The following is a 47,590-nucleotide window of genomic DNA, read 5'->3' as shown; positions in this document are numbered from 1 at the left end:
GCGTTTGGCTTTAGGAACTTTACGAACTTTAAAACCAAGATATATATTGCTTTAAACATCAAAAATGAGAGAACGAAGTTCGTCCTCTCTAGGTGTTAGCTTTTCATCTACCCACTACAGTTGACAAAGAGCCCCAATAACAAGATATATTGAAAAAGTTCCAGAGTCCTGTCGACTCTGGAACTTTTTTCTATTTGCTCTTCTATGTGAATATTTTTAACCCATGATTCTAAGCTTCCAAATCCACTTTTACAAGAGATTCCTCGCTTGGTAGACAATCGTGAAAAACAGAGGGTTAGGGATGGGCAGTTAACTCACTTTGAAGTTTAAGAACTCGCTCAAGAGGGAGGTTTAGATTTTCAGCTATTACATCCGCCGGAAAACCAGATTTCAAGAAATTACGTGCAGAATCTATAAGTCCTTCTTCACGTCCTTCTTCACGTGCAGTCATCAGGGTAGCGTAGCTGACTTCAAGGCTATCCAATTGCTTATCCCACATATCTTGCTCCTCCTTGGTCCATGTTGTAAAATCTAGGGCGTGTTCAGCCTGGGAAATAATCTGATCGGGCTGAATGGTAAAGTTGCGATTGCCGAAAAACTCAAACCATTTTTTGATATCGTAATCGGAAATGATTTCGGGTTGGTATTTTTCCAACTCCAGAAAAGCTATTTTCAAGAGGCTGTGCTGTTTGGAGCTAGTCTTTGGTTTGACTGTCAGTTCTTCATTTGTTTCTTCCTCGCGCAGGCTAAACACGTGGAAGGGCTTATCGTCATTGAAATAATTCTTTTCTAACAGAGCGATACCGTAAACAGGGTAAATCCTCTCGTGAGTGAAATGGGTGTGACCGTATTCTTGCCGTGCTTTTTCAACATTGTCATGTACCTGTGTGCATATGTATGCCCACAAGCGATTGACGAAAGTCTTCTGTTTGGCAATCTGGATTTCAATGATGACCTGAGTACCATCATCCAATTTGACTAAAATATCCGTCACAGTGTAGAAACCTTTGGGAAGACTGGCATTGGGCAAACGAATCTGATGGCCATCCAAAAGTTCAACTTCTAAAACAGGCAAGTTCAAAATATCTGAAATGAAAGCTTTGGTCACTTCCGTGTTTTGAAAAATTTTCTTGGCAACCATGTCTTGTGTCGGTTTTAATAGGGTATGTCTCAATCTACCACATCCTTTTCATTTGATTTCTTTATAGTAGAACCAGGTGTTTTTGGGTCCTACTTATTTAATTCGAAATAAAATGAAAAACCTTCTATATATAGTATACCACAAATGGAAAAAAACTAACATATTATAAGAATCTGTATTCACAGTTGAGTGCTTCACTTTGAATACAGGTTCTTAAGCGGGGTAAGATATCACTCAATTATTTCATAAATTCTACCATTTATATAAAATCTATCAGAATATCTTGAATAAGGTACACGAGAATGATCTGGTAAAATGATTTCCTTCCTGATAACATCCATATTTGAGAAACATGCTTCTTTTGTTCGCGTTGCAATTAATCGGTCTAATTGCACAAAATAAATATGCTCACTCCTAAGAAATGGAGGGCTAGCAACTAGTACAGGTTTCAATAAAAAGCTTGATTGCTTCTTTAAATTTCTCGAATCCAAATTTTTTCTAAGCGCTTTGTATTCAGAACTATCCTTATGAAGAAAAACATAATCATTATAGTTTAACTTACCATCATTCAATTGTAATCTATACTTCGTATCTCCAATTTCAAACTCTATCCCTTCCCCGCTATATGATATTGGTGTTGCAATTTTACGATCTTTAATAATCAAGGTCTCACCTTTAATCACAAAGGAAGGTAAACTGTAGACAAAATTCTTCTGATACCAATCATAGGTTTCCGCCTGATACCACTCTCCTTGGAAGTCTTTTAATTCCGGGGCTAACCCAAGCAAAAATTGGATTTTCTTACTATAGAAATGTGGAATAAGTGTCGTAATGAAATAAACAAGCAGACAAAGCAATTCAATGATTAGTACACGAATCATAGATAGTGCCATTTTATATTCGAAAGAATCTGTACTCGGAGAAAAAGTATAAATTCTATCTTTACCTGTATCAATAACTGAACGTAATTGATAGGACCACTTATAATTATCTATTTCAAAATTCGTACTCTTCGAAAGAATCTCTGGTTTTTTATCGTTGTTATGTAGAATAAGAATATCGTTTGCCTCTATTTCAATCCTATCATCCGCTTCAAGTTCTAGTTTTTCTTCATTCTTAGGAATAATTGTTAGTTTTCTTTGTTCGGACTGTGTAATATGGACAATTTTATTGGCATCAATTTCAAAGAATAACTTCACACCAAAAGTAGAAACTTCAGGCATTGTCAAAAAAATTGACAGGTAAAGAATTGCTGGAAATAGCTTTAACAAAGTAACTATTTTTGATAAAGTCATTTTTATATAGAGAGATTTATCAAGATCAATACCAAAGAATGCTTGAAATATCTCTTTTGAAAATAATGTAACTGTCACTGTGGATACGATTGTTATCAAGGTCCAGTGAAACAACGAAACATTGGCTAGAATAAACAAATTAAACAAAAGGAAAAACGAGATAAGCAAAAATTTAAATATTGATTTCAGTACTTGTTTCCAACCTTTTTTATAAACTAACCAAGCAAAGATTGGTATCAAAATGAATAGTAAAAAACTTACCCCAAGAATCATCATATGAATATACCTCCGTAAATATAGTCAGCTTCTATCTTGAATTGTTGCTATCATAGGTACATCGTCTACCTACACCCACATGATAACGAACACAAAGATTATTGGGAATATTGAGAAAAGTAGTATAAAATCTCTCAATATAATTATGACATTTTTGCATCAAAATCCTCGATTTTCTATAAAAGATTTTAAAAATAATTTAAAACTTTTTTTAAAATTAGGCTAATAATGAGAGACCTAAAATAGCTAAAATCAACTAAGCATCACGCTACTATGATTATTCTTTTTATTCGAAGAATGAAAACTTACCAATCTCAATCTCTTCTAAAAATATCCCTTGTGTAAACCTTATCCTGCACATCGTCTAAAGAACTATCATAACGATTTGCTACAATAGCTTGACATTGAGACTTGAATTTCTTCAAATCATTTACAATTTTAGAACCAAAGAAGGTTGAGTCGTCCTCTAGAGTTGGTTCAAAAATAATAACTTTTGCACCTTTGGCTTTCAATCGTTTCATGACACCTTGAATAGAACTCTGTCTAAAGTTATCTGAATTACTCTTCATCGTTAAACGGTAAACGCCAACAGTTATTTCTTTTTCTTGCTGACGAGAGTAGCTATCATGTTCAGAGTAATCATAATAACCAGCCATTTTCAGCACCTGATCGGCAATGAAATCTTTCCTTGTTTTATTGGCTTCAACAATGGCCGTCATCATATTCTGCGGAACATCATTGTAATTAGCCAATAACTGCTTGGTGTCTTTTGGTAGACAGTAGCCACCATAGCCAAAAGAAGGGTTATTGTAGTGGTCACCAATACGTGGATCTAAACCAACACCCTTGATAATCGATTCGGTATCCAGCCCTTTCAACTCCGCATAGGTATCCAATTCATTGAAGTAAGAAACACGTAAGGCCAAATAGGTATTGGCAAAAAGCTTAACTGCTTCAGCTTCTGTAGACCCTATATGCAACACTTCCACATCTTTCTTCAAAGCCCCCTCTTGTAGAAGAGAAGCAAATAACTTTGAACCTTCTACTACCGAATCTGGCGCACCATCTTCACAAGATACAATAATCCGTGATGGATAAAGATTATCATAAAGGGCTTTTGACTCTCTAAGAAATTCAGGACTGAAAATAATATTTTCTGTACCAAACTTATCACGCATAGATTGGGTAAAGCCAACAGGAATCGTTGATTTGATAACCATTAAAGCTTGAGGGTTGACCGATAATACTGTTTGAATAACTTCTTCCACATGACTTGTGTCAAAGTAATTCTTAGCACTATCATAGTTCGTTGGAGCAGCAATCACAACAATTTCTGCCTCTCTGTAGGCTTTTTCTGCATCAAGTGTTGCTACTAAATTTAAGTCATTCTCTGCTAGATATTTTTCAATATAATCATCTTGAATAGGAGACTTCTTTGCATTGATTAAATCAACTTTTTCTTGGATAATATCCACAGCTGTGACTTGATGGTGCTGAGCTAGTAAAACAGCGATAGATAGCCCAACATAGCCTGTTCCTGCGACAGCGATTTTTTTTGCCGGAAGAGTGCCGATTGACTTCGGAAAATCAGAAACAAATAAACTGTTAATTTCAAAATCAAGCACATTGCTCAAAGTAAGCAACTGAGGAATTGACGGTAGATAGTCCCCTTGCTCCAACTTGCTAATCATAGCCCTATTTATTCCTGTCAAATCAGAAAGTTCCTGCTGAGAATATCCTAACTCTTTTCTTTTAGAAAAAATAATTGTTTTAAGAAATTCTTGAGAAAATTCTTTGTTACTCATAATTTCACCTCATCAAAAAAATGATATACAAAGTATACCATTTGTTACTAAAAAAATCAAAATAATTGTTATTAAAAAGAAAGTAAGATCACCTATGAAAATTATCCATCTTCCTACAGTTCTGGCACTATATCCAAATTAAGATTTTGTTTGAACAATGAAATCGAATAAATGTCTTTTATCATGATTAACTCCTTTTAATCTAAGAGGAAAATCCAGATGCAAGTCTCACGAAGTTAGTGAATGTTATTTACTAGTCCTTTCTTACTAATCCTGCCATAAATGACAGATTTTGTCCAAAAGGCTATCGCCCCAATAGCAAAATAAAACTATTTGTAATACTCTTTATACCATTGAGCAAATTGGCGTAAGCCTTCTCTGAGTGTGGTAGAGGGGCTAAAAGCAAAATCCCTCTCCAAATCAGAAGTATCAGCATAGGTCACAGGCACATCTCCAGCTTGCATAGGTACCAGCTTCTTATGTGCTTCAATATCAAAATCTGCTGGTAATACTCCTGCCAAAACTAGTTCCTCACTCAATATGTGAACAAAGTCCAATAAGTTTTCAGGATTGCTATTGCCAATATTATAAATTGCATATGGAGGAATAGGGAGACCATCACTTCCACTTTTCTTCTGCGGTGCGCCAAACATGACACGTTTAACACCCTCTACTATGTCATCTACATAGGTAAAATCACGTTTACAATTTCCATAGTTGAAAATTTCTATCGTTTCACCTTTTAACAGCTTGTTAGTAAAACCGAAGTAAGCCATATCTGGACGGCCTGCCGGACCGTAGACCGTAAAGAAACGTAGCCCCGTTGTTGGGATATCATATAGCTTACTATAAGCATGAGCAAACAACTCATTTGATTTTTTTGTTGCCGCATACAAAGATACTGGGTTATCCACCTTATCATCTGTAGTAAATGGAACCTTCTCATTTCCACCATAAACTGAAGATGAAGACGCATATACCAAGTGTTCTACTGGGTAGTGACGACAGGCTTCCAAGATATTCTGAAAACCAATAATATTGCTTTCTATATAAACATCTGGATTGGTAATGGAATAGCGAACTCCAGCCTGAGCGGCTAAATTAACAACAATATTCGGACGGTAATCTTCAAAAATCGAAGTGACCAAATCCTTGTCTGCCAAGTCTCCCTCTATGAAAGTCCACTTGCTTTTACTATGAATCAACTGTTGCTCAATCTGTTCAAGACGATATTGCTTTAGCGACACATCGTAGTAATCGTTCATATTATCAAGACCGATAATATGATATACTTCGTCACTCCTTAATAGTTCTAATACTAGGTTGCTGCCGATGAAACCAGCACCCCCTGTTATTAGGATTGTTTTGTGCATAATATATACCTCGAGTTTATTTTAAAAATTTTATTTTTAAAAAAAGATAAAAGCAAAAAAGTAGAAAATATAAGATAAAGGAATAAATGGAAGAAAAGAATAAGTTAAAAATTATAAAATGACTTATTAAAACGATCTCTAATACATTATCAAATAAGATATTTACAGAAAACAATTTACAAATAATAAACTCCGACCACATCGACTTGATTACTGTTACGACTACAGTCCAAGTCAAAATTAATAAAACATTCTTGAAAAAACAATGAATCAAAAATAACCCAATTAATTCTAAAACAATTGAAGTAAGATTGATTTTTAAAAGTTCTTTTTCTAACCTAAACGCTTTAAAATAATTATTTATTAATAAGCTAATTCTTACTGAATATATTATTATTGGTAAGAGTACACCAGCATATACTAAACTTTGTTGATAATTTGGTAACCAATATGACAAAAACTTTGAACCAGGGAAATAAAAAAGTAGGGCAAAAAATAATAATGGACTTATCAGGTTTCTAACTTTAAAATAGAAACCTGTTAATTCACTTTTATCCATTCTTTTTATAGATGGAAATAAAACTATACTAATTGCTGTAACAAAAGATAAAAATAAATTTGTTATACTAAAACCAAAAGAAACTTGTCCGAAAATTATAGCCCCCCAAAAAGTTTGAATATAAATTTTTGAAGATCCAACAATAAAATTGCTTGAGAAATTTGCAATCATTAATGATATACCAGATTTTAAATTTTCGAATAATTCTTCTTTATTATTTGTAATATTATTGAAGTACTTATAAATCTCATTATTTTCTGAAAAAGTTGATATAAATCCCAAAATATCAGATATGAGGTCAGCAATACAATACAAAATAAACATTTTTTGGTTTAAAATGATTAATAAAATTGTTAATAAACCATAGATAAAACGTTGCTTAATAACTAATTTGGTATACAAATTTATCCTATTTGTAATTTGAAAGGAATTAGATGAAAACATAAATAAATTTTTAGTAATAATACTCAGTGATACCATTGAAAAAATTATTTGATTGTTTCCATTTAATAAAAAAATGCTAATTAAGATACCTAAAGTACTGAAAGAAGTGAGAATAAATACAAGAAACCAAAAATTTGAAGAAAACTTCTCTTTATTTAGTTCATTGTAATCATACTTTGAATATCTAAGTGTAATACCGTCTAAAATACCCAAATGCAAAATACCAGTATAACTGGCATATAAAATATAAGTTTGCCATAATGCATATTGAAAGCCATCAATATATTTTGGTACTAATAAATTAATAACTAAGCTTGTTCCCAATGAGATTATTTGAGCAGTAAGAGATAACAATACATTTTTAGCAATGTTATTGCTGATAATTTTTTGCATAATATTCCTTATTTAAAATATATATTATCTGAAAAAAATGGGTAAAAAATAATTTCAGGTTTAGATTGTACAAAATAATTTATTACAACCCATGAGATACTAAAGAAAATGATAAAAAATATATAATTGATCTTTCTTTTATCCTTAATATCATCAATTAAATATTCACCCTGTGTAGAATAGACATCTAATAGTAGATTCCTCACCAACCTTATAAAAGTACCATCAATCATAAATAATGGATAATATATAACAGATATCAATTGAAAATTAAAAGATATCTCATTTCCTTTTGTCAAAAAATGCCTCTTCTTAATTAAGAAAATAGAAAATAATGAAAGCAAATGTAATAAAATAAATAAGATAAAACCGAATGTAGTTCTATTCTGCAAATACACATCTAATCTACTAATACCAATTTTACTTGCAATAAAATTTAACCCTGGAATTTGAGAACCAAAGAAAAATAATAATAAGCATAAAAAAAATACGGAATAAAAAATAATATGCTTATTAGATTTAAAAATTTTTGTATCAATTAATAACAATGGTAAATATAGTAGAAACGAGGCATGTATCAAACCAGAAAAAATAAACAATGTAATGAAAAATACTTTTCTATATCTACTTTCAGAATATTTGTATATACATTGTCCCATAAAAAACAAGGATAATGCTAAAAAATTACGAAATAAGTGTGAGGACTGAATTAATAAATTAGTACCAAACATTGCAAAAATAAAATGAGGATTTGGAGTCCATTTTAATGATGAAACAAATAATATTAAGAGAGCTATAAAAATCATAAGAGCTCTCCAGCTATAAAAATCTAAACTTAGTAATCCACCGACTCTCATCAAGAAAACAAAAATCGGTTCATAATTAGATATATTAAAACTATTAACTAAATTATACTCTGCTTGGTTGTTTAGCAAATCATTTGTAAGTCCACTATTATTTCTATACCCCGCCATTAATAAATAAAATAGAATAAATGTAATTAATACAATAAGAAGATTACTCTTATGTACTGATCTATTTAACGGGTTAACAAATACTTTAAAAGCAAAAATAAAATTTGTTATTATCACGATACTGTATAAAAAAATTAACAAAATTATACCTCTTTTAAATCAAATAAAGATGACTTCACCACTTCTAAAAATTTTCGTGGAGAATTCTCTCCATTATAAAAATAGTCTATGTGCTTTCCATTCAATAATTTTGAAAGGTCGATATCATTACTTTTTTCATAAATAATTATGTTATCACTATCATAAAACTGTGATTGCATTACTTGCTTATTATTTGTAATGAGACCTTTATTATACATAATTGCATCCCAAAATCTTAAAGTTGTACCAACTGTTCCAGGGTCAAGTAATTCAATTATCCATTTTGAACTTTTTACATATCCCATATAATCGAAAAAATTAAGTGTTTTATTAGTTAAAATAAAATTTGGATCATTAAATGAATCACTTTCATTATTACTTTTAACAACATAAAAGAAATATTTTAAATTTGTATTTTTTATTTGTTTATATAAATCTACAATTTCCTCATATCTATCCCTTGAAGCACCAATAAAAATCACATCATGCTTATTTTTAGTAGGTATAATTGAAAAATCATTTATTTTAGAGTAACTGACAGGCAAATATTTCAATCCATACTCCCTCACATCATCCCAATTATATGAGAAAATTTGATTTACCTCTGACTTTAGTTTGCTAATTGCTAAATTTTTCACAACTTTTTTTTTGGATTTTATAGTATCTCCAAAATACATGACAAGTTTATCATCACTGTTCTTTCTTTTAATGTAATTAAAGTAGTCAGGATAATACCAAGAAGAAAAAAATATGTGAATTGTTGGATAATTATTATCAAATTTTCTATATAAAAATTTATACCAAACACTCTGAAAAGGTATTTTAATATAATTATTAATTTTAAATGAAGTATGTATTTTAAATATTTTTTGAAGAAAACTATTATTAAAGATACTATTTTTCTTTATAACAATAATATTATCACATTCCTCAACTTCTTTGAAAAAATATTCATCAAGTTCATTAAAACCATCAGAATAAATTAAAAAATTTACTTTATTCATTTTAACGCCCTATATTCTTATGATAATTTCATCATTATAACTTGTTAAACTTTCTACATCTAATTCCTCAAGTGACATACCTCCAGCTTCATTAACATATTTTCCCTTTACTGGAGATGCTTTTTTTGAATTATTTAAAAACCATTCATATTCAATATCTAAGTGACCAATATCGATTGCTTGAAAATTATAATTTTCGGTCAATTCATAAGCTAAAATAGTTGCTGTGGGTCCCAATGCAATCAAAACCAAAGCATCGTTTTTCAATTCCAATACGCACTCAAGAATAGTATTATATTTTGAAAACGCATTCTCTGAAGGAGCAATTATTCTCTTTATTGTAGAAGCGCCTGCTAACAAATCATTCCCTACTCCAAACTTAGTTCCTTCACCCTCAACAATTACAATATCACGGTCTTTCCAAACATTTTTCCATTTTGAAAATTCATTTGAAAAATCTATTCCGAATCTACCATTATAAACTCTTGTTACAAGGGCATCTCCATATATATAATCTAAGTCCAAAAGCTTGAGCCATTTATCAGCAAATTTCCCTAAGTGAATATTCTTTGATTCTATCCTACTTTTAGAATATCCCTCGAATTTCCCGAAAAAATTTGGAATTGCAAGAATAGTTTTTTCAGTAGGTGTAGTCAAAATATATTTAAGTTTATCGCTTAACTCCTTAGAGTTTTCTTGCCCAAAATAACCCTTAGATTTTTGATAAATCCAAGAAATTTCACCGTCACCAAATCTAACCAAACTTTTTTTTTCTTTAATTAACTTTTCAAAGAGCTCATCATTTGTGAAAAAACGAACATTTCTTAAATTTTTAAAATCTTTGTTATTTCTTTTTAAATAATATCTAAGCAATTTAAATTTGGAGTAAGGAACCGCAAATAAATAATGATAAAACAAAAATATTTTTTTCCCAATTGAATTTTTTAATAATTTTGACCGAATATTAATTAATACTGACATAATCTTCCTCATTTAAGTGCAAGAGTTTCCCCATCTCAAGATCTTGTTGATAATCTTGAAACGCCATCCAACCACTACCAGGTGTGAAAGTTAATTCTGAAAAATAAACTTGATTATTTATTTCATATAAATCAACTCTAACAAAAATTCTATTTGCTGATAATTTTTTTGCCAAAGAAATCATTTTATCAAAATTTTTAGGTTTTTTGGGCAAACTTTCAAAATGATTGTAATCGCTCCTATAAAAGGGTGCAAAACTCCAATCTAAATTCAAAAAACTTATTCTCGCAGTTGAGTGATCTTCTAGACCTTGAGAAACATATAAAAACTTAGGAATACCATCAAAGCAATAAAATTTATAATCAACTAATGATTTCTGAGAATAATCTTCCATGTATTTTTCAGCAATAATTCTTGGTTTTACGTTTTTATATGGAAATTCTCTACCACTGTAGAAAAAATTGTTACGCAATGATCTATTAATTATTTTTCTGGCTTTTTTTATATCGAATGTTTTCTTGTCTCTACAAATAATAATTCCACCGCTATCATGAGTACATTTTAATACAAATTTACTAGGCAACTTATTAAAATCAATCTCATTAAAATTATTCCAAATTCCTAGTGTTGGTATAATATACTCATCTCCGATAATTTCACTAACAATTTTTTTAACTTCAAATTTATCAACTAAGTCAGTATATTCTTCATTCTTATCATAAAGTTTCAACCACTGTAATTTTTCATTAAAACTCTTTGGATTTGAATAATTTAAGTGTCGTCCAGTATATCCCTTATAAACTATTGATAAATATTTTTTATCAGGAATATATTTAAAAAATTTACTATTACTAACTAAAATTTTAGCAAATATATATGATGGTGTCAGTCTTCTTCTCATTTATTGCCTTCCATTACGTAATTTTTGAAATTATTAAAAAATTTTTTTCGACGCAAATTTAATTTATCTACAGAATATTCTAAAGATTTTTCAAAATTTGACATTGAAATTTTGTTTATTTCTGAGGTTTCTGTCTTTAGAAATATAGCAATCAATGCTGTAATTTGTTGATAATTCCCAGGGTTAAAGAGAAAATTTTGATCAATCAATTCCGGTATACCTGCAATAGAAGAACCTAAAATATATTTACCAAAACTCATCGCTTCGATTACTGAACGCGGAAGTCCCTCTTGCTTACTAGGCTGAATATAAATATCTAAGTTTGCTAGCCAGTCATTCATTTCGAGTTTATTCTTCGTCCCGAGAAACCTGACTTGATTTTCAACATTTAATTTCTTTGCTAATTCTTTAAGATGAAATCCTTCCCCAGGACCAACAATATCATAATAAACTGTTTCATTATATTTATTTTTTAAAATTGATAATGCTCGAATGACACTATCTTGTCCTTTATATTTCACATCAATAGAATTTGTTGCCGTTCCAATACTTATCGGCCTGTTATTAGTGTATTTTCTGACATTTTTAACTTCAGGAAGAATATAAACATTTGAACAATTGATTTGATTATTTGATTTATTAGGGTATCTCTTTTGTAGAAAATTTTTTGTAACATATGAGGCATAATCTGCATGATATACATAATTTTTTTCTGCCAAATACATATACGGTGCCAGTAGTTTGCCTTTAAAACTATGATTAAAGAAAGAATCCCATGCGCATCCTCCAACTTCAACTAGATATGGCTTCTTCATCTTCTTAACAACTTTTAAAACGATATTTGATGTTTGACTCGGCATCCTTGCAAAAATTAAATCAGATTGCTTAACATATTCTTCAATTTTATTTTGTTCACTTCTACTATTAATTAAATATTTTAAACTATAATAATTTGGAGTATCTATTATTGTAATACGATCATTTTCAATTTTCGGCATATTTAATTCAGAAAAAGATTTATCTGAATTAAAAGTTCTAACAATTAGATACAAGTGATCACAGACATCTAAATATCTACTCAGCATTTGATTATTAATTGTAATACTACAATAATTCCCATCTTTATCCTTATATATTGGACCATCAAAGCAGAACAAACCTTTAATAATTTTACTTTTCATAGATTGTTAAACTTCTCCCATTCTTGGTTTTTGTCAGAATAAATTTTTATAATATTTGCAGGTACTCCCGCTGCGATTGAATGAGGAGGAATACTTTTTGTTACAACGCTATTTGCACCAATTATCGATCCTTCTCCTATTGTAACTCCTTTCTGGACTACCACGCCGTCACCAATCCAAACATTATCTTTTATTACAATTGGGCTAGAAGTTAATTTTCTTTCATTTGGTTTAATGAGCGGAGAATCTTGCTCAGCACCAGTATATGAACCATGAGAATTATCAATTATTAAAACTCGTGAACCGATTAACGCATTATTCCCTATTTTTATTCCTTCAATACAAGATATTCTGACCGCATCTCCAATATTAATATTATTTCCAAATTTTAAAATTTTAGTAGAATGTACTCCTAAAACATCAAACCTACAATATCTACCTACGGTCAAATTGTTTCCAAAATTAATGTATTTTTTTCCTCTAACTACAAATGGAAATCGAATTAGTCTAGCTTTATTAATTGAAAGTTTCGTAATAATCAAAAATAATACATTTTCTATTTTCTCTAAAATACTATAGTTTGAAGACCTACTCATCATTTCCTCTAATATTTTCTATTATATTATTTACATTTTCAAAAAATCGTGCTTCTGAAAAAGTAGTATTATAAAATTCTTGAATATCTGTATAATCTTTTTCATAATTTTCAAGAAGATTCTCAGTTATATTGCCATTAGTCGTATTAATACCAACACCATATTTCTCAACAAATTGCCAAGTATCACCCTGAATATTATTGATAATTGGTAAACCACTTTTAAAGTAATCTAAACTTTTCATTGTTAAACCAACAAACACTTCTTTTTTCATAATGTTTAAACCAAAATGACACATTTCAAAAACTTTATTTTTTTCAGTCTCATCAAATATTACACCATGATCAATTACTTCAACATTTTCAATATTCAACGATTCTAGAAGTTCCGATTTCCTTTCACCAATTCCAATCAAATGAAAAATAACATCATATTTTTTTGATAAGGAAAAAACAATTTGATAAATAATATTTATATCAATAATATTATTTATTGAACCAAGATAGCAAAGTGAAATGGTATTAGATTTTAGTGTAATTTTTTTCCTGTATTTTTTTTTTACATCTCCATATGATAAATATAATGTTGAAACTTTATCTTGAGAAATATTAGATGGTAATTTTGTTTTAAATAAATCACATTCAGTTACAATATAATCGGCTTTATATAAATTTTTATTTCTTAAATTCTTCCAAATATTAAAAGGAAATAAGTATTTTATTTTTCCAATTGGCATAGTCTCAGGCCACAAATCAATAATATCGAACACAATTTTTGTCTGATTATTTTTTTCTTTGTATTTTATTGCCTGATTAACAAGCGAGTTAGGCGGAATTAATATCCATATTAAATCAAAACTTCCATCGATTTCTTTAAAAACATCATTTGAAAATTTATAATGAGAAAAAAGTCTGGCTAAAGATAAATTTTTAATATAAGGTTTTGTTTTGACAAAGATAAAATGCTCTTTTTCAACTTCACGATTCATTTTTTCAATATGTTTAAAATCAGAAGTAAAAACAGTTACACGATCTCCATTGTTCCTAAAATAATTGAACAAAAGATCAACTCTGTGTTCATATGTATCAAAACAATTAATAATTGCTATTTTCATATTACCCTTTTTCTGTTTCTATAATAGATTTCTCAAAATCTATTAATTGATAGTCAAAATTGTACTTACTAATCTCTTTCTCATAGGTCAAATTTCCAAACATTTTTTTGATACTATCATTGAAGAATAAATTTTTGATTAGTGGATTAAATAATTTTATTTTAAGCGCTTTTTTCCCATGACAACTTGCAATTTTTGCCATTAAATCACTTGTTGAAACGTATTCCTTATTTTGTGGGAAGAAAATTCCTGAATCTTGTACCAAAATAATCTGCTTGATAAATTCACAAAAATTTCCAATATATAACATACTTCTCTCATTATGATAATCGGGTAGTACTAGCAATTTTTTAGAAATTTTCGACAACCTCGGATAATTACCTTTAGAACCCTTGCCATAAATCATCGGAGGTCTAACAATTACAACTTTAAATGTACTATCTGAAAGCTTGTTTAGTTTTTGCTCTGCTTGCCACTTACTATCTCCATAAAAATCAGTAGGATTTGGTTTTGTTTGTTTCGTTATAATTCTTTTCCCACTAGTGCTATCCCCATACACAATGATGCTACTCATAAAGATAAACTGATCGACACACGCCTTTTTAGCAATCATCGCAACTTTCTCGGTCAGTTCTGTGTTTACTTTATAATATAAATCTTTTTTACTTTCATCTTTAGAAAAGTGAGCAATACCTGCCACATGAAAAACAGAATCATATCCTGAAAAATCAAATTCTTGCCAATTGGGATTTAATAAGTCCAAAGTATCAATCTCAAAATCAACATTATTTTCTTTGACGTATTTTTCAAAAGATGTACCAATATAGGAGTTTGCTCCAGTTATCAAAACCTTCTTCATGAGTTCCCTTTCTGCCCCGTTCCACCTTCAACGACGCCTTCACTTTTAACTACACTGAGAAATGTGCCATAGAAACATTTTATGTCTAAGCTAAAGCTCATATGTTTGACATAAAAGCCATCTAATTTTGATTTCTCAACGATTTCCAATTCATCTCGGCCATTGATTTGTGCCCAACCTGTCAAACCAGGGCGAATGTCATTTGCCCCATACTTGTCACGTTCTTCAATCAAGTCATATTGATTCCATAAGGCTGGTCGTGGACCAACAATAGCCATTTCACCTTTAAAAATATTAAATAATTGAGGAAGTTCGTCCAAGCTAGTTTTTCTTAGGAAAGCACCAACTTTTGTAATCATCGCATTAGGGTCTTTTAACAAATGAGTTGGCATATCACTTGGAGCATCTACATACATGGAACGGAATTTATAAATCATGAAATGTGACTTGTTTGTTCCAATTCGTTTTTGTTTAAATAAAACAGGTCCTTTGGAATCCAGTTTTATAGCAACTGCAATCAACAAAAATACAGGACTTAATACAACAATTGCAAGTCCTGAAATGACCATATCACTCGCTCTTTTTAAAATTGGATACATCCTAATCTCCCTAAATCCTTAATCCAAAAATACTCCAAATACTTCTTACATCGATCATGTGCAGCTAAGCCATGATAGGAACATACTTCAGCTCATCTCCAATGATAAAAGGAACATGTCCATGGTTGAGACCTTCCTTAAACAGAATCAGTCACCCACTCGTCCATTACCATCTTGAAAAGGTGGATACATTCAAAACGAACATGAAAGTGAAGAATATCCTCAAAACCAATCGTATTGGTCTCATAGAAATACCGTATCTGGTCATGCGTCAGTTGACTACCTTCTAACTGGTTTGAATTGAAAGCCAGCTCTATCTGAACCTTATGGTAAAGGCTACCTTTGACACTGTTTTCTTTTTCTCTCCATTATGTATGACCTAACATATCTTACTTCAGGAAAGCATTTCAACCTTCCTAGTATTTAAATTTCATGTAAACACTAGGAAAGTAAAAATAACTTTTACTTTCTTAATCTTGTCGTGCGAAGTCAATCAAGACATTTTTCAACTCGGTCTTATCCAGGGACAATAGGCGATTGATAAAGTCTTGGACTTGTTCCTTATCCTGATTGGTCACCCGACCAACGAAGATCTTTTCGTGAACTTGTTCACTGATACGCTCTTCTGTTGACAAAAGCTCCTCGTAGAGCTTTTCACCTGGACGAATCCCAGTCTCTACTATCTGAATCTCTTCTTCGGTGTGTCCACTGAGCTTGATGACCTTACGGGCCAAGTCCAAGATGTGTACAGGCTCACCCATGTCCAGGACAAATACCTCGCCACCATTGGCCATGTAGCCAGCCTGAATGACCAAGCGACTAGCCTCCGGAATGGTCATAAAGTAGCGGGTCATGCGGTAGTCCGTGACCGTCACTGGCCCACCTTTCTTGATCTGTTCCTTGAAGAGTGGTACCACACTACCTCGGCTTCCGAGTACATTCCCAAATCGGACAGCTACAAACTGGGTCTTACTGTCTCCGTTCAAGCCGGTTACAATCATTTCAGCCACACGTTTGGTCGCTCCCATAACATTGGGTGGATTGACCGCCTTGTCCGTTGACACCATGACAAATTTGTCAACCCCTGCTTCTTTTGCAGCCTCTGCCACATTCTTGGTCCCAAAGATATTATTTTTGACCGCTTCATGTGGATTGAACTCCATCAGAGGAACATGCTTATGTGCCGCTGCATGATAGACAACATGAGGCTGGAATTCCTTCATGACCGAAAACATCAAGTCTCTGTCTTGGATATCGGCTATGACAGGAATGAGTTCTACTTCTGCACCATAGAGACTCACCATCTCCCGATGAATCAGATAGATCGAATTTTCTCCGTGACCTACCAAAATCAGGCGTTCAGGCTTGAACCGTGCCACCTGTCTACACAGCTCCGAACCGATAGAACCTCCGGCTCCAGTAACCAAGACCGTCTTATCCTTGAAATAACTGCGTAATTCTTCCTGATCCAAGACCACTTCAGGGCGGCCCAACAGATCTGCAATATCAATCTCCTTGAGGGAGCTAACTGAGATATTGCCCGCAACGATGTCCTCTATACTAGGCATGGAATTGACCTTAACGTTCACTGAATTACAGATCTCGACTAAGGATTCTCGCTCTTTACCGGGTAATGATGGAATAGCGATAGTGACTTGTTCAATCTCCAAATCCTTGACCAAGGCTGGTATGTCGTTGCGATTTCCGATTACCTTGACATTGCGAATATAGCTATTGAGCTTACTTGGATCCGCATCCACAATACCTACCAAATCAAAATCCAACTTGCGTTCGATAACGGTATTGATGAAAAGCTGTCCTCCGTCACCGGCACCAACAACCAGAGTACGAACTGGCCGTCGTGTATTTGACTTGGACTTAGACTTTCTATCATGGATGGCACGCCAAGTTAGACGGGGTACCACCATCAAGACAAAAGTCAAAATACTTGAAGTGAGAATAAAGCGATAGGAAAACGTTTGCCATAGGTAGAAGGATGAGAGCAAGAGAAAGCCATAAGCCATCGCTACGCTCAATCCAATCTTAAAGAGCGACTCATAGTCAGTGTAGCGTGTAATGAGTGAAAAGACTTTCAGGTAAATAGATAGGGCTAGGTAGACAATGGTCACTAGAACAAATCCAACTTTCAGCTGTTCATTCGGCATGTCTATAATAACCCCTAAAAAGAGCTTACTCAATACAAAGGATAGGGCAATCGACACGAGATCGAATCCCAATAAAATGATTCGTTTTATTGATCGTGACATATCTCTCAATTACCGATTGATTCGGTCTATTTCTTTCCGTAGTTTCCATAATTGCCATAGGCACCATAAGCACCGTATGAACCGTATTTTTCCAACTTGGTGTCAAATTTATTTAAGATAACACCAAGGAATGGAGTCCCTGTTTGCTCGAGTTGTTCTTTGACTTTTTGTAGAGCTTTCCGTTTGATTCTTCCAGCTTCTGCCACTGTCAGTACGGCATCACACTTTTGAGCAATGATGGCTGCATCAATGACCATACCAAGTGGCGGACAGTCGACGATGACATAGTCAAAATAGCGACGAAGGGTCGCAAGGAGGTTTTCGAAATTCTTGCTTTGCAAAAGGGCTGTCGGGTTAGGTGACACCTTCCCTGCCTCGATGACGGTCAGATTTGGAATGTCTGTATCACAGAGGCCTTGGGAAAGGTCCGTCGTTCCTGCCAAATAGTCCGTCAAACCCGTAATCTTTGTTTTCGGTTTAAAGAAGCCAGACATGACGGAATTACGGATATCGGCATCCACCAATACAGTCTTATAGCCCGCACGCGCATAGGCCACTGCTAAACTGGCTGAAGTGGTTGACTTGCCTTCACTGGATTGGACAGACGTAATGGCCACTACTTTAATGTCCTCTCCACTCAACTGGATGTTGGTACGGATTGCATTAAAATACTCTTCCGTCTTTTTTAATAATACTTTTTTATCTCTAGACGTTTCTAATACTGCCATGGTTCTCTCCTATTTCAATTTGGCTACATCTGGTACTACACCCAGCAATGGCAAGCCCATTTTTTCTTCAATGTCCTCTGGGCGTTTGATGCGGTCATCCAAGACTTCTTTCACCAGAACCAAGGCCACTGCTAGAAAAGCACCAACCAGGAAGCCTAGGACAATATTGCGTTTGGTATTTGGTGTTGAAGGATGCTCAGCCGGGCGTGCTTCTTCCAAGGTTGTCACATCGCTAACCTTTGTCACATCGATAATTTTTTGTGCTGCTTCTGCACGAAGTCCATTGGCGATACGAGCCGCTTCATTTGGATCTGCATCACGCACAGTAATGGATACAATACGGGTATCAACAGGGATACTAACAGAAACTTTGTTAGCCAATTCCTCATCAAGGTTTAACTCCTCAGTAACCTTTGATAGTACATCCTGAGAAAGGATGATTTCCTTATAGTCTTTTACCAGATAGGTACCCGCTTGGAGTTCTTGTGCCGTCAAGTTTTGACCACCTTCAGCCACCTTATTGACCACGTAGATCCGAGTGGTACTGTCATACTGAGGTGTCGCAACAAAAACGGAGTAGGCAAATGTCACGGACACACCCAACAGGGCACTCAGAAGGATCAAAAACTTATTCCGCCATAAATTTTTCAATAGATACAGAACGTCAATTTCTATAACATTCGATTCTTGGTTGTTCATAATTTCTCCTAAAGTTTATTTTGCATAAGGGTAATTGGGTTTTCTATAAACAAGGCCTTGGCACGGTCGCGTCCGTACTCTTTCTCAATGAGTTGGAAGGCCTGGTCCATATAGGGTGGCCGACTGCTTGTATTGTGCATGTCACTTGCCACAAAGTGCACCAGTTCGTTGTCTAAGAAGTATTGGGCCCGTTGTTTATACATTTTGTGCCGATCTCCAAATAGTTTGGGTTTCAAGACACTAGAACTATTGATCTGCATATAGGCACCCATGGCGATGAGATCTGCAACTTTTCCACCTTCACCCGCCAAGGCATCGTATCGTTCGATATGGGCGAGAATGGGAGTCAAGCCCAACCGCAAGATGTCACGCACAGCCTCCTGAATTTTTTTGTAGCTAGTTGACCCGCTAAATTCAATCAAGACACTGCTAGAATTCCCATAGGTTGGTAGTTCTTTTCGTTCTAACTTACCTATGACATCGTCGGTAAAGTAAATCTCCGCCCCGTAGAAGATAAAGAAATCTTCTGATATGGTTTTGGCCAGGGCCTGGACCTGCTTGAAGTTCTCTCTAATGACCGCCTCCGGAGTTTCAAACATGCCTTTTCGGCGGTGAGAGGTGGCTACGATACCGCGCACCCCTTGTTGATAGCTGAGCTTTAAGAGCTCCAAACTTTCTTCTGCAGTTTTTGGACCATCGTCCACACCAAATATGATATGTGAATGAATATCTAACATCCTATTCTCCTGACATGACTGCCTGCATAGCTGCTTTCATTTGGTTGAGGCTATCTGGATTAACCTCCATCATATACAATTGATAACCTGGCATTGCATATGAGGGCAAGAGACCTGTGCTTCCAGTACCTTGCAAGGCTTGGGATTGAACTGTGTAACTGCCATTGCTTTCCATCTGGGTATTGACCAATTTCATCATGGTTTCCAAACTCATATTGGTCTGGATTGAATCTTGTAGGTTGTTGATAATGGATTGGTAATTGGTTAAATTTTCAGGTTTGCTTAATTTTTGAATGAGCGCCGCAATGACTTTCTCCTGGTTTTTTCCACGGTCATTGTCACCGCCCTGTAGCGAATAGCGTTCGCGTACAAACATTAAAGCTTTTTCGGAATCCAAATGGATGGTTCCGACAGGGAAATCATGACTTCCTTTGGTAAAAGCCTGGTCATTGACGACATCCACCCCACCTACGAGGTCAATTAATTTTAGGAAGGATGTAAAGTTCACACGCGCATAGTAATGGATATCAATGTCATATAGATTTTCCAAGGTATGCATGGAGGCTTCTACCCCGTAAATCCCTGCGTGGGTCAATTTGTCTTTTTGATTTTGCCCGCCATCTGCGATCGCAACATAGCTATCACGAGGGGTGGTGGTTAAGAGTACCTGTTTGGTAGCCTGATTGATGGTCATGATGATATTTACGTCCGAACGGGAAACGGTCGAGATTGGTCCATAGGTGTCAATGCCGCTAATATAGATGTTCAAGACATCGCCAGTCGGTTGGTTGACTGCTGTTTCAACCTTTTTTGTCAAAGTGAAACTGTAGATCTTTTTGACCTTGGTGTCAAAGTCTGGGTCTTCCGCAGACAGGATATCTGCAAATACTCCGTTCAAGACCATGGCCTGACTCTCACCAGCAAGCATCTTCTGATAAGCATCCAGATAGGAATCCGTTTTAGTTGGTGTCAGAGATAGGTTTTTTGTCAGAGACAGGTTGTCCAACAAGGCTTGGATATTATCACCGTCATTTCCGGTAGGCGCCAACAATTCGGTCACTTGACTGATATCCGAGACCTGGCTATCTGCAGGAACCAGAACACTCATCTCATATTCAGAATAGGTGGCGTTTGAATTCAACTTGTTCGAAAGGTTTACGATACTCTGGACTCCATAGAGACCGACAGAACTAACGACAAGGCCTAGAATAAGCAGGAAGGCGGTCACTACTTTTGCCCTTTTCCTTAAAATAAGGAACAAACAAACAAGTCCCAAGAAAATGGCTAACCCAGCCAGGACCAGGTTGAGATTGCGAAAGGCAAGAATGTCATACCGAAACACTTGATACAGTAGGATACCAACCGCTCCTGTATAGAGGATGAGCAAGGCTAGGTTTGCCCAATGCAGCTGGTTTCTTCGGGATGATGTTTTTGTTCGACTCATGGTAATTTAACCCTTTCATTCAAAACTGTAACATTACTATTATATCACAAGTTCTGTGCCTCTTCTAACAAATTACTGCCCTAAGATTACATTTTTGTTACAAAACGCACATGTAATGGTTTTCAATTGGTCTTTCTGACAAAAACAAGATTCAATTGATCGGAAAGTTCTGCCTGATAAGAAAATCCATCAACTGAAACTTGTTGAAGAGCTGCCAATTCAGTAATCCCTTCCTTGGCCATCACAGAAACAAGGCGTCCTCTGCCCTTTTTTGAAATGGTTGAGTGTACCCTTCGTTTGCCATCCTTTTCCTCCATAAAGGTCACCCGGACTAGTTTTTTCTGAATCTGGGGAGAAAATACCTGTTCAAATTCAGAAGAAGCGAGGGATAGGATCCAGTCTTCTTCTTCAACGACTTTGTCAAAGGCCGGTCGCCAGTATTGCTTGAGGGATTTCCCTTCCACTTTGATCCCTGCTTGAAAATCAAGTCGATGGGGAGAAATAAGGTGGTCCAGGCTGATGAGCCCATACAAGGCTGTAGCTAGGAGGACATGTTTTTTTAGATAGACCTCCTCATCTATTGTCAGGTCTCTTCGGTCCATATACCGGTACATCAATCCGTCGTACAGCAACCAGGCTGGATAGGTTTTAGCTTGCTTGGCTTCAATCCGCTTCCAGCGATCCAACTCCAATCCAGCACGGTCATGAGAGATTTTATAAATGGAAGCTAATTCTTCCTGCTGGAATTGGCTACAGATTTGAGCGACCGCTAAACTGGTGGGGTCCAAGGGGTGAAAGGAATGGTTATCAATTTTGGTATTGAGTTCTTTTGCATTTGGAAGTATGATTTTCATAGTTCTAGTATACCACGAATGCTAGGGGCTGACACTTGAAAACACGCGCCACTTGTTCACAGAACAGTTTTATACTATACTAGGACCATAGATCTGTAGGGGGACAGTTTATGGAGAAATATAAGCAAATCATTCAAGACATTCTAGACGGAATCGAACGACAAGACTATAAGCGGGGAGAAAAACTACCCTCTATTCGCCAATTAAGTCTGCAGTACGAGTGCAGCAAGGATACAGTTCAAAAGGCTATGCAGGAACTCAAGTATCAAAACAAGATTTATACGGTCGAAAAAAGTGGCTATTATGTTTTGGATGACCGTGACATTTTGGAAGAGCCCATTGATCTGGATCTGGCTGATTTTGAGGAACTGCCATATGAGGACTTCCGTATTTGTTTACACCAAAGTTTGATTGGCCGTGAAAATTACCTCTTCAATTATTACCATCAGCAAGCCGGTTTGACAGAATTAATCACATCTGTTCAACAGCTCCTAATGGACTACCATGTCTATAGCCGAAAAGACCAATTGGTTATCACTGCTGGAAGTCAACAAGCCCTCTATATCCTGAGCCAAATGGATTTCGGTCCCGATCGAACCCATATCCTCATCGAGTCTCCTACTTATACTCGTATGGAGGAATTGATCCGCCAACAAGGCCTGCCTTACCTGACCATTCAACGCAGTATGGAAGGGATTGACTTGGACAGATTGGAAGGTCTTTTTCAGACTGGAACCATAAAATTTTTCTATACCATTCCACGTTTGCATAACCCACTGGGGACAAGCTACGATAGAAAAACCATGGAGAGGATCGTTCACCTTGCCCAGCGCTATCAGGTCTATCTCATCGAAGATGACTACTTGGCTGATTTTGATGGAAACCGTCAACTACCCTTACATTACCTTGACAAGAACGACTTTGTCGTCTATATCAAGTCTTTCTCACCAACCTTATTCCCAGCTCTACGGATAGGTGCCGTTAGCCTGCCTCCCCTTCTCCTCAATGCTTTTTTAACCTATAAAGGGTTGATTGACTACGATACCAACCTGATCATGCAAAAGGCACTTTCTTTGTATATCGATAATGGGATGTTCGCTCGCAACACGCAGCAGCTGCGGGAGCAGTCCTTAAATGAAGAAGTTAAACTACAAGATTTGATCAAAAAATATCCTCTTGATTATCCTTATCAGGTGGTGCGTGACCAGTTAATCGTTCAATTTCCAGATAATCCGAGAACTGCAAGACTTGAAGAACGACACCAGCTTATCCGTAACGGTACCTTTGCCTATCTTCTCCTCCGTCTCCATCCACATCTTGAAGATACATTAAAAGAGCTTAGCACCTTCTACAAGGACTAAGCTCTTTATTCTTATTTTAAAGGATAGCTTCCTGCCTTTCCATTAAGGAAATCCAGTTAGCAATAAGCTGGCAAGTAAGATGCACTCTCTCTTGCTTAACCACCTACACATAGTGTCCAGTGCTTCTATCTCTCATACCCCATCAAAAGGCCGCCCTCTTCTGCATAGAAAGAGCAAAGGCCGGAAGTCGCAACTTCTTCGATACTGGCTTCTGGATAGGTTTCCTTAACCAAATCCGAAAATTGTTGGAAGAACTTATCGTTATTACGATGAGCCATAATGATGCGTCCGCCCTTATAGCCAGCCTTTTTCATTTCATCAAAAGCCGCGGTGACCGATTTTTTGTGACCACGAGCCTTTTGTAACAATTCCAACTTGCCTTCGCTGCTGGCTTCACCGACCATACGGATGTTTAACAAACCAACGACAGCACCTACTAGCTTACTCAATCGACCATTTTTCACCAGATTGTCGACCTTAGCAAGGACAAACAATAATTTACTATTTTCTTGGTAGGTGGTAATAGCTGATACGACTTCTTCAAACTCTAAGCCTGAGGCAATCAAACGATTGATTTCCGTAACCAGTAAGTCCATCTCGCCTCCAGCTGATAGACTATCAATCAAATGAATCTTGGCATCTGGATGCTCTTCCAAATACATATCACGGGCAACACGAGCCGCATTAAAGGAGCCAGACAAACCACCGGTAATCGTCACAACGATAACATATTCTGCACCTGCAAAAGCCTCCTCATAGGCCTGAGTGCTAGGACAGGCAGATGTCGCTGCCTCAGAAGTTGACTGCATGACAGAGACCATCTGATCAATATCTAGACTCGCATCATCAACAAAGGTCTGGTCCCCTATCTGAATACTCAGGGGAACACTGACAAACTCCGTATCCGGCGCAAGCTGAGCTAGTTGACGGTAATCACAACCAGAGTCTGCAACAATTTTCCATTTTGACATTTTCTTATCTCTTTTCTTTTGAATGATTTAATTAGTTGACAAGGTGCTCTATCTTACTCTACAATTATATCATTAAATCATTAGTTATGAAAGCATTTCCAATCGGATGTCACAGTAGAAAGGAAGAATATGACCGAGCGTAAAATTTCACCAAAATCCTTGAAAAATCTCTATCAATCCAACAAGGAGGCCAATCAGCTGACCAAGGAATCTCTCGAGACCGCTCTGCTATTTCTCCTTGAAAAAAAGGAACTCAAGCACATTTCCGTCTCTGAATTAGTGCGCAAGGCAGGTGTTTCGCGCAACGCCTTCTACCGCAACTACAAATCCAAGGAAGAAATTTTGGAAATCTACTACGAACGGACTTCCAGCAACCTTAAAAAGAAATGGCATGATTTGCAAGATAAGGTTCAAAAAGATGGCGTCAAACAAAGTTTTGCAGATTTTGTCCAAGAACAAAAACGCAAGGCAGAACAAAGCAAAACCTTTTCCAATGTCAGTCAATGGATCAAAGACAAGACCAAACGAGATTAATGTCTCGTTTTTTCTTTCTCTCAAACGCAAAAAAACTTGACCAATTAGCCAAGTTTTTAAGGAGATTATGAAAAATATTTAGGATTGACTATAGTATACCCCAACTGCCAACCGTTTCCATCGGTCTTAGGACTGAAAAATACGTTGCAACCAAAAATTTTCTATATCTAATCTATTTTTTGCCTAATTTTCTCGTCTTTTTGAGGGCGGCAGCGACTGCCTTGATAATGGCATAGCGGAAACCTTCTTTTTCCAGTGCCACAACTCCTGCGATGGTCGAGCCTCCTGGCGAGGTCACTTCCTGTCGGAGTTGGGCTGGGTGCTTATCGCTGTTCAAGACCATCTGAGCAGTTCCTGCTAGGGTTTGAGCCGCCAAAACCTTGGCATCCTGAGCCGTCAGCCCATTTTGCACACCGGCATCCGTCAAAGCCTCAATCATCTGATAGACGAAGGCAGGTCCACAGCCCGCGATAGCCGTCGCAACATCTATCAACTTCTCTGGCACTTGCTGTACCTTGCCAGATTTTTCTAAAATTTGTTCCAATAGCGGAGCGAGTTCTTGATTGACCACGCTATAGGTTGTCATACCTTGGCCGATAGCGACAGGTGTATTGGGCATGATACGAATAATCTTGTCTGCCGATACAAATTCTGCCAGGCTGTCAAGGGGCACACCCGCTGCCATAGAAATCCAGATAGCTGAGGAATTCTGGCTAATCTGGTCCTGTAAGCCTGACAAGACTGACTGAATCAGGTGAGGCTTGACCCCAAGGAAAATGACCTCGGCCTGCTCTGCTATTTCTTCATTAGACAATAGCTGACCGTCCAGCTGAGTTTGTAGAGCCTGGGCTTTTGCTTGGTTGTGGTTACTGAGGAGGAGCTGGGTGTCTGCTTGCTGGCTGACTGCTTGTGCCAAGGCCGCTCCCATATTGCCCAGTCCGATAATTCCAATCTTCATCCTGTCCTCCTAACGAATGTGGCCGTCGCCTGTGATGATGTACTTGTAAGTGGTCATCTCACGCAAGCCCATTGGACCACGGGCGTGCATCTTCTGGGTGGAAATACCTAACTCACAGCCCAGACCAAACTCGCCACCATCAGTAAAGCGAGTTGAGGCATTGACATAAACAGCCGCCGAGTCCACGTAGAGTGTGAACAAGTCTGCTGTCTGGCTGTTTTCCGTCACAATCGCCTCGCTGTGCCCTGTCGAGTGTTGAGCGATATGGCTGATAGCCTCTTCTACACTTGAAACGACTTTAACTGCCAAGATAAAGTCCAGAAATTCTGTATCAAAATCCTGCTCACCTGCTGGTCTGGCTTGGTTGAGTAGAGCCTGGGCCTTCTCGTCAGCCCGCAATTCTACCTGACCAGAAAGAGCTTCCTCAAGACGAGGTAGGAATTGGCTGGCAATTTCTTCATGAACCAATAAAACTTCAGCCGCATTACATGCTGAGGGACGATTAACTTTCGCGTTGACGGCAATTTGTAAAGCCTTGTCCAAGTCTGCATCCTTATCGACATAGACATGGCAGATTCCTGTACCTGTTTCAATAACAGGAACTGTTGCATTTTCAACAACAGCTTGAATGAGCCCTGCACCACCACGAGGCACCAATAGGTCAATCTTGCCTTTTGCGGTCATCAACTCTGTCGCAGAGGCTCGGCTAGTATCTTGGACTAGCTCAATCACCTTAGGTGATAGGCCGACCTCTTCCAGCCCTGCTTTTAAAGCTGAAACAATGGCCTGAGAAGAATGAAAGGCATCCTTTCCTCCGCGCATAATGACGGCGTTACCACTCTTGATAGCCAATCCTGCAACGTCGGATGTCACATTTGGTCGGCTTTCGTAAATCATCCCTACCAAGCCAAAGGGAATAGACTTCTTACTAATCTTCAACCCATCTGCCCGAGTGGATTCTTCCAAGGTCAAACCAACTGGATCTGGCAAGGCTATCAAAGCACGAATACCCTCAGCCATTGCTTTAATCCGCTCTTCTGTCAGAAGTAATCTGTCTTGCATGACTTGGCTAATCTTGCCTTGGGCATGTTCCATATCGATAGCATTGCCTGCTAGGATTTCCTCAGTTTGGGCAACCAACTGGTCTGCCATGGCTGATAGGGCCTGGTTTTTTTGTTCAGTTGTTGCCAGGTTGATAGAGGCCTTATGGGCCAATAAACTGTCTAATAATGCTTGTGTTGTTGTCATATTTTTCTCCTATTTAGTCTTTCAGTTTGCTCGTTCGTCAACATAATCAATACAAACTGAACGACTATAAGCTAACCCAATCATTGCGGTGAATAAACACACCTTCCGCTCTGCCATTTGCCAACTGGTCCTGCAAGTCCATGGAGGACAGCTTGACCCGCCCTTTACCAATCAAACGGTGGTCTGCTTGACTGTAAACTTCCACGACCTGTCCCACTTCAAAGTCGCCTTCCAGGGCTTTGACACCAGCAGCTAACAAACTGCGGCCTTGGTGCAACATGGCGTCAACTGCACCAGCATCCACCTCAACTGCTGCATCTGTCCGAGCGTAGAAAGCCATCCACTGCTTGCGTTGGTTCATGGCATGGTCGTCCGCTAAAAAGAGCGTTCCACGATTGGCTTGGGTGACTGCTTGTAGAAGGGCCGTATCCTCCTTGGACGAGCAGATAAAGACTGGTACGCCTGACTTGGTTGCAATCTGCGCCGCCTGCAATTTTGTGGTCATGCCGCCAGTCCCGTTGGTCGAGCCAGCTCCTGCTGCCATGGCAAACAAGTCTTCCGTAATTTCCTTAATCTCTGGCAAATGTTTGGCATTGAGATCACTGTTAGGATTGGCCGTATAAAGGCCGTCCACATCCGTCAAGAGCACCAAGAGATCTGCTTTCAAGAGAGAAGCCACTTGGGCAGACAGGGTATCATTGTCTCCTACCTTTATCTCCTCAATGGCAATGGTATCATTTTCGTTGATAATAGGAATAGCACGTTGTTTGAGCAAGACCTGCAAGGCCTGAGAGGCATTTTGATAGCGTCTGGCATCCGCAAAATCATCCTGAGTCAGCAAAATCTGAGCTGACACAATGCCATCTTTCATCAGGTTCTGCGTGTATTCCTCAATCAGCAAGCCCTGCCCAACAGCCGCAGAAGCCTGCTTCTCCGCAATTTTGGTCGGTCGCTTGTCAAAACCCAATCTCCGAAAACCAGCAGCAATGGACCCCGAAGTCACCAGTACAATCTGGTAACCCTTCTGGTGTAACTGTGCCAGCTGATTGGTAATCCGAGCAATCTTAATGCGGTCCAAACTCCCATTTTCTTGGGTCAGAGAACTAGTCCCCACCTTAAATACAATCGTTTTTTCTACCATCGTCCCACTCTTTTTCCTAATATTTGAAAAATTATACCATAGTTTGCATGAATTTTCTATGTTCATGTTAGAAGAAAAGAGCCTTTCGGCTCACTCACTGAAAAAATAGCTCAGGGCATCCATGATTGCCGCCTCTTGCACCCCTTCTACCGGGTAGTCCTGCTCTAGAAAATCAATAACCTGTTGCCCATATTGCTTGGTCTGGAGGCGATTGTCCAGGAGAAGGACAGCAGATTCTTGGCGATCATAGCGATTGGTCCGACCAATAGCCTGCTTGAGTTTTATCATCATCATAGGTAAATGGTAGTCATAAAAAGGATTTTTCCCCTCTTGAATCAGTTTCCTATTTACCTTTTGAACAAAGGAATCCTTGGGATTTTCAAACGGCAGGCGGGGAATGACTTGAATCATCTGGTCCTGGTCGGCAAAATCTGCACCTTCCCAGAAGATGCCCGTTCCCAGAAGAATTTGACATTCTCCCCGTTCAAATCGTCGTTTTAAACTGGCATCTGTCCCATGTTTATGCTGGGCTAGATAGGGCAATCCTGCCTCTTCCAATAGATCCGCTACCTCCAAGAGCAGGGAAATAGAGGTAAAGAGAACCAAAATCGGTCGTCCCAGCTCTGCTATTTCCCCCAAACGCTCGGCAATAAATCCAGCATGCTCCTCCTTGGTCAGGCTCTGAATATCCGGCAGCCCACGGGGAATGATAATCTGCTGGTTGGTGGTCAGTTGATGAGGGAGACGGTCAAACGTGACTTCCTGAAAGCCCAGCAAATCCGCCAGGTTGACCTTACTACTAATGTCCAGTGTGGCACTGATACAGAAAATCTTACCCTGGGGCAGGTAGCTACTGACATCTAGCAAATCCTCCTTGGTCCCACGCAGGTAGGTCAGTCGCTTGTCGGCCAGGCGATGGTCTTCCAGCCAAAAACGCTCATAGTAGGTCAACAAATCCGTCAATTCCTGCAAATCATAATCCTGCAACTCCAGCAGATTCTGACGCAACTGGTCCAAGTCTGTCCGAGTGATTTTGCGGTCAGCCTGCTTGCGGAAATCTGTCATCAGGTGCTGCAGCTCAAATTGGCAGGATTCATACAAGCGCTGGTCCAGTAGGTTGCTGGTCCTGTCTTTCTTGCTCTGCAGGGTTTGCAAAAGCTGGGTCATATTGACCTGCCCAGTGGCCAAATTCTCCGCTGCCAATAGCAATTTTTGCGCTTCATCAATGACCACAAGGCGCTGGTTCATCAAGGGGTCCTGGTCCTTAAGATGGCTCAAAAAATAGGCGTGGTTGCTGATTAAGAGCCGACTGTCTACAGCCCTTCTCTGCACCTTTCTCCAGAAATCCTGGTCCCAAAAAAGGCTATCCTCCGACAACTTGCCATCATGGGCAATTTCATCAAAATAGGCCTGGTAACGCTGTTTCTGCTTGAGCTCGTCCAAGTCCCCTGTCTGCGTCTCACTGAGCCAGACCAGGACCTGCATTTTAAACTGATTGACCAGACGGTTGTCATCCTGGCGTTGCAGGGTCTGCCAATAGTTGTCTAGCTTAATAAAATGCTGGGGTGCCTTGAGGGAACTAATAGAAATGTGAAAAACTTCTGCTAAGCGCTTGCCTTCCTTGGACATAATTTGTTCCTGCAAGAGCTTGGTTGGCACGGAGACCAGTAATTTTTGGTCAGTTTTAGCCAGGAGCGGCAAGAGATAACCGTAGGTCTTCCCAAGACCAGCCTGGGCCTGGATAAAATGAACCTGTTGTTCATCACTTAATCGTTCCTCAACCAAGCCTGCAAAGGCCGTTTGCTTTTTCCGCTCATAGAGACCCAGCAGTCCCAGATTGGTCACAAAATCATCCGAAAACTTGCGCGAAACCGGAACTTCAATAGATTCTTGCAAAAACAAGCCGTGGCAGCAAACCAGGTCTAACGAGACCTGATCCGACAGCTGTGGTAGCAATTCCTCAATGACTAAGCGAGACTCGTAGAGCAGGCAATCAGATAACTGCACTAGTTGTTCCACCATGGATTTGGGCAGGGAGAGGATTTTTTCCTGGATTTTCAAGAGCAAGTTGGCTGTCGCAGTAGCATCTGCCAAGGCCGTATGGGCCTGATCCAAACCCAGGTCCAATTTATCAGAAAGATTGCCCAAGCTGTACTTGTCAATGGTAGGGAAAAAGACCTGGGATAACTCGACAGTGTCTACCCGCGGTGTGCGGAGTTCATAACCCTCAAAAAACAAGGCTTCCGCCAGCAAATTGGCATCAAAGGTCACATTGTGGGCGACAAAAATAGCATCAGCCAGCAATTCATAAATCTGACCGGCCACCTGGCCCAAACTGGGTGCCTGGGACAATTGCTTGTCCGTAATCCCCGTCAAATCAACAATATGTTCATCCAGGGGCTCATAGGGATTGATGTCCGTTGAAAAAGTTTCGACAATCTGACCATTTTCAACAATGACAATTCCTATTTGAATAATTTTAGCATCAATACCCGTACCCGTTGCTTCCAAATCAACAACAGTATACCGATTGCTTGATTTCGTCTCTTTCATAAAAACATTATAGCATAGATAGGCCATGAAAAACAAAATCCATGAAGGATGCCCCATTTTCTGTTAGACTATTAGATAGAATAAGGAGAGAAAGCGAGCCCCCATGAAAATCCACAAATCTGTCAACCGAGTTGCCACCCAAAACACTTATTATATCGAAAACGATAGCCATCTGCTGGTGGTCGATCCAGGCAGCGATTGGAATAAAATTCAGGCCACTATCGAAAAAATTGGCAAGCCTATCACAGCCATCCTGCTTACCCACACCCACTATGACCACATCCTAAGTCTAGACATCCTGCGTGAGACCTACGGTTTTCCACCCGTTTATGTGGCCGAAAGCGAGGCTAGTTGGCTCTATACTCCGGAGATGAACCTGTCTGGTCTACCCCGTCACGATGATATGGAAAATGTCGTCTGCAAGCCCGCAGAGCAAGTTTTTCAATATCAGGAAGACTACCAGCTTGACGGCTTTCATTTCAAGGTTGTTCCTACGCCTGGCCACTCGATTGGCGGTGTTTCTTTCATTTTTCCTGAAGCCAAAGCTGTTGTCACCGGCGACGCCCTCTTCCGGGAAAACATCGGCCGCACAGACCTTCCAACCAGCAATTTTGATGATTTGATTGCCGGCATCCAGGAGCATATTTTCACCCTCCCCAACCACTACACAGTCCATCCAGGCCACGGTCAAAACACTACCGTTGCCCACGAGAAAAATTTCAATCCCTTTTTTAGATAAGCAAAAATCCTAGGAAGCCAAACTTCTTAGGATTTTTAGTATTCTTAAATTTTTAAATAGCGGTTCATTGAGATAACCGATCCGATTGAACCAATCAACACACCGATGACAACCAGCGCTCCCACCATGATGGGAACAAAGATATCAACCGGAAGTAGGGATAGGTCTTGACTAGCCAAGCTCGCATTCACGGATTTGTAAACCATTTGATAGAGGAAATAGACCAGAGCTGCTGGAAGAGCCGCTCCCAGCAAACCTACCCAAGCTCCCTCCCAGAGGAAAGGACCACGGATGTAGGAATTTTTCGCTCCAACCAGTCGCATAATCTGAATTTCACGACTGCGGGAAATGATGGTAATCCGAATGGTGTTGGAAATCAAGAAAATCGCTGTAAAGAGAAGCAAGGCTGCTGCAGCCAGACCCCAGGTCCGAACCATCCCAGCCAACTTAAAGATACGCTCCGTCTCAACCTCTCCATCTCGAACCTCTGTCACACCGTCAATTTTGGCAATTTCAGCCGCCACAGACTTGACATATTGTGGCTCAGTCGTATCAATGATATAGGCATCATAGAGCGGATTGGCATCCCCCTGGAAGAGATTCCAGGTATCACCCAAGGTCGCTGTCAACTTCTGCAACTGCTCATCCTTGCTAGAATAAGTCACCGTCTCAACGTTTGGCAGGGCTGTGATTTTATTGTAAACAGCCTTGAAGTTAGGATTGGCAACTGTCTTACCTTCGTCATCTACAATGGTTTCAGCCTGGTCTGTCGAATTGGCCCGCAAGAATACATTGATGCGGACATTGTTTTCCAAATCCGAAGCCAACTTAGCGGTATTGATAATCACAGAAGCAAAGATTCCCACCAAGGTCAGGGTAATGGCCACAGAAGAAATCGCCGCAACCGTCATCCAACCATTTCGTTTGAGACTCTTGAGCGACTCCCATAGATGTCTAAAAAATCGTCTAATCATCGTATCCGTAGTCTCCTTCCGCTTCGTCACGAACCACTCGACCATCCTCAATCGCAATAACGCGATGACGGAGAGTGTTTACAATCTGGCTGTTGTGGGTAGCCATGAGAACTGTTGTCCCCTGCAGATTGATGCGCTCCAGCAAGCTCATGATTTCCCATGAATTTTCCGGGTCCAAGTTACCTGTCGGCTCATCCGCAATCAAGACTTTGGGATTGTTGACAATGGCACGCGCAATAGCAATCCGCTGCTGCTCACCACCTGAAAGCTCATTCGGGAAAGTACGGATCTTGTGCTTAAGTCCCACCAGGTCCAAGACTTCCATGACACGTTTTTTGATATTACGCGGTTTTTCACCAATAACTTCCATGGCATAGGCGATATTCTCATAGACCGTTTTCTTAGGCAAGAGCTTGTAGTCCTGGAAGACAACTCCCACACTACGGCGGAGGAGGGGAACATCCTTTTTCTTGATCTTAGCAAGGTTGAAATTCCCAACCGTCAAGCTACCTTTATCCAATTTTTCTTCACGGTAGAGGAGTTTGATGAAGGTAGACTTCCCTGCTCCTGATGGTCCAACGATGTAGGCAAACTCGCCCGCATCGACATTGATGGACACACCGCGAAGAGCAGTCGTTCCGTTACTATATTTCTTGGTAACGTCCTTCATTTCAATAATACGTCTTGGAGCGGCCGGCTGATCTGAGTCTAGATAGCGACCACTCGCATTTCTTCTATTTTTCTTTTTAAAAATTCCCATAGAATTTCCTGTCTGTGACAGTCCTTTCTGTATTCTTAGCTAATCCGCCATTTGAGATAGGCATCGATGAAACCTTCAATGTCTCCATCCATGACCTTATCGACTTGAGCCACTTCAAATCCCGTCCGATGGTCTTTGACCATAGTATAAGGTGTAAAGACGTATGAGCGGATTTGGCTTCCCCAAGTGATTTCTTTCTTGTCACCCTTGAGCGAGTCGACTTCTGCCGCCTTCTTCTCCTGCTCCAATTGATACAATTTAGCCTGCAGGAGTTTCATAGCCCGGTCACGGTTGCCATACTGGGTACGATCCACGGTTGATTGGGTCACAATTCCTGTCGGAATGTGGGTCAAACGCACACCGGTCGACACCTTGTTGACGTTCTGACCACCGGCACCACCCGATCGGAAGGTATCCATCTTGACTTCATCATCACGGATTTCAATTTCAATAGTATCGTCCAACTCAGGCATGACTTCAACAGACGTGAAGGAGGTATGGCGACGCTTGGCTGAGTCAAAGGGAGAAATCCGCACCAAACGGTGGACACCCATTTCTGACTTAAGCAACCCGTAGGCATTTGGTCCTGTGAAACTAAGCGTCACAGACTTGATACCAGCCTCGTCACCCGCTTGATAATCCAGCGTTTCGACTGTAAAACCTTTGGCATTACCATAACGCTGGTACATGCGCAAGAGCATCTCACCCCAATCCTGTGCTTCTGTTCCACCAGAGCCCGGATGGATTTCCAAGATGGCATTGTTGTGGTCATAGGGCTCTGACAGGAGCAAGGTCATCTCGTAGCTGGTCATGAGTTTGTCCAGCTCTGCCAATTTTTCAACCAATTCTTCACGAACCGACTCATCCTCCGCTAGGAAATCCAAGAGAATTTCAGCCTCGTCGTAGAGGTCAATCATCTGATGGAAATTTCCATAGGTATTTTTCAGTTCATTTAATTCTTGAGAGGTTTTCTGAGCCGCCAAATTATCATTCCAAAAATCTGACTCCGTCATCTTATTCTCAAGAATGGCAATCTCTTCTTCCAGACCTTCTAAGTCAAAGAGACCTCCTAAATGATGTTAATTTGTTGCCAAGCTCTTCCAGCTTTTGGCGAATTTCTGCTGTATCCATAAGTACCTCGTTCAAAATTTTATCTTTTCATTATATCATAGTTTCCTAGATTTCACCAGTTCTAAGAAAGCAGCCTGCTCCGCACGCACATCCTCATGATCAGAAGTCAGACTTGCGATAAAGTCTACCAGCTCCTGATTGGGTTGCTTAACCAGCTGGCTCAGAGCCCAAATCGCTGTCGCCATGTGGATCGGATTTTGCTTCTTATCAATGATTTCAATCAGTTTGGGAATGGCAGAACGGTCATTGGCATTGGCCAGTGCAATAATAGCATTGCGCTGGAGAATATTTTTCCCCCGCCAAGAGCCTGCAATCATGCCAAATTTTTCCTTGAATTGCCCATTGGACAAGTCCAGAAAGGGAATTAACTCCGGCTCAGCCAAATCGGGATCCACTTCTACTACAGGGGGACTGGAAATTCCCTTGTTGTAAGGACAACAAATCTGGCAAATATCGCAACCGTAGATAACGGTCTTGATTTTCTTGCGAAATTCCAAGTCCATCATGCCCTTGTCCTGAGTTTGAAAGGACAGACATCGTCGCGCATCCATGGTCGAATCTCCAATCAGGCAGGAGGTCGGACAGACCTCAACGCAGCGGTTGCAATCACCACAGTCATAATCAACTGGCTGGTCGGGTTCAATGTCTAGATTGGTCACTAATTCCCCAAGAAACATATAGGAACCAAATTCCTTGGAGATGACCAAGCCATTTTTGCCGATAAAGCCAATACCTGCCCGTCTGGCTACAGCCGTATCAACGAGGGCGCCCGTATCTACCATGGCCTTGTATTCCAAGCCCTCGGTCAGTTGTTCGATGCCACGAGCCAAGCGCTCCAACTTATCTTGGAGAATATAATGATAATCCAAGCCCCAAGAATTAGGCGTAATCTTACCGCGCTTGTACTGGGTTTTGACCGGCTTGACCGGCAAGTGACGTGGATAGGCTACAGCAATGGAGATAATGGTCTTGGCGGATTCTAAACTTAATCTTGGCCGAATCCGTTCCTCAATATTCTTATGCTCAAAACCTGTTGTTCGCCCCTCTTCGACTCCAGCCCTCAGGGATTTTTCCAAATAATCAAAATCATCCGCTGTGGTGAAGCCAATTTTAGAAATGCCAATTTCTTGGGACAATTTGATAATTTCTTCTTTGATTGTCATTATGTCCATTGTAACAAATTTAGTATATGCTTTTCAAGCTAGTAGATATAAAAATAAGTTAAAAGAATGAAGAAAATTGTAGCCAGGCCAGCAAAAATAGTCATTCTCCAGTAGGCCTTTTCCCGCCAAACAGCCGTCGCCTGGTACATGAGGTTAATCCCAATGGCTCCGCCCAGACCATTTGCCAGCAGGTCCGTGATGTCTGCCACCCCCAACAGGAGCAGGTATTGCACCACTTCAAAGCCCAGACTGGCCAGCAGAATGACAGCTAAATTTCGCTCCCACTCGGCCTTCCGAAAGATTATTTCCATGTAGAACCCAAAGGGAATAAAGCTGGCAATATTAAAAATGATTTCTGGATAATCCAGAACACCATTATAAACAGCCGTCCCAGCAAAAGGAATGAGATTGAGACTGGCATAGCCATAGCGACCGTACAAAGTGGACAAATCCATCTTAAAAACGATAATCCAAATCAGCACCAGCAGATAGATAATAAAAGAAATTCGTGCTATCTTTCTTGTCATCATGACTCCTCCCTTCAATCTACATATCAAACCCGAGTTCACCGTTAACTGATATAAAAGTGTCCATCTGTGAACACAAGCTCTATCATTATACCACAAATAGAAGGTTCAAAAATGACACTTCTGTGACAAAATCAGCTCAAACTTTCCACACCTGTAAAGAAAGAAAACCCGGTCAGACCGAGTTTCGCTAAATATGATGCCCTTCTTGAAAGGCCTTAAATTCATAAATCTGTTTCATCAGACGCTGGTAATTGGCCTCCTTACAAGCCTTCATAATCAAAAAGCAGTCGATTAGTTTCCAGAGGTAAATCAAAGGCAAAAGTAGAAAACCAATCAAGACAAACATAAGGACAAAGGTAATGCCCATGGCAGCAAGCTTGAGAAATCCTAATTCCTTATTTCCAACATAAAAACGGTCCACTCCCAATTCACCAAAGAAAATAGCCAACAAGAGAGCCACCAGAGGATTCTTCAAGGGTACCATCATCAAAGCATTGAGAGCTGAATCGTCAAGACCAGCCAGTTCCTGCTGCAAGAGGGGCAATTTTTCACTAGGGAAAGACGAGCTGTTGTTCAAAACATAGGTTTGTGGGTAATTCATAAAAACTCCTTTCCTCTAGTTTACCACTCCCTTATGCCAACTTCAACAAAAAAACTAACCCAGTTTCCTGAGTTAGTTCATTCTATTCAAATCAGATAGCTTTTTCATCCAAGCCCATCTTGCGTTGAACAAATTTGACAATTTCAACAACAACAACCATGAGACCTGAACCAATAATTGCTACCAACCATTGAGTTGGTGTCAAGATTGAAACCTTGAAGAAGGTATTGAATCCTGGAATTACCAAAGTTGCCATCAAGAGCAAGAAGGCAGCTACGATAGACCAGTTAAAGAGTTTGTTCTTAAATGGACCAACGGTAAAGATAGATTGGTAAACAGACTTAACGTTGAAGGCATGTACCAACTGGATCAAACCAAGTGTCAAGTAAGACATGGTAAGCGCATCTGCGTGAATTTCTTCATAGGTGCTGTGTTCTGGGAATAACAAAGCATATCCGTAAACACCCAAAACAAGTACAGTTTGAAGGATACCTTGGTAAACGATAGAGCTCAAGACACCACCTGAGAAGAAGCTTGAGTTACGACCACGAGGTTTGTGCTGCATAACACCTGGCTCAGCAGGTTCAACACCAAGGGCGATAGCTGGAAGTGTATCTGTTACCAAGTTAATCCAAAGAAGATGAACTGGCTCCAATACGTCCCAACCAAAGAGGGTTGCAAGGAAGATACAGAGAACTTCTGCCGTGTTGGCTGACAAGAGGTACTGAATAGTCTTTTGAATGTTTGAGAAGACCTTACGTCCTTCTTCAACCGCAACGATGATGGTCGCGAAGTTGTCATCAGCAAGGACCATGTCAGAAGCACCTTTCGAAACCTCTGTACCAGTGATACCCATACCGATACCGATATCCGCTGTTTTCAGAGATGGCGCATCATTAACACCGTCACCAGTCATGGCAACAACCTTACCGTCATTCTGCCAAGCCTTAACGATACGAACCTTGTGCTCTGGAGACACACGCGCATAAACTGAATATTGCTTGAAGACTTTTTGGAACTCTTCGTCTGTCAATTCGTTGAGCTCTGCACCTGTAAATACGTGGTCCTCTGTATCGTTTTCATCAATGATACCAAGACGCTTGGCAATAGCCTCAGCTGTATCTTGGTGGTCACCGGTAATCATGATCGGACGGATACCCGCTTCTTTCGCGACACGAACCGCCTCAGCAGCCTCTGGACGCTCAGGGTCAATCATACCAACCAAACCTGAGAAGACAAGGTCATTTTCCACAATTTCAGATTCCAATTCTGGGATAGCATCCACATACTTGTAAGCCATCATGAGGACACGAAGAGCTTGCTTAGCAAGTGATTTGTTGGTTGCAAGAATAGCATCCTTGTCCGCATCTGTAATCGGACGGATAGTGCCGTTTTCTTCGATTTGAGTCACACGTTTGAGCAACTGATCTGGTGCACCTTTTACCGCTACAAAGAAATTGCCTGCAGCTTGTTGGTGAATGGTAGACATCAATTTACGTGTTGAGTCAAATGGTAATTCAGCCACACGTGGCTCGCTAGCCAAAACTTCACGAACATCGAAGGATTTGTCCAAACCAAATTGAACAAGAGCTGTTTCAGTTGGGTCACCAATCAATTTACCAGTTGGGTCAACCTTTGTATCGTTGGCGAAGTTCATAACACGAAGCGTTGTATTGCTAGCATCCAAAGCTTCTTTAGCATCCACCAATTGACCGTTTGTATAGACTTTCTCAACCGTCATTTGGTTCATGGTCAAGGTACCAGTCTTATCGGAAGCGATAATTTCAGTTGAACCAAGTGTTTCAACCGCTGGCAACTTACGGATAATAGAATTCCGTTTAGCCAATACTTGGGTGCCAAGCGAGAGGACAACAGTAACAATAGCTGGCAAGCCTTCTGGAATCGCCGCAACCGCAAGGGCAACGGATGTCATAAGGGCTGGCAAGATACCTTCACCACGGACAAATACAGATACCAACATGGTGATAACTGCAATAATCAAAACGGCGTAGGTCAAGACCTTAGACAATTGGTGCAAGTTTTGCTTGAGTGGTGTGTCTGTCTCATCAGCATTTGCCAACATGCCAGCAATGTGACCAACCTCAGTAAACATACCTGTGTTGGTTACCACACCAAGACCGCGACCGTAGGTCACGTTTGAGTTTTGGTAGGCCATATTGACACGGTCACCGATTGGCGCATCTTCTGCCAATTCAGCACTCAAGTCCTTATCAACAGGAACAGATTCACCAGTAAGAGCGGCTTCTTCGATTTTGAGGGAGTTAGCCTCCAAGAGACGCATATCGGCTGGAACGACATCACCTGCTTCGAGCAAGACGATATCACCTGGAACCAATTCTTTTGAATCCACCTCAGTGATATGGTTGTCGCGAAGGACACGCGCCACTGGGCTAGACATGTTTTTCAGCGCTTCAATGGCTGCCTCAGCTTGACCTTCTTGGTAAACACCGAAGGCTGCATTGAGGATAACTACGGCCAAGATGATGATAGCATCTGTCAAACCGTGTGAACCTTCAGTGATAACTGTAAGAATGGCTGCACCGATCAAGATGATAATCATCAAGTCCTTGAACTGGTCTAGGAATTTAGCCAGAAGGGTACGTTTTTCACCCTCATCCAATTCGTTACGACCATATTCTCCCAGACGCTTACCAGCTTCGTCGCTGGTCAAACCGTCCAAGGATGAACCTAAGCTAGACAATACTTGCTCTTCGCTTTGAGTATAAAACAAATCGCGTTTTTGTTCTTTTGACACTGTTTTTCTCCTTTTCGATCCCCTTTTTACTTAAAGAAATAAAAAAGAGACCTGTTTTATTAAAACAAGTCTCGCTATTTAAGATAGTGCCGGAAACGATTTTCGGATTGACGACACTATCACGGACAAGTCCGTTAGCTACTCCCTCGATTTGTCCTCTATTATACCAAAATTTTTTGACAGGTCAAATAGATTTACACTTGAAAACGTTTTATTTCCAAGAAATTTCCATTTGATAGGAAGCAAAGAGTTGTTGGTTCTCTAGTCCCTTCAAATCGTAAGCCAGTAAAACCGATTGATTTTCCCTATCTAGCTGGTAGCCTTTGGTATGGGTCACAAAATGCTGGATACCCATGGGCGTGGGAATGGTCACGATAGCCTCACCATCCGCCAGAAAGCGCATAATGGACTTGGGATTGGAAAAGCGCGTCATGGTTAGCTCGGCCTCACCACATTTAATCGCTACTTTTTCCTTCTCGTCATTGGTATAGAGCAGATAGAGGGAACCGTCTTTTTCCTTGACATCTACCGGAAAGACCTGATCTACCACTTCTAGCTGACCGTCCAGGTCAATTTCATTTCTCAAGCGAATCTGCATATACTTTCTCCTGTTTGGCATTTTTGATAAAGGATGAGCGGAGCAACATGAGGCCTGTATAAGCTGCGATGAAAACAACCAGCACTTTCAGCTTATTGATATCGAGATTGGACAGGAAGAAGGCCGCTGTCAGAACGCCAAGCACTCCTCCCAGGATAATTCCTGGAACGCCTGGCCAATTGACACGACCAGACTGAATAAATTGTCGTGCACCTGCTGATAACATGACTGCCGCATTGAGCATCATAACAGGCAGAGCTACTGCTGGACTGATACCCATCAGGGAAAAGAAAATCAATTCCGGTGCATAATTTCCAAGGCCCATGCTAAGCAACATGCCAATGAAAAAGTCAAAGATGATGCCGACCAACAATTTCCAGCCCGTCAAACCACGAACGGCGTTATCTAGGTCAGCACCAGGATTAGTTATCATACGATAGACCATGATGCCCGCCGCCACTAGCAACAAAATCCCCAAGACACGCTGAACCTTGCGGGTATCCCAATCTTGACTCACCCGTGCACCAACCGAGGCTCCTGCAAAGGCTGCTATCGCGAGAGGTACTAGGGTGGTCATTTCCACCTCAACAATAGTGATGAAAATCAAGGCCTCTATCAAAATTGGAATAATGTGGGCCGTAGTCATAGTTGCTGGAATTTTCCGGTCGTCCTGGATGATTTTGGTCGCCTTGAGGAGACTGGTGGTCGTCGCAAAGGTTCCAATACCCAAGGTATCCAACAAGTCCGTCACAAAGCCAATACCAAACCCTGTCCAAAAACGGTCTGTTATGGATATTTTATGCTTGCGGATATGGGAAAAAATCAAATAAAGCATGTAAATAATCAAGCTCATCAGCAAGAACTGAATGGCACGCAAAATAAGTTGATCTGTCATTCCTCCATTATACTCAAAAACTGCACCGGGGTACATCTCAATATCCTTGTAGTGCCTCAAATTGAAGAAAAAAATCTATTTTTTTGCTATAATGAAGGTTATGATTGAAAAAGTTTTTCGTGATCCGGTTCATAACTACGTCCATGTGGACCATGAACTTATCTACAAACTAATTAACAGCAAGGAATTTCAACGACTGCGCCGCATCAAGCAATTGGGAACCACTTCCTATACCTTCCATGGTGGTGAGCACAGCCGTTTTTCCCACTGTCTCGGTGCCTATGAAATTGCCAGACGGATTACCCAAAAATTTGAAGACAAGTATGCCGAACTCTGGGACCCGTCTGATTCTCTACTGACCATGGTGGCTGCTCTCTTGCATGATGTGGGCCACGGGGCTTATTCCCACACTTTTGAGCGCCTCTTTGATACCGACCATGAGGAAATGACCTGCGCCATCATTAGCAGTCCAGAAACAGAAATAAACAGCATTCTGAGGCAGGTATCCCCTGATTTTCCAGATAAAGTCGCCAGCGTCATTAACCATACCTATCCCAATAAACAGGTGGTCCAGTTGATTTCCAGCCAGATTGATGTGGACAGAATGGACTACCTCCTTCGGGATTCCTACTTTACAGGCACCAACTATGGGGAATTCGATTTGACCCGCATTCTCCGAGTTATTCGTCCGACTGAAAATGGCATTGCCTTTAAGGAGTCGGGGATGCATGCGGTGGAAGACTATGTCCTCAGCCGTTACCAGATGTATATGCAGGTCTACTTCCACCCAGCCAGCCGCTCTATGGAGGTCCTGCTGCAAAACCTGCTCAACCGTGCTAAATTGCTCTATACTAGCGAGCAGGATTTCTTTGCCAGAACCTCTCCACGACTGCTGCCATTTTTCGAACATCGCATTACCCTAGCAGACTACTTGTCCTTGGACGACGGGGTTATGAATACCTACTTCCAGTCTTGGATTGACGGACCAGACCGCATTTTGTCGGACCTGGCCCAGCGCTATATCAATCGTAAGGTCTTCAAGTCCATTACCTTTAAGGCCGAGCAAGAGGCTCAATTAGACTCTCTTCGCAGCCTGGTGGCCGATGTAGGCTTTGACCCCGAATACTATACAGCTATCCACCATAATTTTGACCTGCCTTACGATATCTACAGGCCCAATGCCGAGAAAAAACGGACCCAGATTGAAATCCACCGCAAGGATGAGATTTTGGTAGAACTATCTGCCCTATCTCCTATCGTCGCTGCCCTATCTGGAACCATTCATGGCGACAGCCGTTTCTATTTCCCCAAGGAAATGCTGGATGAGTCTGGGATTTTCTCCCAGCAAACAGCGGCATTTATCAGCCATGTTCACAATGATCAATTTGTAATTGGAGACCAACATGACCATTAAACTAGTTGCTATCGACATCGACGGCACCCTCTTAAACAGCCAACACGAAATCACACCTGAGGTCTTCCAGGCTATTCAGGATGCTAAAAAAGCAGGTGTCAAAATTGTTATCGCCACAGGACGACCTATTTCTGGTGTCCGTGCAATCCTAGACCAGCTCAACCTGACAGAGGCTGGTGATTACGTAATCACCTTCAACGGTGGCTTAGTCCAGGATGCAGCTACCGGCGAGGATATTGTCAAAGACACGCTTTCATACGATGATTATTTGGATATTGAACTGGCTGCCCGCAAGCTCAACTTGCCTATGCATGCCAGCACCAAGGAAGGCATGTACACTGCTAACCGCAATATCGGCAAGTACACTGTCTATGAGGCCATGTTGGTGAGCTCGCCGGTCTTTTATAGAACCTCAGAGGAAATGGTGGGCAAGGAAATCATCAAATGCATGATGGTCGATGAGGCTGAAGTACTAGATGCTGCTATTCCACAACTACCTAGCAACCTGACAGATAAGTACAATGTCGCAAAATCAGCTCCATTTTACTTAGAAATCACACCTAAGACAGTCAATAAGGGCCAAGCTATTATTCAGCTGGCTGCTAAATTAGGCCTGACTATGGATCAGACCATGGCCATCGGCGACCAGGAAAACGACCGCTCTATGCTAGAGGTGGTTGGCAGTCCTGTTGTCATGGAAAACGGTAATTCCGAATTGAAAAAAATCGCCAAGTACATTACCAAATCAAATGACGAATCGGGCGTTGCCTACGCCCTTAGAGAGTGGGTATTAGACTAATGTTTACATATAAAATCGGCATCTCCGCCGAGGAACACGATCAATTTGTAAAAATCCATGAACAGGTCAACCTCCTGCAAAGCAGCTCCTGGGCAAAGATTAAGGACAACTGGGGAAATGAGCGCTTGGGATTCTACCAAGATGACAGTTTAGTGGCCGTTGCTTCTGTCCTAATCCGCCCCTTACCTGCTGGCCTTAGCATGCTCTATATTCCACGTGGTCCGATTATGGACTACTCAAACCAAGACTTGGTTCAATTTGTCCTTGCTTCTCTAAAAAAATTCGGCAAAATCAAGCGAGCCCTCTTCATTAAATTTGACCCAGCCCTCCTACTCAAACAGTACAAAATTGGACAAGAAGTTGAAGAAAACCCTACAACCCTTGCACAACTAGCCATTCTCCAAAAGGCAGGCGCTGAATGGACAGGACGGACTCAGGATATGGCACAAAGTATCCAACCCCGTTTTCAAGCTAATATCCACAGGGACTACTTTTCCGACGAAACTCTGTCGAAAAGCACACGCCAAACCATTCGCACATCCTTGAATAAAGGACTTGTAGTTCAAGTTGGGGGCGTCGAATGGCTAGATGAATTTGCTGCACTCATGAAAAAAACTGAGAAACGCAAATCAATCTCTTTGAGAGATAAAGCCTATTATGAAAAAATACTGACAACCTATCCAGAACATTCCTTTATAACCATTACGCAGTTGGATTTAGATAAACGTTATAGCACACTCCTTGCTCAAAAAGAGAAATTGACACAGGAAGCTCTTAAATTTACAGAAAAGACTAAGCCAGGTAAGCGATCCCAAAATAGTGAAGATACAGAAAAAACATTAGAAGAACTGGCTTTCCTGGAAAAGAAATTAGCTGAGGGGCATCACCTTGCCTCTCTTGCTGCAACACTTTCAGTTGATTTTGGCCCAACTTCTGACAATCTCTATGCTGGAATGGATGAAGAATACCGCCGTTACCAACCTGCCATTCTGACTTGGTATGAAACAGCAAGACAGGCGTTTAATCGCGGTGCCTCATGGCAAAATATGGGAGGGATTGAAAACCAACTAGATGGTGGGCTCTTTAGTTTTAAATCAAAATTCAACCCTCTCATTGAAGAGTATCTTGGGGAATTTACCGTCCCAGTAAATCGCTTCCTCTACAAATTAACAACCACCGTCTATACAATCCGAAAACAATTAAGGAACCGACACTAATGCAGCTAATTGAACTGAATTTAGTAGATTATCAGAAACATGCCAATCAAGTTTCACAGCGTTCATTCATGCAAACGGAGGAGATGGCTGAACTCCTAAGAAGACGTGGCATGGATGTTCGCTATATCGGCCTGACTGACAAAGGGCAAACTCTTGTATCTGCTATTATCTATGCAATTCCGATGACCGGTGGCCTCCATCTGGAAATTAATTCTGGACCTGTTTGCCAAGACCCGGCATACTTGCACCACTTCTACCGCTTGCTCAAAACCTATGCCAAAGAACGCGGTGCCTTGCAAGTCTTAGTCAAACCCTATGACAGCTACCAAACCTTTGACAGCGACGGAAAGGCTACTGGGCCTGAACAGCCAGATCGTATCAAAGACTTGACCGACAACGGATTCTTACACGACGGACTTTTGACAGGTTATCCAGGAGGAGAACCAGACTGGCACTATGTAAAAGACCTGTCAACCTTGACTCAAGATAGCTTGTTTGCGTCCTTTAGTAAGAAAGGAAAAACACTCGTCAAGAAAACCAATAGTTTTGGACTAACGATCCGTGAGTTGGACAGAGACCAACTGGAACGATTCAAGGCCATCACTTCCGCCACCTCAGAAAGAAGAGAATATCCAGATAAATCTCTAGACTATTACCAAGACTTTTTCGATGCCTTTGGCGAAAAGGCTGCCTTCACTATGGCTAGCATTAACTTCCGCGTCTATCTCCAACACTTGGAAGATAGCCAAAAGCAGGTCCAACAAAAATTGGATGCTGTCCAAGAAGAACTAGATAAGAATTCAAATTCTAGAAAAAAACAAAACGAGCACCGCGAGTTGACCAGCCAGGTAATGAGCTTTGAAACCCGCAAAGAAGAAGCCTTGAAATGGATTGACCAGTATGGCGAAGCTGATATCGATCTAGCAGCCAGCCTTTTCGTCTATACCGACCATGAACTTGTCTATCTCTTCAGCGGTTCACTGACAGAATTCAATGCTTTTTATGCCCCTGTTGCCCTTCAAGAATTCGCTATGCGAAAAGCCCTAGATAAAAATATCCCTTTCTACAACCTTTTAGGCATTCGTGGAGAATTTGACGGTAGCGACGGCGTTCTCCGTTTCAAACAAAACTTTAATGGGACAATCGTACGAAAAATGGGAACCTTTCGTTACTACCCACATCCTATAAAATATAAACTCATTCGCTCCTTAAAAACTATTTTAGGCAGAAAATAAAGGAAATATATGACATTAAGAGTAATCACTGAACAAGAATTTCAAGCCCACATTGATCAAGCAAAATCCCAACTTTTTGAGCAATCTCCAGAAATGGCCAGTCTGTTAAAAAAGCGGGGCTATGAAGTGACCATCCTAGGTTATGAAGTAGAAGGAGATTTGAAAGTATCCGCTATCTTATTTAGCACTCCAATTGCTGGTGGACTCCATATGGAACTTCACAATGGACCTATTTGTACTGATGAAACCTATCTTCAGGATTTTTATAAGGGGTTACAACACTTCGCAAAAAAAATGCAGGCAATTGAACTCAAGGTAAAACCCTACCAGTCCCTCCAGGAATTTGATACCAATGGCAATCCAACTACGGACATCAATCATACCATCATTGACCAATTAACCTCTATTGGTTACCATCATCAAGGATTACATGTCGGCTATTCTACAGGGGATTGGTACTACATCAAAGATTTGACCGGTCTAACTCAAGAAAATCTATTTCAATCTTTTAGTAAGAAAGGGAAGCCACTCATAAAGAAAGCTAAAACATTTGGCATCTCCATTCGTAAGTTAGAGCGGGATCAATTGGCACTTTTCCAAAAAATAACGGTTGCAACTTCCGATAGACGAGATTTTAATGACAAACCGTTAGAATATTATGAGTACCTATATGATAGTTTCGGTGATAAGGCAGAGTTTCTTGTCGCTAGCTTGAATTTCAAGAACTATTTAGACAATTTGGCTCGAGAACAAGGGGGGCTATCAGGCAAGATCGATCAACTCCAAGCTGACCTGCTCCAAAATCCAACTTCAGAAAAAAAGCAAAATCAATTACGCGAACTCAAGAGTCAGTATGAAACATTTGAAATCCGTAAAGAAGAAGCACGAAACATGATAGAAAAATATGGGCAACAAGATGTCCCACTTTGTGCAAGCCTTTTTGTCTACCTAAAAAAGGAAGCCTACTATCTCAATAGTGGTTCCTATCCTGAATTTAATAAATTCTATGCGCCAGCAATACTTCAAGAACATGTAATGCTTGAAGCTATCAAGCGCGGATGCCAGTCCTATAACTTCTTAGGGATAAGTGGACAGTTTGATGGAAGCGATGGTGTGCTACGATTTAAGCAGAATTTTAACGGCTATATTAAACGTACACCCGGAGTATTCATGTACTATCCAAATCCACTTAAGCACAGTCTCATTCAAGTTGTCAAGAAAGTTTTAGGTCGATATTGATACATCTAGGAGGACTCCTATGACTTTAGAGCTAATAACTGATGAATTGTTCCAGGAACATATCAAAAAAGCGAATCGTCAATTTTACGAACAATCACCCCAAATGGCTCGCCACTTAGCAAAAAGAGGCTACGACGTCAAGATTGTAGGTTATGAGGTTGAGGGAGATGTGAAAGTTTCCGGTGTTCTATTTAGTAGCACTATTGCAGGGGGGCTTCATATGGAATTACACAACGGTCCAGTCTTTACCGATCCTCGTTATTTGAAAGACTTCTTTCAGGAATTGAAACAATTTGCCAAAAAACTTAATGCCCGCGTTGTAAAATGAAGTGCAACAAAAAAGACATGTTCGTCTGATATACTAGAATTCCCCAACTCAGTATAGAAA

The 47,590-nt window shown here is 40.0% G+C and carries 43 protein-coding genes; 9 read left to right on the top strand and 34 right to left on the bottom strand.

All coding sequences use genetic code 11. From position 1 onward, the window contains the following. Positions 1-295 precede the first annotated feature (295 nt). The 20 genes from ACHBGV_RS04520 to yaaA form a co-directional block, all read right to left on the bottom strand. Positions 296-1,174: an Rpn family recombination-promoting nuclease/putative transposase gene (locus ACHBGV_RS04520; protein WP_394735728.1), complete on the bottom strand. Its 879-nt coding sequence runs from the start codon at positions 1,172-1,174 to the stop codon at positions 296-298. A gap of 197 nt (positions 1,175-1,371) precedes the next feature. After that, complete coding sequence (locus ACHBGV_RS04515) at positions 1,372-2,514, bottom strand: hypothetical protein (RefSeq protein WP_394735727.1); 1,143 nt, start codon at positions 2,512-2,514, stop codon at positions 1,372-1,374. A gap of 512 nt (positions 2,515-3,026) precedes the next feature. Then, the gene (locus ACHBGV_RS04510; protein WP_394735726.1) at positions 3,027-4,517 is read right to left on the bottom strand and encodes a nucleotide sugar dehydrogenase; all 1,491 of its coding nucleotides are present in this window, start codon (positions 4,515-4,517) and stop codon (positions 3,027-3,029) included. Positions 4,518-4,846: 329 nt separating this feature from the next. Continuing rightward, positions 4,847-5,893 carry an NAD-dependent epimerase/dehydratase family protein gene (locus ACHBGV_RS04505; protein ID WP_394735729.1) on the bottom strand — a complete coding sequence of 349 codons (1,047 nt, stop codon included), beginning with the start codon at positions 5,891-5,893 and terminating at the stop codon, positions 4,847-4,849. A gap of 13 nt (positions 5,894-5,906) precedes the next feature. Further along, positions 5,907-7,286 carry a hypothetical protein gene (locus ACHBGV_RS04500; protein ID WP_394735725.1) on the bottom strand — a complete coding sequence of 460 codons (1,380 nt, stop codon included), beginning with the start codon at positions 7,284-7,286 and terminating at the stop codon, positions 5,907-5,909. Positions 7,287-7,294: 8 nt separating this feature from the next. Beyond that, positions 7,295-8,401, bottom strand: a complete 1,107-nt coding sequence (locus ACHBGV_RS04495) for an EpsG family protein (protein WP_394735724.1) — start codon at positions 8,399-8,401, stop codon at positions 7,295-7,297. Positions 8,402-8,403: 2 nt separating this feature from the next. Next, a complete protein-coding gene (locus tag ACHBGV_RS04490) occupies positions 8,404-9,405 on the bottom strand; it encodes a hypothetical protein (RefSeq protein ID WP_394735723.1) in 1,002 nt (333 codons plus the stop codon). Between the two features lie 9 nt (positions 9,406-9,414). Continuing rightward, the gene (locus ACHBGV_RS04485) at positions 9,415-10,386 is read right to left on the bottom strand and encodes a GT-D fold domain-containing glycosyltransferase (protein ID WP_394735722.1); all 972 of its coding nucleotides are present in this window, start codon (positions 10,384-10,386) and stop codon (positions 9,415-9,417) included. After that, a complete protein-coding gene (locus ACHBGV_RS04480) occupies positions 10,370-11,287 on the bottom strand; it encodes an ATP-grasp fold amidoligase family protein (protein ID WP_394735721.1) in 918 nt (305 codons plus the stop codon). Before ACHBGV_RS04480 ends, ACHBGV_RS04485 begins: the two co-directional genes overlap by 17 nt. Then, on the bottom strand, positions 11,284-12,468 hold the full coding sequence (locus ACHBGV_RS04475) for a glycosyltransferase (protein ID WP_394735720.1): 1,185 nt from the start codon (positions 12,466-12,468) through the stop codon (positions 11,284-11,286). Before ACHBGV_RS04475 ends, ACHBGV_RS04480 begins: the two co-directional genes overlap by 4 nt. Beyond that, positions 12,465-13,064: a DapH/DapD/GlmU-related protein gene (locus ACHBGV_RS04470; RefSeq protein ID WP_394735719.1), complete on the bottom strand. Its 600-nt coding sequence runs from the start codon at positions 13,062-13,064 to the stop codon at positions 12,465-12,467. Before ACHBGV_RS04470 ends, ACHBGV_RS04475 begins: the two co-directional genes overlap by 4 nt. Then, positions 13,057-14,178, bottom strand: coding sequence for a hypothetical protein (locus tag ACHBGV_RS04465; protein WP_394735718.1), 1,122 nt, complete (start codon positions 14,176-14,178; stop codon positions 13,057-13,059). Before ACHBGV_RS04465 ends, ACHBGV_RS04470 begins: the two co-directional genes overlap by 8 nt. Position 14,179: 1 nt before the next feature. Further along, positions 14,180-15,037: an NAD-dependent epimerase/dehydratase family protein gene (locus ACHBGV_RS04460; RefSeq protein WP_394735717.1), complete on the bottom strand. Its 858-nt coding sequence runs from the start codon at positions 15,035-15,037 to the stop codon at positions 14,180-14,182. Next, on the bottom strand, positions 15,034-15,636 hold the full coding sequence (locus ACHBGV_RS04455; protein ID WP_394735716.1) for a sugar transferase: 603 nt from the start codon (positions 15,634-15,636) through the stop codon (positions 15,034-15,036). Before ACHBGV_RS04455 ends, ACHBGV_RS04460 begins: the two co-directional genes overlap by 4 nt. A 470-nt stretch (positions 15,637-16,106) precedes the next feature. Beyond that, complete coding sequence (locus ACHBGV_RS04450; RefSeq protein ID WP_394735715.1) at positions 16,107-17,903, bottom strand: polysaccharide biosynthesis protein; 1,797 nt, start codon at positions 17,901-17,903, stop codon at positions 16,107-16,109. Between the two features lie 26 nt (positions 17,904-17,929). After that, entirely contained in the window at positions 17,930-18,631 is a 702-nt protein-coding gene (locus ACHBGV_RS04445) for a tyrosine-protein kinase (RefSeq protein WP_394735714.1), read from the bottom strand. A 9-nt stretch (positions 18,632-18,640) separates the two neighbouring features. Beyond that, entirely contained in the window at positions 18,641-19,330 is a 690-nt protein-coding gene (locus tag ACHBGV_RS04440) for a YveK family protein (protein WP_394735713.1), read from the bottom strand. A gap of 8 nt (positions 19,331-19,338) precedes the next feature. Next, positions 19,339-20,067 (bottom strand): CpsB/CapC family capsule biosynthesis tyrosine phosphatase, encoded by a 729-nt coding sequence (locus ACHBGV_RS04435; protein WP_394735712.1) that lies wholly within the window; start codon positions 20,065-20,067, stop codon positions 19,339-19,341. Between the two features lies 1 nt (position 20,068). Beyond that, positions 20,069-21,511: an LCP family protein gene (locus tag ACHBGV_RS04430; RefSeq protein ID WP_394735711.1), complete on the bottom strand. Its 1,443-nt coding sequence runs from the start codon at positions 21,509-21,511 to the stop codon at positions 20,069-20,071. A gap of 122 nt (positions 21,512-21,633) precedes the next feature. Beyond that, positions 21,634-22,365, bottom strand: a complete 732-nt coding sequence (gene yaaA, locus ACHBGV_RS04425; RefSeq protein ID WP_394735710.1) for a peroxide stress protein YaaA — start codon at positions 22,363-22,365, stop codon at positions 21,634-21,636. A 110-nt stretch (positions 22,366-22,475) separates the two neighbouring features. Here yaaA and ACHBGV_RS04420 point away from each other — a divergent pair, with 110 nt between their 5' ends. Beyond that, positions 22,476-23,726 (top strand): PLP-dependent aminotransferase family protein, encoded by a 1,251-nt coding sequence (locus tag ACHBGV_RS04420; protein WP_394735709.1) that lies wholly within the window; start codon positions 22,476-22,478, stop codon positions 23,724-23,726. Positions 23,727-23,851: 125 nt separating this feature from the next. Here ACHBGV_RS04420 and ACHBGV_RS04415 read toward each other — a convergent pair whose 3' ends face one another. Further along, positions 23,852-24,697, bottom strand: coding sequence for a DegV family protein (locus ACHBGV_RS04415; RefSeq protein ID WP_394735708.1), 846 nt, complete (start codon positions 24,695-24,697; stop codon positions 23,852-23,854). Positions 24,698-24,826: 129 nt separating this feature from the next. Between ACHBGV_RS04415 and ACHBGV_RS04410 the strand changes: the two genes are divergently transcribed. Next, positions 24,827-25,231: a TetR/AcrR family transcriptional regulator gene (locus tag ACHBGV_RS04410; RefSeq protein WP_105110309.1), complete on the top strand. Its 405-nt coding sequence runs from the start codon at positions 24,827-24,829 to the stop codon at positions 25,229-25,231. 172 nt (positions 25,232-25,403) lie between these two features. On the opposite strand, the gene proC is transcribed toward ACHBGV_RS04410, so the two are convergent. The 4 genes from proC to ACHBGV_RS04390 all read right to left on the bottom strand — a co-directional run bounded on the left by proC (position 25,404) and on the right by ACHBGV_RS04390 (position 31,131). Further along, positions 25,404-26,189: a pyrroline-5-carboxylate reductase gene (proC, locus tag ACHBGV_RS04405; RefSeq protein ID WP_394735707.1), complete on the bottom strand. Its 786-nt coding sequence runs from the start codon at positions 26,187-26,189 to the stop codon at positions 25,404-25,406. Between the two features lie 9 nt (positions 26,190-26,198). Further along, on the bottom strand, positions 26,199-27,437 hold the full coding sequence (locus ACHBGV_RS04400) for a glutamate-5-semialdehyde dehydrogenase (RefSeq protein ID WP_257104136.1): 1,239 nt from the start codon (positions 27,435-27,437) through the stop codon (positions 26,199-26,201). Positions 27,438-27,501: 64 nt separating this feature from the next. After that, positions 27,502-28,578: a glutamate 5-kinase gene (proB, locus tag ACHBGV_RS04395; RefSeq protein ID WP_394735706.1), complete on the bottom strand. Its 1,077-nt coding sequence runs from the start codon at positions 28,576-28,578 to the stop codon at positions 27,502-27,504. A 90-nt stretch (positions 28,579-28,668) separates the two neighbouring features. Further along, positions 28,669-31,131, bottom strand: coding sequence for a bifunctional DnaQ family exonuclease/ATP-dependent helicase (locus ACHBGV_RS04390; RefSeq protein ID WP_394735705.1), 2,463 nt, complete (start codon positions 31,129-31,131; stop codon positions 28,669-28,671). Between the two features lie 103 nt (positions 31,132-31,234). Between ACHBGV_RS04390 and ACHBGV_RS04385 the strand changes: the two genes are divergently transcribed. After that, the gene (locus tag ACHBGV_RS04385; RefSeq protein ID WP_394735704.1) at positions 31,235-31,870 is read left to right on the top strand and encodes an MBL fold metallo-hydrolase; all 636 of its coding nucleotides are present in this window, start codon (positions 31,235-31,237) and stop codon (positions 31,868-31,870) included. Between the two features lie 44 nt (positions 31,871-31,914). On the opposite strand, the gene ftsX is transcribed toward ACHBGV_RS04385, so the two are convergent. The 9 genes from ftsX to ACHBGV_RS04340 form a co-directional block, all read right to left on the bottom strand. Then, on the bottom strand, positions 31,915-32,844 hold the full coding sequence (gene ftsX / locus ACHBGV_RS04380) for a permease-like cell division protein FtsX (protein WP_105110304.1): 930 nt from the start codon (positions 32,842-32,844) through the stop codon (positions 31,915-31,917). Next, complete coding sequence (gene ftsE / locus ACHBGV_RS04375; RefSeq protein WP_105110314.1) at positions 32,837-33,514, bottom strand: cell division ATP-binding protein FtsE; 678 nt, start codon at positions 33,512-33,514, stop codon at positions 32,837-32,839. The genes ftsX and ftsE overlap by 8 nt, the downstream gene beginning before the upstream one ends. A 125-nt stretch (positions 33,515-33,639) precedes the next feature. After that, positions 33,640-34,735, bottom strand: a protein-coding gene (prfB, locus tag ACHBGV_RS04370; protein ID WP_394735703.1) for a peptide chain release factor 2 whose coding sequence is annotated in 2 segments (ribosomal slippage) — positions 33,640-34,662 and positions 34,664-34,735 — 1,095 coding nt in all. Because the reading frame shifts where the segments join, the coding sequence is not laid out codon by codon here. 35 nt (positions 34,736-34,770) lie between these two features. After that, positions 34,771-35,898: a tRNA epoxyqueuosine(34) reductase QueG gene (gene queG / locus ACHBGV_RS04365; protein ID WP_394735702.1), complete on the bottom strand. Its 1,128-nt coding sequence runs from the start codon at positions 35,896-35,898 to the stop codon at positions 34,771-34,773. 38 nt (positions 35,899-35,936) lie between these two features. Continuing rightward, positions 35,937-36,428, bottom strand: coding sequence for a VanZ family protein (locus ACHBGV_RS04360; RefSeq protein ID WP_172022525.1), 492 nt, complete (start codon positions 36,426-36,428; stop codon positions 35,937-35,939). A gap of 187 nt (positions 36,429-36,615) precedes the next feature. Continuing rightward, complete coding sequence (locus ACHBGV_RS04355) at positions 36,616-37,029, bottom strand: TM2 domain-containing protein (RefSeq protein WP_105110300.1); 414 nt, start codon at positions 37,027-37,029, stop codon at positions 36,616-36,618. Positions 37,030-37,120: 91 nt separating this feature from the next. Next, positions 37,121-39,805 (bottom strand): cation-translocating P-type ATPase, encoded by a 2,685-nt coding sequence (locus ACHBGV_RS04350; protein ID WP_394735701.1) that lies wholly within the window; start codon positions 39,803-39,805, stop codon positions 37,121-37,123. A 211-nt stretch (positions 39,806-40,016) separates the two neighbouring features. Continuing rightward, on the bottom strand, positions 40,017-40,403 hold the full coding sequence (locus tag ACHBGV_RS04345; RefSeq protein WP_105123100.1) for a DUF1934 domain-containing protein: 387 nt from the start codon (positions 40,401-40,403) through the stop codon (positions 40,017-40,019). Beyond that, entirely contained in the window at positions 40,381-41,298 is a 918-nt protein-coding gene (locus ACHBGV_RS04340) for a sulfite exporter TauE/SafE family protein (RefSeq protein ID WP_105123249.1), read from the bottom strand. The genes ACHBGV_RS04345 and ACHBGV_RS04340 overlap by 23 nt, the downstream gene beginning before the upstream one ends. Positions 41,299-41,398: 100 nt before the next feature. Between ACHBGV_RS04340 and ACHBGV_RS04335 the strand changes: the two genes are divergently transcribed. From ACHBGV_RS04335 to ACHBGV_RS04310, 6 genes are read left to right on the top strand one after another with little or no spacing between them, the layout of a single operon-like run. Further along, a complete protein-coding gene (locus ACHBGV_RS04335; RefSeq protein WP_170239114.1) occupies positions 41,399-42,712 on the top strand; it encodes an HD domain-containing protein in 1,314 nt (437 codons plus the stop codon). Next, entirely contained in the window at positions 42,702-43,511 is an 810-nt protein-coding gene (yidA, locus tag ACHBGV_RS04330; protein WP_105123098.1) for a sugar-phosphatase, read from the top strand. The genes ACHBGV_RS04335 and yidA overlap by 11 nt, the downstream gene beginning before the upstream one ends. Beyond that, positions 43,511-44,728 (top strand): aminoacyltransferase, encoded by a 1,218-nt coding sequence (locus tag ACHBGV_RS04325; protein WP_394735700.1) that lies wholly within the window; start codon positions 43,511-43,513, stop codon positions 44,726-44,728. Before yidA ends, ACHBGV_RS04325 begins: the two co-directional genes overlap by 1 nt. Next, complete coding sequence (locus ACHBGV_RS04320) at positions 44,728-45,963, top strand: aminoacyltransferase (RefSeq protein WP_105123096.1); 1,236 nt, start codon at positions 44,728-44,730, stop codon at positions 45,961-45,963. The genes ACHBGV_RS04325 and ACHBGV_RS04320 overlap by 1 nt, the downstream gene beginning before the upstream one ends. A gap of 9 nt (positions 45,964-45,972) precedes the next feature. Further along, positions 45,973-47,202 carry an aminoacyltransferase gene (locus tag ACHBGV_RS04315; RefSeq protein WP_105123095.1) on the top strand — a complete coding sequence of 410 codons (1,230 nt, stop codon included), beginning with the start codon at positions 45,973-45,975 and terminating at the stop codon, positions 47,200-47,202. Between the two features lie 19 nt (positions 47,203-47,221). Further along, complete coding sequence (locus tag ACHBGV_RS04310; RefSeq protein ID WP_394735699.1) at positions 47,222-47,530, top strand: peptidoglycan bridge formation glycyltransferase FemA/FemB family protein; 309 nt, start codon at positions 47,222-47,224, stop codon at positions 47,528-47,530. The last annotated feature ends 60 nt before the right edge of the window (positions 47,531-47,590 follow it).

Origin of the sequence: Streptococcus sp. A34, assembly GCF_043674115.1 — a bacterium.
Classification (GTDB): domain Bacteria; phylum Bacillota; class Bacilli; order Lactobacillales; family Streptococcaceae; genus Streptococcus; species Streptococcus suis_V.
This window is presented reverse-complemented; position numbering and strand designations above follow the sequence as displayed.

Bases quoted from the DNA above. Each gene is read 5' to 3' on its own strand.
- ACHBGV_RS04510 (WP_394735726.1), bottom strand. From the start codon at position 4,517: ATGAGTAACAAAGAATTTTCTCAAGAATTTCTTAAAACAATTATTTTT.
- ACHBGV_RS04500 (WP_394735725.1), bottom strand. From the start codon at position 7,286: ATGCAAAAAATTATCAGCAATAACATTGCTAAAAATGTATTGTTATCT.
- ACHBGV_RS04490 (WP_394735723.1), bottom strand. From the start codon at position 9,405: ATGAATAAAGTAAATTTTTTAATTTATTCTGATGGTTTTAATGAACTT.
- ACHBGV_RS04485 (WP_394735722.1), bottom strand. From the start codon at position 10,386: ATGTCAGTATTAATTAATATTCGGTCAAAATTATTAAAAAATTCAATT.
- ACHBGV_RS04480 (WP_394735721.1), bottom strand. From the start codon at position 11,287: ATGAGAAGAAGACTGACACCATCATATATATTTGCTAAAATTTTAGTT.
- ACHBGV_RS04475 (WP_394735720.1), bottom strand. From the start codon at position 12,468: ATGAAAAGTAAAATTATTAAAGGTTTGTTCTGCTTTGATGGTCCAATA.
- ACHBGV_RS04470 (WP_394735719.1), bottom strand. From the start codon at position 13,064: ATGAGTAGGTCTTCAAACTATAGTATTTTAGAGAAAATAGAAAATGTA.
- ACHBGV_RS04465 (WP_394735718.1), bottom strand. From the start codon at position 14,178: ATGAAAATAGCAATTATTAATTGTTTTGATACATATGAACACAGAGTT.
- ACHBGV_RS04460 (WP_394735717.1), bottom strand. From the start codon at position 15,037: ATGAAGAAGGTTTTGATAACTGGAGCAAACTCCTATATTGGTACATCT.
- ACHBGV_RS04455 (WP_394735716.1), bottom strand. From the start codon at position 15,636: ATGTATCCAATTTTAAAAAGAGCGAGTGATATGGTCATTTCAGGACTT.
- ACHBGV_RS04450 (WP_394735715.1), bottom strand. From the start codon at position 17,903: ATGTCACGATCAATAAAACGAATCATTTTATTGGGATTCGATCTCGTG.
- ACHBGV_RS04445 (WP_394735714.1), bottom strand. From the start codon at position 18,631: ATGGCAGTATTAGAAACGTCTAGAGATAAAAAAGTATTATTAAAAAAG.
- ACHBGV_RS04440 (WP_394735713.1), bottom strand. From the start codon at position 19,330: ATGAACAACCAAGAATCGAATGTTATAGAAATTGACGTTCTGTATCTA.
- ACHBGV_RS04435 (WP_394735712.1), bottom strand. From the start codon at position 20,067: ATGTTAGATATTCATTCACATATCATATTTGGTGTGGACGATGGTCCA.
- ACHBGV_RS04430 (WP_394735711.1), bottom strand. From the start codon at position 21,511: ATGAGTCGAACAAAAACATCATCCCGAAGAAACCAGCTGCATTGGGCA.
- yaaA (WP_394735710.1), bottom strand. From the start codon at position 22,365: ATGAAAATCATACTTCCAAATGCAAAAGAACTCAATACCAAAATTGAT.
- ACHBGV_RS04420 (WP_394735709.1), top strand. From the start codon at position 22,476: ATGGAGAAATATAAGCAAATCATTCAAGACATTCTAGACGGAATCGAA.
- ACHBGV_RS04415 (WP_394735708.1), bottom strand. From the start codon at position 24,697: ATGTCAAAATGGAAAATTGTTGCAGACTCTGGTTGTGATTACCGTCAA.
- ACHBGV_RS04410 (WP_105110309.1), top strand. From the start codon at position 24,827: ATGACCGAGCGTAAAATTTCACCAAAATCCTTGAAAAATCTCTATCAA.
- proC (WP_394735707.1), bottom strand. From the start codon at position 26,189: ATGAAGATTGGAATTATCGGACTGGGCAATATGGGAGCGGCCTTGGCA.
- ACHBGV_RS04400 (WP_257104136.1), bottom strand. From the start codon at position 27,437: ATGACAACAACACAAGCATTATTAGACAGTTTATTGGCCCATAAGGCC.
- proB (WP_394735706.1), bottom strand. From the start codon at position 28,578: ATGGTAGAAAAAACGATTGTATTTAAGGTGGGGACTAGTTCTCTGACC.
- ACHBGV_RS04390 (WP_394735705.1), bottom strand. From the start codon at position 31,131: ATGAAAGAGACGAAATCAAGCAATCGGTATACTGTTGTTGATTTGGAA.
- ACHBGV_RS04385 (WP_394735704.1), top strand. From the start codon at position 31,235: ATGAAAATCCACAAATCTGTCAACCGAGTTGCCACCCAAAACACTTAT.
- ftsX (WP_105110304.1), bottom strand. From the start codon at position 32,844: ATGATTAGACGATTTTTTAGACATCTATGGGAGTCGCTCAAGAGTCTC.
- ftsE (WP_105110314.1), bottom strand. From the start codon at position 33,514: ATGAAGGACGTTACCAAGAAATATAGTAACGGAACGACTGCTCTTCGC.
- queG (WP_394735702.1), bottom strand. From the start codon at position 35,898: ATGACAATCAAAGAAGAAATTATCAAATTGTCCCAAGAAATTGGCATT.
- ACHBGV_RS04360 (WP_172022525.1), bottom strand. From the start codon at position 36,428: ATGATGACAAGAAAGATAGCACGAATTTCTTTTATTATCTATCTGCTG.
- ACHBGV_RS04355 (WP_105110300.1), bottom strand. From the start codon at position 37,029: ATGAATTACCCACAAACCTATGTTTTGAACAACAGCTCGTCTTTCCCT.
- ACHBGV_RS04345 (WP_105123100.1), bottom strand. From the start codon at position 40,403: ATGCAGATTCGCTTGAGAAATGAAATTGACCTGGACGGTCAGCTAGAA.
- ACHBGV_RS04340 (WP_105123249.1), bottom strand. From the start codon at position 41,298: ATGACAGATCAACTTATTTTGCGTGCCATTCAGTTCTTGCTGATGAGC.
- ACHBGV_RS04335 (WP_170239114.1), top strand. From the start codon at position 41,399: ATGATTGAAAAAGTTTTTCGTGATCCGGTTCATAACTACGTCCATGTG.
- yidA (WP_105123098.1), top strand. From the start codon at position 42,702: ATGACCATTAAACTAGTTGCTATCGACATCGACGGCACCCTCTTAAAC.
- ACHBGV_RS04325 (WP_394735700.1), top strand. From the start codon at position 43,511: ATGTTTACATATAAAATCGGCATCTCCGCCGAGGAACACGATCAATTT.
- ACHBGV_RS04320 (WP_105123096.1), top strand. From the start codon at position 44,728: ATGCAGCTAATTGAACTGAATTTAGTAGATTATCAGAAACATGCCAAT.
- ACHBGV_RS04315 (WP_105123095.1), top strand. From the start codon at position 45,973: ATGACATTAAGAGTAATCACTGAACAAGAATTTCAAGCCCACATTGAT.
- ACHBGV_RS04310 (WP_394735699.1), top strand. From the start codon at position 47,222: ATGACTTTAGAGCTAATAACTGATGAATTGTTCCAGGAACATATCAAA.